General features: G+C 66.9%; 49 protein-coding genes (1 of these 49 cut by a window edge). 21 read left to right on the top strand and 28 right to left on the bottom strand.

The genetic code is table 11. From position 1 onward, the window contains the following. A protein-coding gene (locus BLR24_RS21840; protein ID WP_093020755.1) for a LysR substrate-binding domain-containing protein crosses the window boundary here: on the bottom strand, nt 1-616 show its 5' portion. Its footprint begins 311 nt before the window's first position; 616 of the gene's 927 nt are visible here — the first part of the coding sequence; the start codon lies at nt 614-616; its stop codon lies beyond the left edge, outside the window. An 82-nt stretch (nt 617-698) separates the two neighbouring features. Between BLR24_RS21840 and BLR24_RS21835 the strand changes: the two genes are divergently transcribed. From BLR24_RS21835 to BLR24_RS21810, 6 genes are all read left to right on the top strand, one after another. After that, the gene (locus tag BLR24_RS21835; protein WP_254787495.1) at nt 699-1,022 is read left to right on the top strand and encodes a DUF2917 domain-containing protein; all 324 of its coding nucleotides are present in this window, start codon (nt 699-701) and stop codon (nt 1,020-1,022) included. A gap of 130 nt (nt 1,023-1,152) precedes the next feature. Next, the gene (locus tag BLR24_RS21830) at nt 1,153-2,331 is read left to right on the top strand and encodes an acetyl-CoA C-acetyltransferase (protein ID WP_093021058.1); all 1,179 of its coding nucleotides are present in this window, start codon (nt 1,153-1,155) and stop codon (nt 2,329-2,331) included. Then, entirely contained in the window at nt 2,331-3,134 is an 804-nt protein-coding gene (locus BLR24_RS21825) for an enoyl-CoA hydratase-related protein (RefSeq protein ID WP_093020751.1), read from the top strand. Before BLR24_RS21830 ends, BLR24_RS21825 begins: the two co-directional genes overlap by 1 nt. A 4-nt stretch (nt 3,135-3,138) precedes the next feature. Then, complete coding sequence (locus tag BLR24_RS21820) at nt 3,139-4,302, top strand: acyl-CoA dehydrogenase family protein (RefSeq protein ID WP_093020749.1); 1,164 nt, start codon at nt 3,139-3,141, stop codon at nt 4,300-4,302. Nucleotides 4,303-4,350: 48 nt separating this feature from the next. After that, nucleotides 4,351-5,607 carry a 6-phosphofructokinase gene (locus tag BLR24_RS21815; protein ID WP_093020747.1) on the top strand — a complete coding sequence of 419 codons (1,257 nt, stop codon included), beginning with the start codon at nt 4,351-4,353 and terminating at the stop codon, nt 5,605-5,607. Next, entirely contained in the window at nt 5,607-5,846 is a 240-nt protein-coding gene (locus BLR24_RS21810; RefSeq protein WP_093020745.1) for a cysteine-rich CWC family protein, read from the top strand. Before BLR24_RS21815 ends, BLR24_RS21810 begins: the two co-directional genes overlap by 1 nt. Here the strand turns inward: BLR24_RS21810 and BLR24_RS21805 are convergent. Continuing rightward, entirely contained in the window at nt 5,837-7,231 is a 1,395-nt protein-coding gene (locus BLR24_RS21805; protein ID WP_093021056.1) for a zinc-binding metallopeptidase family protein, read from the bottom strand. The genes BLR24_RS21810 and BLR24_RS21805 overlap by 10 nt on opposite strands. A 127-nt stretch (nt 7,232-7,358) precedes the next feature. Here BLR24_RS21805 and BLR24_RS21800 point away from each other — a divergent pair, with 127 nt between their 5' ends. From BLR24_RS21800 to BLR24_RS21790, 3 genes are all read left to right on the top strand, one after another. Next, nucleotides 7,359-8,837 carry an MFS transporter gene (locus BLR24_RS21800; protein ID WP_093020743.1) on the top strand — a complete coding sequence of 493 codons (1,479 nt, stop codon included), beginning with the start codon at nt 7,359-7,361 and terminating at the stop codon, nt 8,835-8,837. Nucleotides 8,838-8,915: 78 nt separating this feature from the next. Continuing rightward, complete coding sequence (locus BLR24_RS21795) at nt 8,916-10,055, top strand: ABC transporter substrate-binding protein (RefSeq protein ID WP_093020741.1); 1,140 nt, start codon at nt 8,916-8,918, stop codon at nt 10,053-10,055. A gap of 50 nt (nt 10,056-10,105) precedes the next feature. Beyond that, entirely contained in the window at nt 10,106-10,873 is a 768-nt protein-coding gene (locus BLR24_RS21790; RefSeq protein WP_093020739.1) for a class II glutamine amidotransferase, read from the top strand. 13 nt (nt 10,874-10,886) lie between these two features. Here the strand turns inward: BLR24_RS21790 and gshB are convergent, their stop codons facing one another. Next, nucleotides 10,887-11,840: a glutathione synthase gene (gene gshB / locus BLR24_RS21785; protein ID WP_093020737.1), complete on the bottom strand. Its 954-nt coding sequence runs from the start codon at nt 11,838-11,840 to the stop codon at nt 10,887-10,889. 215 nt (nt 11,841-12,055) lie between these two features. Here gshB and BLR24_RS21775 point away from each other — a divergent pair, with 215 nt between their 5' ends. Together BLR24_RS21775 and BLR24_RS21770 are read left to right on the top strand one after the other, a co-directional pair. After that, the gene (locus BLR24_RS21775; RefSeq protein ID WP_093020733.1) at nt 12,056-12,496 is read left to right on the top strand and encodes a hypothetical protein; all 441 of its coding nucleotides are present in this window, start codon (nt 12,056-12,058) and stop codon (nt 12,494-12,496) included. A 10-nt stretch (nt 12,497-12,506) separates the two neighbouring features. Further along, nucleotides 12,507-13,430 carry a polysaccharide deacetylase family protein gene (locus tag BLR24_RS21770; RefSeq protein ID WP_093020731.1) on the top strand — a complete coding sequence of 308 codons (924 nt, stop codon included), beginning with the start codon at nt 12,507-12,509 and terminating at the stop codon, nt 13,428-13,430. Nucleotides 13,431-13,469: 39 nt separating this feature from the next. Here the strand turns inward: BLR24_RS21770 and BLR24_RS21765 are convergent, their stop codons facing one another. From BLR24_RS21765 to leuS, 6 genes are all read right to left on the bottom strand, one after another. Further along, the gene (locus tag BLR24_RS21765; RefSeq protein ID WP_093021054.1) at nt 13,470-15,341 is read right to left on the bottom strand and encodes a potassium transporter Kup; all 1,872 of its coding nucleotides are present in this window, start codon (nt 15,339-15,341) and stop codon (nt 13,470-13,472) included. A 172-nt stretch (nt 15,342-15,513) separates the two neighbouring features. Further along, nucleotides 15,514-16,821, bottom strand: a complete 1,308-nt coding sequence (gene gshA, locus BLR24_RS21760) for a glutamate--cysteine ligase (protein ID WP_093020729.1) — start codon at nt 16,819-16,821, stop codon at nt 15,514-15,516. A gap of 121 nt (nt 16,822-16,942) precedes the next feature. Continuing rightward, complete coding sequence (locus BLR24_RS21755; protein ID WP_175543325.1) at nt 16,943-18,235, bottom strand: glutamate-5-semialdehyde dehydrogenase; 1,293 nt, start codon at nt 18,233-18,235, stop codon at nt 16,943-16,945. Nucleotides 18,236-18,369: 134 nt separating this feature from the next. After that, nucleotides 18,370-19,458, bottom strand: a complete 1,089-nt coding sequence (holA, locus tag BLR24_RS21750) for a DNA polymerase III subunit delta (RefSeq protein WP_093020726.1) — start codon at nt 19,456-19,458, stop codon at nt 18,370-18,372. A 20-nt stretch (nt 19,459-19,478) separates the two neighbouring features. Then, nucleotides 19,479-20,000: an LPS-assembly lipoprotein LptE gene (gene lptE / locus BLR24_RS21745; RefSeq protein ID WP_093020724.1), complete on the bottom strand. Its 522-nt coding sequence runs from the start codon at nt 19,998-20,000 to the stop codon at nt 19,479-19,481. Nucleotides 20,001-20,011: 11 nt separating this feature from the next. Beyond that, on the bottom strand, nt 20,012-22,642 hold the full coding sequence (gene leuS, locus BLR24_RS21740; protein WP_093020722.1) for a leucine--tRNA ligase: 2,631 nt from the start codon (nt 22,640-22,642) through the stop codon (nt 20,012-20,014). A gap of 160 nt (nt 22,643-22,802) precedes the next feature. Here leuS and BLR24_RS21735 point away from each other — a divergent pair, with 160 nt between their 5' ends. Further along, on the top strand, nt 22,803-23,780 hold the full coding sequence (locus BLR24_RS21735; RefSeq protein ID WP_093020720.1) for a Bug family tripartite tricarboxylate transporter substrate binding protein: 978 nt from the start codon (nt 22,803-22,805) through the stop codon (nt 23,778-23,780). Then, nucleotides 23,773-24,852, top strand: coding sequence for an NAD/NADP octopine/nopaline dehydrogenase family protein (locus tag BLR24_RS21730; protein WP_093020718.1), 1,080 nt, complete (start codon nt 23,773-23,775; stop codon nt 24,850-24,852). The genes BLR24_RS21735 and BLR24_RS21730 overlap by 8 nt, the downstream gene beginning before the upstream one ends. On the opposite strand, the gene BLR24_RS31095 is transcribed toward BLR24_RS21730, so the two are convergent. From BLR24_RS31095 to BLR24_RS21715, 3 genes are read right to left on the bottom strand one after another with little or no spacing between them, the layout of a single operon-like run. Then, nucleotides 24,847-25,443, bottom strand: coding sequence for a peroxidase-related enzyme (locus BLR24_RS31095; RefSeq protein ID WP_093020716.1), 597 nt, complete (start codon nt 25,441-25,443; stop codon nt 24,847-24,849). The genes BLR24_RS21730 and BLR24_RS31095 overlap by 6 nt on opposite strands. Further along, a complete protein-coding gene (locus BLR24_RS31090) occupies nt 25,440-25,961 on the bottom strand; it encodes a CMD domain-containing protein (protein WP_093020714.1) in 522 nt (173 codons plus the stop codon). The genes BLR24_RS31095 and BLR24_RS31090 overlap by 4 nt, the downstream gene beginning before the upstream one ends. A 27-nt stretch (nt 25,962-25,988) precedes the next feature. Further along, nucleotides 25,989-27,464, bottom strand: coding sequence for an FAD-dependent oxidoreductase (locus tag BLR24_RS21715; protein WP_093021053.1), 1,476 nt, complete (start codon nt 27,462-27,464; stop codon nt 25,989-25,991). 148 nt (nt 27,465-27,612) lie between these two features. Here BLR24_RS21715 and BLR24_RS21710 point away from each other — a divergent pair, with 148 nt between their 5' ends. The 6 genes from BLR24_RS21710 to BLR24_RS21685 all read left to right on the top strand — a co-directional run bounded on the left by BLR24_RS21710 (nt 27,613) and on the right by BLR24_RS21685 (nt 38,982). After that, complete coding sequence (locus BLR24_RS21710) at nt 27,613-29,295, top strand: alpha-amylase family glycosyl hydrolase (protein ID WP_093020712.1); 1,683 nt, start codon at nt 27,613-27,615, stop codon at nt 29,293-29,295. Between the two features lie 5 nt (nt 29,296-29,300). After that, on the top strand, nt 29,301-31,472 hold the full coding sequence (gene glgB / locus BLR24_RS21705) for a 1,4-alpha-glucan branching protein GlgB (protein WP_093021051.1): 2,172 nt from the start codon (nt 29,301-29,303) through the stop codon (nt 31,470-31,472). Between the two features lie 4 nt (nt 31,473-31,476). Continuing rightward, nucleotides 31,477-33,555: a glycogen debranching protein GlgX gene (glgX, locus tag BLR24_RS21700; RefSeq protein WP_093020710.1), complete on the top strand. Its 2,079-nt coding sequence runs from the start codon at nt 31,477-31,479 to the stop codon at nt 33,553-33,555. An 87-nt stretch (nt 33,556-33,642) separates the two neighbouring features. Next, nucleotides 33,643-34,947, top strand: a complete 1,305-nt coding sequence (glgC, locus tag BLR24_RS21695) for a glucose-1-phosphate adenylyltransferase (RefSeq protein WP_093020708.1) — start codon at nt 33,643-33,645, stop codon at nt 34,945-34,947. A gap of 17 nt (nt 34,948-34,964) precedes the next feature. Continuing rightward, nucleotides 34,965-36,446, top strand: coding sequence for a glycogen synthase GlgA (gene glgA / locus BLR24_RS21690; RefSeq protein ID WP_093020706.1), 1,482 nt, complete (start codon nt 34,965-34,967; stop codon nt 36,444-36,446). Between the two features lie 52 nt (nt 36,447-36,498). Next, entirely contained in the window at nt 36,499-38,982 is a 2,484-nt protein-coding gene (locus BLR24_RS21685; protein WP_093020704.1) for a glycogen/starch/alpha-glucan phosphorylase, read from the top strand. Between the two features lie 144 nt (nt 38,983-39,126). Here the strand turns inward: BLR24_RS21685 and BLR24_RS21680 are convergent, their stop codons facing one another. The 4 genes from BLR24_RS21680 to BLR24_RS21665 form a co-directional block, all read right to left on the bottom strand. Further along, nucleotides 39,127-39,597: an ExbD/TolR family protein gene (locus tag BLR24_RS21680; protein ID WP_093020702.1), complete on the bottom strand. Its 471-nt coding sequence runs from the start codon at nt 39,595-39,597 to the stop codon at nt 39,127-39,129. 21 nt (nt 39,598-39,618) lie between these two features. Next, nucleotides 39,619-40,326, bottom strand: a complete 708-nt coding sequence (locus BLR24_RS21675; protein WP_093020700.1) for a MotA/TolQ/ExbB proton channel family protein — start codon at nt 40,324-40,326, stop codon at nt 39,619-39,621. Between the two features lie 96 nt (nt 40,327-40,422). Next, nucleotides 40,423-41,247, bottom strand: coding sequence for a 4-hydroxy-tetrahydrodipicolinate reductase (gene dapB, locus BLR24_RS21670; protein WP_302848517.1), 825 nt, complete (start codon nt 41,245-41,247; stop codon nt 40,423-40,425). Nucleotides 41,248-41,380: 133 nt separating this feature from the next. Beyond that, complete coding sequence (locus BLR24_RS21665) at nt 41,381-41,941, bottom strand: outer membrane protein assembly factor BamE (RefSeq protein WP_093020696.1); 561 nt, start codon at nt 41,939-41,941, stop codon at nt 41,381-41,383. 87 nt (nt 41,942-42,028) lie between these two features. On the opposite strand from BLR24_RS21665, the gene fur reads away from it, so the two are divergent. Further along, nucleotides 42,029-42,448: a ferric iron uptake transcriptional regulator gene (fur, locus tag BLR24_RS21660; protein ID WP_055800769.1), complete on the top strand. Its 420-nt coding sequence runs from the start codon at nt 42,029-42,031 to the stop codon at nt 42,446-42,448. A 35-nt stretch (nt 42,449-42,483) separates the two neighbouring features. On the opposite strand, the gene hprK is transcribed toward fur, so the two are convergent. The 4 genes from hprK to BLR24_RS21640 all read right to left on the bottom strand — a co-directional run bounded on the left by hprK (nt 42,484) and on the right by BLR24_RS21640 (nt 46,943). Beyond that, nucleotides 42,484-43,443, bottom strand: coding sequence for an HPr(Ser) kinase/phosphatase (hprK, locus tag BLR24_RS21655; RefSeq protein ID WP_093020694.1), 960 nt, complete (start codon nt 43,441-43,443; stop codon nt 42,484-42,486). An 83-nt stretch (nt 43,444-43,526) separates the two neighbouring features. Continuing rightward, nucleotides 43,527-43,994 (bottom strand): PTS sugar transporter subunit IIA, encoded by a 468-nt coding sequence (locus BLR24_RS21650; RefSeq protein WP_055800763.1) that lies wholly within the window; start codon nt 43,992-43,994, stop codon nt 43,527-43,529. A gap of 184 nt (nt 43,995-44,178) precedes the next feature. Further along, the gene (gene raiA, locus BLR24_RS21645; protein WP_012745566.1) at nt 44,179-44,508 is read right to left on the bottom strand and encodes a ribosome hibernation-promoting factor, HPF/YfiA family; all 330 of its coding nucleotides are present in this window, start codon (nt 44,506-44,508) and stop codon (nt 44,179-44,181) included. Nucleotides 44,509-44,825: 317 nt separating this feature from the next. After that, a complete protein-coding gene (locus tag BLR24_RS21640) occupies nt 44,826-46,943 on the bottom strand; it encodes an ATP-dependent helicase (protein ID WP_093020692.1) in 2,118 nt (705 codons plus the stop codon). A gap of 214 nt (nt 46,944-47,157) precedes the next feature. Between BLR24_RS21640 and corA the strand changes: the two genes are divergently transcribed. After that, nucleotides 47,158-48,144: a magnesium/cobalt transporter CorA gene (corA, locus tag BLR24_RS21635; protein ID WP_021005171.1), complete on the top strand. Its 987-nt coding sequence runs from the start codon at nt 47,158-47,160 to the stop codon at nt 48,142-48,144. On the opposite strand, the gene BLR24_RS21630 is transcribed toward corA, so the two are convergent. The 8 genes from BLR24_RS21630 to BLR24_RS21595 all read right to left on the bottom strand — a co-directional run. Further along, on the bottom strand, nt 48,137-48,925 hold the full coding sequence (locus tag BLR24_RS21630) for a 5'-methylthioadenosine/adenosylhomocysteine nucleosidase (protein WP_093020691.1): 789 nt from the start codon (nt 48,923-48,925) through the stop codon (nt 48,137-48,139). The genes corA and BLR24_RS21630 overlap by 8 nt on opposite strands. Nucleotides 48,926-48,928: 3 nt before the next feature. Continuing rightward, nucleotides 48,929-50,563, bottom strand: coding sequence for an ABC transporter substrate-binding protein (locus BLR24_RS21625; protein WP_093020679.1), 1,635 nt, complete (start codon nt 50,561-50,563; stop codon nt 48,929-48,931). A gap of 31 nt (nt 50,564-50,594) precedes the next feature. Next, nucleotides 50,595-51,638, bottom strand: a complete 1,044-nt coding sequence (locus BLR24_RS21620) for a peptide ABC transporter ATP-binding protein (RefSeq protein WP_093020667.1) — start codon at nt 51,636-51,638, stop codon at nt 50,595-50,597. A gap of 73 nt (nt 51,639-51,711) precedes the next feature. Beyond that, nucleotides 51,712-52,743 (bottom strand): ABC transporter ATP-binding protein, encoded by a 1,032-nt coding sequence (locus BLR24_RS21615; protein WP_093020665.1) that lies wholly within the window; start codon nt 52,741-52,743, stop codon nt 51,712-51,714. Beyond that, nucleotides 52,740-53,645: an ABC transporter permease subunit gene (locus BLR24_RS21610; RefSeq protein WP_093020663.1), complete on the bottom strand. Its 906-nt coding sequence runs from the start codon at nt 53,643-53,645 to the stop codon at nt 52,740-52,742. Before BLR24_RS21610 ends, BLR24_RS21615 begins: the two co-directional genes overlap by 4 nt. 2 nt (nt 53,646-53,647) lie before the next feature. Beyond that, nucleotides 53,648-54,652 (bottom strand): ABC transporter permease subunit, encoded by a 1,005-nt coding sequence (locus BLR24_RS21605; RefSeq protein ID WP_093020661.1) that lies wholly within the window; start codon nt 54,650-54,652, stop codon nt 53,648-53,650. Between the two features lie 50 nt (nt 54,653-54,702). Then, entirely contained in the window at nt 54,703-56,382 is a 1,680-nt protein-coding gene (locus tag BLR24_RS21600; RefSeq protein WP_093020659.1) for a long-chain-fatty-acid--CoA ligase, read from the bottom strand. Nucleotides 56,383-56,482: 100 nt separating this feature from the next. Next, nucleotides 56,483-56,611: NAD(P)(+) transhydrogenase (Re/Si-specific) subunit beta (locus tag BLR24_RS21595; protein ID WP_139188785.1), on the bottom strand; the 129-nt coding region annotated here is incomplete at its 5' end.

The following is a 56,611-nucleotide window of genomic DNA, read 5'->3' as shown; positions in this document are numbered from 1 at the left end:
GAGCCTCGCCGTGGTCGGGGTATTCCACGGTCAGCAAGGTGAGCTTCGAAAAATCTGCCGGCTCGCGCAGCGAGGCGGCGAGTTGCGGCGAACACAGCGGGATCACCGACTCCTCGAACAGCGCCGGACCGATGCCACGGCCGATCGGCACGAAACGCACCGCCAGGTCGATGCGGCTGCTCTCCAGGTCGAGCACGTCGAGCGTGGCCGACACCCGCACGTCGACTTGCGGGTGGCTGACGGTGAAGCGTGCCAGCCTCGGAATGAGCCAGAGCGATGCGAAGCCCGGCGTGCTGGTAATCGCCACCTGCCGCGGCGCGGAGCTCGCGCGCACCCGCGCCGTGGCATCGCGCAGGCGTTCAAGGCTGTCGGTCACTGCCCGCTGCATGACGCCGCCGGCCTCGGTGAGCGCGAGCGCGCGGTGGCGCCGCTCGAACAGCAGCACGCCCAGGCTGGCTTCGAGCTGCTGGATCTGCCGGCTCACGGCCGACTGGGTGAGGTGCAGCTCGCCGGCCGCCAGCGTGAAGCTCAGCCGGCGCGCCGCGGCCTCGAAACTGCGCAGCAGATCGAGCGGCGGAAGTTCGCCGGCTGAGGCTTTCGCATTCTCTGAATGCATGCAACGAGTTCCGAATGACCGCGTGTAAGAGAGAGGTCAACTCACTATATTCATTCGTATCACGAATGCAATGGAGCTTGCCATGAGCACCCACCTGAATCCTTCTTCCCGTTTCCACGTCAGCCTGCCGATCCGTTCCATCTTCACCGTGCCCGACGGCGCGGGCGTGGGCATCGAATGCCGCAGCGGCTCGGTCTGGGTCACGCTCGACCGAGACCCGCGCGACATCGTGCTGGCGCCGGGCGAACGCTTCGAGGGCACCGAACACCGGCGCGTGCTGATCTCCGCACTGGAGGCTTCGTGCATCACCGTGTCGGATGCGCAGCCGGCGGGCATGCCGCTGCCTGCGGCTGCACGCCGCGCGTCGCCTTGGCGACTGCGGCCTCTCGGGTTGTCCCCGGCTTGACCTGAAGACCCCCGGCATCGAACCTCGATGCCATGGACTTTCCACGCACCGAACGCCGCCGCCCCGACGGGCGGCTTTTTTGCGTTGGGAGCGCGGTTCCCGATGTTTTCTTATCGAGAAGGACATGACCATGGCAGAGGCATACATCGTGGCCGCGGCGCGCACCGCCGGCGGCCGGCGCGGCGGCAAGCTCGCGGGCTGGCATCCGGCCGACCTGGCGGCGCAGGTGATCGACGCATTGGTGGCAAAGAGCGGCATCGACCCGGCGGCAGTGGAGGACGTGATCCTCGGCTGCGTGAGCCAGGTGGGCGAGCAGGCGACCAACGTTGCGCGCAACGCGGTGCTGGCGTCGAGGCTGCCTGAATCGGTGCCGGGCACTTCGGTCGACCGGCAGTGCGGCTCGTCGCAGCAGGCGCTGCACTTCGCAGCACAGGCCGTGATGTCGGGCAGCATGGACGCGGTGATTGCGGGCGGTGTCGAAAGCATGACGCGCGTGCCGATGTTCACGCCCAACGCGCTGCCGGCCAAGGCGGGCCTCGGCACCTATATGAGCCCGGGCATGAAGAGGCGCTACCCGGGCGTGGAGTTCAGCCAGTTCGCGGGCGCCGAGATGATCGCCAGGAACTACGGCATCGAGAAGGAAGCGCTCGACCGCTATGCGCTCGAAAGCCACCGCCGCGCGATCGCCGCGAGCCGCGAGGGCGCCTTCGACGACGAGATCGTGCCGATCGAGATCCTCTCGGCCGATGGCACGGGCACCGGCGAACGGCACGCGGTGGACGAAGGCATCCGCTTCGACGCCACGCTCGAAGGCATCGCTGGCGTCAAGCTGATTGCCGAGGGCGGACGCTGCACCGCGGCCACCGCGAGCCAGATCTGCGACGGCGCGAGCGGCGTGCTGGTGGTGAACGAACGCGGCCTCAAGGCGCTGGGCGTGAAGCCGCTCGCGCGCATCCACCACATGAGCGTGATGGGGCACGACCCGGTGATCATGCTGGAAGCACCGCTGCCCGCCACGCTGCATGCGTTGAAAAAGGCCGGCATGCGCATCCAGGACATCGACCTCTATGAAGTGAACGAAGCCTTCGCGCCGGTGCCGATTGCGTGGCTGGAGGCACTGGAAGCCGATCCGGCGCGGCTCAACGTGAACGGCGGCGCCATTGCGCTCGGCCATCCGCTGGGCGCCTCGGGCACCAAGCTCATGACCACGCTGATCCATGCACTGGGCCGGCGCGGCAAGCGCTACGGCCTGCAGACGATGTGCGAAGGCGGTGGCATGGCCAACGTCACCATCGTGGAAAGGCTCTGATGAACACGCAGCCTTATGTGCTCTACGAGCTGGCCGACGGCATCGCCACGCTCACGCTGAACCTGCCGGCCAAGCTGAACCCGATCGCGCGCGAACTGCAGATCGAACTGCGCGACACGCTGGAGCGCATCCGCGATGACCGCGCAGTGCGCGCCGTGATCCTGACCGGTGCCGGCAAGGCCTTTTGCGTGGGCGCCGACCTGAGCGCGATGGCGCCCGGCAATGAAAGCAAGTCGCTCGGCACGCAGACGGCAGAGTGGATGCAGTCGCTCAGCAATCCGCTGATCGAAACCCTGCGCACGCTGCCCGTGCCGGTGGTGGCCGCGGTCAATGGCGCCGCGGCCGGGGCGGGCGTCGGACTGGCTCTCGCGGCGGACGTGACGATTGCCGCGCGCAGCGCCTACTTCTACCTGCCCTTTTTGCCCAAGCTCGGCATCGTGCCGGACCTTGGCTGCACCTGGGCCATTCCGCGCCGCGCGGGCAAGGCGCGCGCGATGGGCATGGCGCTGCTCGATGAACGCCTGAGCGCCGCGCGCGCGGTGCAGTGGGGCCTGATCTGGGCCTGCGCCGACGACGAACAGCTGCTCGACGAAGCACGCGCGATTGCAGGGCGGCTCGCGCGCCTGCCGGCGCATGCGGTGCTGGAGGCGCGCGAAGCCTTCGAGGCGTCCGAACGGCACACGCTGAAGGAACAGCTGCATTACGAAAGCGAACGCCAGCGCGAGCTGATCGACCGCCCCACCTTCCGCGAAGGCGTGAGCGCCTTTCTGCACAAGCGCCCTCCAACGTTTCCGGGGCGCTGAGGCCATGATCGAACGCACGCTCTTTAGCGCCGACCACGAGGCCTTTCGCGACAGCTTCCGCCGCTTCATGGACAAGGAGATCGCGCCCTTCCACGAAGCGTGGGAAGAACAGGGCTACGTGGACCGCGCCGTATGGTCGAAGGCCGGCGAGAACGGCTTTCTCTGCATGGCGCTGCCCGAGGAATATGGCGGCGCGGGCGCCGACCTGCTTTATTCGGTGATCCAGTTCGAGGAGCTTTGGGCGCGCGGCTTCACAGGCATCGGCTTCGGGCTGCACAGCGAGATCGTGGCACCGTACATCCTGCGCTATGGCACCGAGGCACAGAAGCAGCGCTACCTGCCCAAGCTCGCGAGCGGCGAGATGGTCGGCGCCATCGCGATGAGCGAGCCCGGTGCGGGCAGCGATCTGCAGGCGGTGAAGACCAGCGCGCTGAAGCAGGCCGACGGGAGCTACCTGCTCAACGGCAGCAAGACCTTCATCACCAACGGCTGGCATGCCGACCTGGTGATCGTGGTGGCCAAGACCGACCCGGCCGCCGGTGCGAAAGGCACCAGCCTGTTCCTGGTCGAGCGCGGCACGCCGGGCTTCGAAAAAGGCAAGCGGCTCAAGAAGCTGGGGCTGAAGGCGCAGGACACCTCCGAGCTGTTCTTCAACGACGTGCATCTGCCGGCCGATGCGCTGCTCGGCGACGCCGCGCAGCTGAACCGCGGCTTCGTCTGCCTGATGGAGCAGCTGCCGTGGGAGCGGCTGCAGATTGCAATCAGCGCGGTGGCCGCATCGCAGGCCGCCATCGACCAGACCGTGGCCTATGTGAAGGACCGCAAGGTGTTCGGCCAGCCTGTCGGCAATTACCAGAACACGCGCTACACGCTGGCCGAGCTGCAAACCGAGGTGCAGGTGGCGCAAGTGTTCGTCGACAAGTGCATCGAGCTGTTGATGGCCGAAAAGCTCGATACCGCCACTGCCAGCATGGCCAAGTACTGGACCACCGACCTGCAGTGCAAGGTGATGGACGAGTGCGTGCAGCTGCACGGTGGCTACGGCTTCATGTGGGAATACCCGATCACGCGCGCGTATGCCGATGCGCGGGTGCAGCGCATCTATGGCGGCACCAACGAGATCATGAAGGAAGTGATCACGCGCGCGATGGGGCTTGGCGGGCGCTGAAACCGAGGGGCACTGGCGCCCGGCGAAGGGCTGCGGGAGAATGGTCGCATGCCCATCCTCAACGCCTTCTACGCCCAGTCGGGCGGCGTCACCTCGGTCATCAATGCGTCGGCCTGCGGCGTGATCGAGACGGCACGAAAACATCCGGACCGCATCGGCCAGCTCTATGCCGGGCGCAACGGCATCATCGGCGCGCTCACCGAAGACCTGATCGACACCGGCGCCGAACCGGCCGAGGCCATTGCGGCGCTTCGCACCACGCCCGCAGGCGCTTTCGGCTCATGCCGCTACAAGCTCAAGTCGCTCGAAAAGAACCGGCGCGAATACGAGCGCCTCATCGAGGTGTTCAAGGCGCACGGCATCGGCTACTTCTTCTACAACGGCGGCGGCGATTCGGCCGACACCTGCTTCAAGGTGAGCCAGCTGTCGCAGTCGCTCGGCTATCCGCTGCAGGCCATCCACGTGCCCAAGACCATCGACAACGACCTGCCGCTGACCGACTGCTGCCCGGGCTTCGGCTCGGTGGCCAAGTACGTGGCGGTGTCGACGCTTGAAGCCTCGTTCGACGTGCGCTCGATGGCTGCAACGTCCACCAAGGTGTTCGTGCTCGAGGTGATGGGGCGGCATGCGGGCTGGATTGCCGCGGCGGGCGGGCTGGCGGCGGACCACGGCATTCCGGTGGTGGTGCTGTTCCCCGAAATCGAGTTCGACAAGGCGCGCTTTATCTCGCGCGTGGATGAGCTGGTGAAGCAGCACGGCTACTGCTCGGTGGTGGTGTCCGAAGGCTGCCATTACCCCGACGGCACCTTCCTGGCCGAGCAGGGCACGCGCGACGCGTTCGGCCATGCGCAGCTCGGCGGCGCCGCGCCGGTGGTAGCGCAGATGGTCAAGGACGCGCTGGGCCACAAGTTCCACTGGGCCGTGGCCGACTACTTGCAGCGCGCGGCGCGGCACATCGCCTCGGCCACCGACGTGAAGCAGGCCTACGAACTGGGCCAGCGCGCAGTCGAGCTCGCGCTGGAAGGCCGCAACGCGGTGATGCCGACCATCGAACGCACCTCCGATTCACCCTACGCCTACCGCATCGGCAGCGCGCCGCTCGACGCGGTGGCCAACGTCGAGAAGCCGATGCCGCGCGACTTCATCTCGGACGACGGCTGGGGCATCACCGACAAGTGCAGGCTCTACCTGCTTCCGCTGATCGAGGGCGAGGATTACCCCGCCTACCGCAACGGGCTGCCGGTGTACGCAACCTTGCAAAACGTCGCCGTGGCGAAGAAGCTCCCGGCCTTCGAGCTCGCCTGATGCGCACGATAGACGCCCTGGACACCATCGACGCCACGCGCTGTCCGCTGTGCGGGGAAGAGAACCGCTGCGCGATGGAACTCGCGCGCGAAACCGGCCAGGCACAACCGCCCTGCTGGTGCATGGCGACCGACTTCCGCAACGCGCCGCTCGCATCGCTGCCGGAAGCATCGCGCGGCAAGGCCTGCATCTGCGTCCGCTGCGCCGCGGGAACGCCTGCCGCCGCGCCTCAGGACTGAGCGGTGTTCTGCTGCTGGACTTGCGCCTGTGACTGCACCGGAGTAGGCACGGCTGCCGGCGCCGGCGCCGAAACGGGAGGCTCGGGCTGCGGCGGAAGCGGTACATCCGGCGCGGCCGCGGCCGACACCGTCGTGTCGCGCTGCTGCGTGACCACGCAATGGATGAACTGGAGCTTGCCCACGGCCGCGCGCGGCAGCACGAAGGGGTAGTAGTCGGGCTGCCCCATGCTGCGCGAGAGTTCATTGAGCACGTTGGTGAGCAGCACCCAGCCGTTGAGAAAATCCAGGAACTTGTTCGCGCCGGGGTGCTCGGGCTGCCACAGGTCATCGGTGGTGAACAGGTCGCTCGCGAGCTCCACGTTGGTGGCGTCCACGCCAAAGCTCATGGCCGTGTCGGTGGTGTCGGCCATGTGCAGGTAATGGGCCCATGTCTCGGCCCAGTCTTCCCACGGATGCATGCTCGCGTAGCTGCTCACGAAGCGATTGGACCAGTCGGGTGGGGGGCCCTGTTCGTAGTGCGTCTGCAGTGCCGCGGTGTAGTCGGCGCGCTCGTCGCCGAAGAGCGCGCGAAACTCTTCGAGCCAGGGCGTGGGCTGCACCAGCAGGTCCCAGTAGTAGTGGCCGATCTCATGGCGGAAATGGCCGAGCAGCGTGCGGTAGGGCTCGCGCATCTCGGCCCGGATGCGTTCGCGCACCGCGTCCTCGGCCTCTTCGGCGTTGAGGGTGATCACGCCGTGTTCATGCCCCGTCATCACATGCGGGGCGCCCGGCATGTTGCCGAGAAAGTCGAAAGCCAGGCCGTGCACCGGATCGGCATGGCGGCTAACCACCGGCAGCCCGAGCGCCAGCAGCTGCGAGATGAGCCTGCGCTTCGCATGCTCGAGCTTGCGCCAGAGCTCGCCATTCCGTTCCACCGACAGATCGGGAATGGTTCGGGTGACGCTGCACGACAGGCAAAAGCCGGGCGCGAGGCCGTCGGTGTTGAAGGCAGGGTCGTCACCTTCGCGCGGCGCTGGCACCATCCAGTTGCAGCTGGCGGCGGTCAGGAGATTGGCGCAGCGGCGGTATCTCTTGCCGTCCGGGTTGCCGAACACGGTGAATGTGTCGGGCTCGGCACCTTGGGCTTCGCTCTCCCCTTCGCCTACGCCTTCCGTTCGGGCTTCGGCCTCGCCCTGGATCAGCGCCAGCGGCACCACACCGAGCCGGTCGATCACGTACCCGAGCGGCGTGTGGCAGGCCAGGCATTGGCTGTTGCGCAGGAACACCGGGCGCCCGCATTGGCAGCGATAGGCGCGGCTGACGGTCGGCGCCGCAAGCTCGGACGCGAGGTTGGGCGCCGCGACCGGATCGGAAGCGTCGGCTGGAGCGCCGGGTTGAAGGTTCATGTCGTTGTTCTGAGGGGCAAGGCGGGACAGCGCATGCATTGTGGAGCGGCCGGGCGCATGCCTCGCCGCGCAAAGACCGATATGCTTGTAGGACGACGGACCCGCATCCAGGCCGGGCCGGCGTCTCATGACCCCCACTCCCCCGCCAGAAGCCGCACCGCCGGCCACGCCCACCCTTGGAACGATGCGCGAACGCTACGGCCCGCGCTACCGCTGGTACCTGCTGCTTTCGGTCATGGTGGGGGTGATGGCGTCGATCATGTCCTCGACCATCGTCAACGTGGCGATCCCCGGTATGAGCCACCACTTCTCGCTCGGCCAGGAGCGGGCGCAATGGGTCAGCTCGGGTTTCATGGTGTCCATGACCGTCTCGATGCTGACCACGCCCTGGCTGCTGTCGCGCTACGGCTACCGGCGCACCTATGCGGGCACCATGGTGCTTCTGCTCGCGGGCGGTATTGGCGGCGGCCTGGCCAACGACTTCTCGCTGGTGCTGCTGGCGCGCGTGGCCGAAGGGCTGGCAGCGGGCGTGGTGCAGCCCATTCCCGCCATCATCATCCTGCGTGCCTTCGAGCCGCATGAGCAGGGGCGCGCCAGCGGCATCTTCGGCATGGGCGTGGTGTTGGCGCCGGCCATCGGGCCGAGCATCGGCGGTGTGCTGGTCGACCTGTTCGGCTGGCGCTCGATCTTCTTCATGGTGGTGCCGTTCTGCCTGGCCTCGCTCTGGCTGGCCTACAAGTTCCTGCCCACCACGGCGCCCGGTGGCGTGGCCGCCACGCGCGGCAACGGGCTCGACTGGCGCGGCCTGGCGCTGGGCACCGTGGGCACCCTTTGCTTGCTGAACGGGCTGGTCGAACTGCGCGGCGACTCGCCGCTGCAGGCCGGCCTGCTGCTTGGGGGCGCGGTACTGGCGTTTGCCGGCTTCGTCTGGTGGCAGCGCCGGCTCGCGGCCAGCGGCGGCGAACCGCTGATGAACCTGGGACTCTTCCAGTACCGCCAATTCGCCATGGGCAGCGTGGTGGCCTTCATCTATGGAACGGCGCTGTTCGGCTCGACCTACCTCTTGCCCGTGTACATGCAGGTCGGGCTGCAGTTGTCGGCCTCGCACGTAGGCACCATCCTGCTGCCGGCGGGCATCGTGCTGGCCGTGACCATCGCCGGCGTGGGCCGGCTGGCCGACCGGCAGCCGACGTGGATGCTGGTGAGCATCGGGCTCGCGCTGCTGGCGGCCTCCTTCGCGCTGATGATGGTGCTCCGGCTCGACAGTGCACTCTGGCTGCTGGTGGCGTTTGCCATCATCGGGCGCATCGGGCTCGGCTTCATCCTGCCTTCGCTCAACCTCGGCTCGATGCGACCGCTCGCCAAACCGCTGATTCCGCAAGGCGCCAGCGCGATCAACTTTCTGCGGATGCTGGGCGGCGCGGCCGGCGTGAGCCTGTGCGCCATCGTGCTCGAGTGGCGCCTGGCGGCGCATGGCGATTCGCTGGCCAATGCCGCGACCAGCCCCGCGCGGCTGGCAGCCTTCGACGAAGTGTTTGCCATGCTGGCCGGCTTGTGCGCCCTGGCCATCTGCGCGGCGTGGCAATTGCGCCGTCCGGCGCAGTAAGGGTATCCACCCGGTAATACCTAAGCATCCATCGTTTCTAATTGTGAGAATTTGTTAGTTTTGATGGATGGGTCTTTGATGCAACGCAGAAATTTTGTCGCCTCGACGGCGGTTTTCGCCGCGGGCCTGGCCCGTCTATCGTCCGCACAGGCCGCTGAGGTGGGGGTGACCGACACCGAAATCCTGCTCGGTAGCTCGGCCGTCCTGAGCGGCCCGCTCGGCTCGCAGATCAAGGTGGTGCACAACGGCGCGGCGCTGGCCTTCGACGCCATCAACGAACAAGGCGGCGTGGGCGGACGCAAGATCAAGCTGATCGCGCTGGACGATGAGCTGAAGCCCGAGAAAGCGCTGGAGAACTACGGCAAGCTGCTGAGCGACCACAAGGTTTTCGCGTTCTTCGGCTGTGTGGGCTCAGGCACCACGGCCGCCGCATCCAAGCTGCTGCAGCAAAGCGGCGCGCCCAGCGTCGGCGGCTACGGCGTTGGCGACAGCGCACGCGAGCGCGTGGCGGGCTCGGCGTACTTCGTGCGCGCCAGCAATGCACGTGAGGCGCAAGCACTGGTCGAGCACCTCGTCACCATCGGCGTGACCAAGATCGCGATTGCCCACCTGGATAATCCTGGCGGCACCGAGGCGGTGAAGCTGATCGAGGCGGCCATGTCCACCCACAAGCTCGCGCCCACGGCCACGGTGTCGGTCAAGGGCGACGGCTCGACCTCCGCCGCCGCAGGCAAGACACTGGCGGACGGTCGTCCGCAGGCCGTGCTGATGTACCTGGCCGGCACGGTGGCCGGCGAGGTGATCAAGGCCACCTACGAGGCCGGCAGCAAGCCGATGTTCTATGGCATGTCGGTCGTGCCGGGCGAGGTCACCGCCAAGGTGGTGCAACTGCAGGCCAGCGGGCTGGCCATCTCGCAGGTCATGCCCTATCCGTGGGGAGAAGTCGAAGTGGTGACCCGCGACTACCGCCGCCTGGCCGAACGCGCGCAGGTGCCGGTGGGCTACGGCAGCTTCGAGGGCTACCTCAACGGCCTGGTGATGATCGAGGCGCTCAAGCGCACCGGGCGCGACCTGACGCGCGCGCGCCTGCACGCAACGCTGCGCGCACTCAAGCTGCGCCTGGCCGGCATGGACATCGACTTCTCGACTGGCGCCACCACCGGCTCGCGCTTCATCGAAATGGTGCGCGTCACCCCCGAAGGCCGTTTCGTGCGCTGAACGGGCGGGCGGGTTCGCCGGGCGGCTGGCACACGCGCTTTAATAGCGCCATGTGCCAACTGCTTGGAATGAACTGCAACACGCCCACGGACGTGACCTTCAGCTTTACGGGGTTCGCCCAGCGTGGGGGCCGCACCGACCATCACGCCGACGGCTGGGGCATCGCGTTCTTCGAGGACCGGGGGCTGCGCCACTTCGTCGACCACATGCCGGCGAGCGAATCGCCGGTGGCCGAGCTGATCCGGCGCTACCCCATCCAGAGCCGCAACGTCATTGCGCACATCCGCAAGGCGACCCAGGGCGCCATCAATCTGCAGAACTGCCACCCCTTCGTGCGCGAGCTGTGGGGCCGCTACTGGGTGTTTGCGCACAACGGCGACCTGAAGGATTTTCGTCCGCGCCTGCACGGCAACTTCCACCCCGTGGGCAACACCGACAGCGAGCATGCCTTCTGCTGGCTGATGCAGGAACTGGCCAAGTCGCATGCGGGCGTGCCAAGCATCGAGGAACTCACGCTCACGCTGCGCGAACTGGCGCCGCAGCTTGCGGGCCACGGCACCTTCAACTTCATGCTGTCCAACGGCCAGGCGCTCTGGGCTCACGCCTCGACGAACCTCTGGTACGTGGAGCGCCGCCACCCCTTCGTCACCGCGCAGTTATCGGACGAAGACCTGGAGATCGACTTTGCCAAACACACCACGCCCAACGACCGCGTGGCGGTGGTGGTAACCGCGCCGCTCACCACCAACGAGCACTGGACCGCGTTCGCGCCCGGCGAACTTCACGTGTTCGTGGACGGACAGCTCGCGCCGTTCTGAGCCGCCAGCGTCGTCAGGCGCTGGCCAGCTGCGCCTCGAGCGCATCGATGAACATCGCCGGCACGTCGAAGCCGGTCTGTTCGGTGATCTCCTGGAAGCAGGTCGGGCTGGTCACGTTGATCTCGGTCACGGAGTCGCCGATCACGTCGAGCCCGATCAGGAGCAGGCCGCGCGGCGCGAGGGCCCGGCCCACCGTTTCCGCGATTTCGCGGTTGCGAGGCGTGAGCGGCTGCGCCACGCCCTTGCCGCCGGCCGCGAGGTTGCCCCGCACTTCGGAGCCCTGCGGAATGCGCGCCAGCACGAACGGTGCCGGTTCGCCCGCAATGATCAGGATGCGCTTGTCGCCCTGCACGATGTCGGGCACGAAGCGTTGAACCATGATGGTTTCGGCGCCATTCTTGTTGAGCGTCTCGACGATGGAGCCGAGGTTCAGCCCGTCCTGCCGGACGCGGAAGATGCCCATGCCGCCCATGCCGTCGAGCGGCTTCAGGATGATGTCGCCGTGCTCGGCATGGAAGTCGCGCACGGCCTGGGCGCTGCGAGTGACCAGCGTGGGCGTGGTGAACTGCGGAAACTCCATGATCGCGAGCTTCTCGGGATGGTCGCGCAGCGAGCGCGGCTTGTTGACCACGCGCGCGCCTTCGCGCTCGGCCTGTTCGAGCAGGTGGGTGGCGTAGATGTACTCGGCGTCGAAGGGCGGGTCCTTGCGCATCAGCACGGCGTCGAAGTCCTTCAGCGCCTTCGATTCGCGGATGTCCTCGCGGTACCAGGCCTTGCTGTCCCCGGTGAGCGTGATCTGCTGCACGTTGGCCGTCACCATGCCGCCCGACACCCACTGCAGGTCTTCCGGCAGGCAGGCCGCGATGCGGTGCCCGCGGCGCTGCGCCTCGCGCATCATCGAGAACGTGGTGTCCTTGTAGATCTTGAAATGGTCGAGCGGATCGGCGACGAAGAGAATGTTTTTCATCTGGGAGTCTTTCCGGCCCCGGGTGTGGCCGCCATGTTGCTGTCTGGCGCGATGTTGCCGGAAGCGGCGATGCCCTTGCCGGCGGAGGCCTTTGCGCGCCATCGGCAATTGTGCCGGGGACACCGGGACCGCACCGCCGAAGCGATTCGGCGCAAGATTTGCTTTGGCACCCTCATCCTTTTGCCATGCGCTGCGTGGCCACCTCAGGAGAGCCCATGGACACGCCCGCTTCGCCTGATGCGCCTGCATCGCCCGTTCCTGCCACGCCGGCCGAGGTGGTCGACGAATTCCTTCGCCTGGTGATGATCCCGGACCCGCAATCGGCCTCTCGCTATGCCGCGCCCGGCATCCGCATCCGCTTCACCGGCAACCGCGAAATGCATGCACCGGGCGACACCTCGGCCTTCAATGCGAAGCGCTACGCCTGGGTGAAGAAGAAGATCGAGCGCACCGAAGTGGTCGCAGGCGGCACGCCAGAGGAAACGGTGGTCTACAGCCTCGGCACGTTGTATGGCGCGTGGCCCGACGGCACGGCGTTCGAGGGCAATCGCTATGTCGACCGCTACGTGGTGCGCCACGGGCTCATCGTGCAGATGGACGTGTGGAACGACAGCGCCGAATGGCTGCTGGTGCGCGCCGGGCTCGCGGTACTTTGAGGCGCGGCACATGACGGCACGCTGGCCCGACGTGCTCCCCGCGCATGGCCGCTTCGACTACAGCCCCATCACGCGGCGGCCCGACTACGCGTGGCCCAACGGTGCACGCCTGGCCGTGTACCTGGGTTTCAACATCGAGCATTTCGCGTTCGGCGACGGGCTGGGTGCCCGCATCGGTCCAGCCTCGCCGGAGCCCGACGTGCTGAATCACGCCTGGCGCGAATACGGCAACCGCGTAGGCGCGTGGCGCTGCCTCGAACTGTTCGATGCGCTGGCGCTGCCGACGGGCGCGCTCATCAACACCGCGCTGTACGACCATTGTCCGGAGGTGGTGCGGGCCTTCGTCGCGCGCGGCGACGAACTGATCGGCCACGGCCACAGCAATGCGGAACGCCAGGGCGCATGGGACGAAACGCAAGAGCGCGCACTGCTGCTGCGTTGCCGCGAACGCATGCAGCAGGAGAGCGGCCAGGCGCCTGCCGGATGGTTGTCGCCGTGGATATCGGAAAGCGCGGTCACGCCCGACCTGCTGGCCGAAACCGGCTACGGCTACACGCTCAACTGGTGCCATGACGACCAGCCTGTGCGCATGCGCACACGAGGCGGCGGCTCGATCTGGTCGGTGCCCTATCCGCAGGAGCTCAACGACATTCCGATGATCATGGGCCGCTCGATGGACGCAAAGGACTTCAGCGCAATGGTCGTCGACAACTTCGACGAGATGCTGGAGCAATCACGCGCGCAGCCTCTGGTGATGGGGCTCGCGCTGCATCCCTACATCGTGGGCCAGCCTTACCGGCTGCGCCACCTGCGCACGGCGCTCGCGCACATCGCACGCGCCCGCGACCGCGGCGACATCTGGGTCACCACGCCGGGCGCCATCGCATCGAACATGCAGCAGTTGGCGGCGGATCGGCCCGCGGACTTTGCATGAGGAATGCGGCGCGGCCGGACACAGCGGCCGCACACCCCCTCAGATCTCGATCTTCGACCCGAGCTCGACCACGGCGTTGTTCGGCAACCCGAGGAATGCCGCCGCGCCGCTCGCGTTGTGGTGCATCTGCGCGAACAGCTTCTCGCGCCACGGCGCCATGCCGCTGCCCAGCGTGGGAATGACGACGTCGCGCGAGAGGAAGTAGCTGGTCGTCATCGGCTCCAGCTGACAGCCGCGCATGCGCGCGTTGTCGAGCGCACGCGGCAGGTCGACGTCGTTCTTGAAGCCGTAGTGCACGATGACCTGCCAGCAATGGTGGCCGAGGGCGTCGATCTCGATGCGCTTGTTCATCGGGATCCAGGGCACTTCGTGGTTGCGCACCGTGACGAACAGGTTCTGCTCGTGCAGCACCTTGTTGTGCTTCAGGTTGTGCAGCAGCGCGTTGGGCACAACGCCGGGCTCGGCGGTGAGAAACACCGCGGTGCCGTCGACGCGCGCGGGCGGGTTCTCGAACACCGAATCGAGGAAGGCCTGCAGCTCGATGGCATCGGCGCGCTGAACCTCGCCCATCAGGCGCCGACCCTCCTTCCAGGTGATCATGAGCGTGAAAACGGCGCCGCCGATCACCAGCGGGAACCAGCCGCCCTCGAACAGCTTGAGCAGGTTCGATGCGAAGAACAGGAAGTCGACCACGAAGAAGGCCGCAGTCGACGCAATGCACAGCGCCAGCGGCAGCTTCCACGCGTAGCGGATCACGAAGAAGGTCAGCACCGTGGTGATGAGCATGTCGGTGGTCACCGCAATGCCGTACGCCGCGGCCAGGCTGCTCGACGAACGGAACATGACGACCGCAAGCACGATGGCGACGAACAGCCCCCAGTTGACCAGCGGAATGTAGATCTGGCCCGCCGTGCGCACGCTGGTGTGCTCGATGTTCAGGCGCGGCAGGTAGCCCAGCTGGATGACCTGGCGCGTGACGCTGAAGGCGCCGGTGATCAGCGCCTGGGACGCGATGACCGTGGCCGCCGTGGCCAGCAGCACCAGCGGGATGAGCGCCCATTCAGGCGCCATCATGAAGAAGGGGTTCTTCACAGCCTCGGGGTTCTCGAGCAGCAGCGCGCCCTGGCCGAAATAGTTGAGCGTGAGCGCCGGCATCACAACCGTGAACCACGCCACGCGGATCGGCCGCTTGCCGAAGTGGCCCAGGTCGGCATAGAGCGCCTCGGCGCCCGTCACGCACAGCACCGTGGCGCCCAGCAGGATGAAGGCCGTGCCCGGGTTGTCCCACATGAACTTGAGCGCGAACCAGGGGTTGAGCGACTTCAGTATCTCGGGGTGGTGAAGGATCTGCGACACGCCGAGCACCGCAATGGCCAGGAACCACACCAGCGTGATCGGTCCGAAGAACTTGCCGATGCCCGCCGTGCCGCGCTTCTGCACCACGAAGAGGCAGAACAGCACCACCAGTGTGACCGGCATCACGTAATGCTTGAAGTGGGGCGACACCACCTCCAGGCCCTCGACGGCGGAAAGCACCGAGATGGCCGGTGTGATGACGCCGTCGCCATAGAAGAGCGATGTGCCGAAGATGCCCACCAGCAGCAGCACATGGCGCAGCTTGGGCTTGTCGGCCACCGCGCGCGAGGCCAGCGCCAGCATGGCGACCAGGCCGCCCTCGCCTTCGTTGTCGGCCCGCAGCACGAGAACCACGTACTTGATCGACACGATGACGGTGAGCGTCCAGAAGAACATCGAAAGGATGCCGTAGACGTTTTCGACAGTGAAAGGCAGGTGGCCGTGGCCGAACACTTCCTTGACTGCATACAGCACGCTGGTGCCGATGTCGCCATAGACGACACCGACGGCGCCGATGATCAAGGCGGCGGCGGAAGTGGATTTGGGAGGTGACACGAAGTCGATGGGAAAAAGGGCATGCGCGTAACCAAACGTCACACGCACCGGAACGCGGCAGCGGTGGAATCAATCTCCATCGCCGCGCACATCCCTTCCGCCCTTTTGTTTCCTTTGCTGTGGGGCCGCTATTTTGCCGCCGACCGCCGCCCCCGCAAGCCGCCCCGGAAAATCATTCGTAGATTTCGGCGTCCGGATCGGTGGCTTCCATCTCATAACTCGCCGCGACCATGGCCAGGCGGCCCACCACGCCATACATGTAAAAACGGTTCGGCGCGCTCGCGCCGGGCTTGGCGCCGGGCTGCGGCAAGTGCGCACTCTCGGAAAAAGCCAGCGGCACGAAGCTGGCGCCTGGAGACTTCAGGTTCTCGTCGGGGTTGCGCTCGGCATGCACGCGGTAGAAGCCGCCCACCACGTAGCGGTCCATCATGTAGACCACCGGCTCGGCCACGCCGTTGTGCACCCGCTCGTTGGTCAGGACGCCTTCCTGAACGATCACCTCGCCGGGCTCGCGCTGCTCCCTGGCTGCACCGCCCTTTGCCGAAGAGGCGCCGCGCGGCTTGCCCACAAGGGCTTCGACCTCCTTGGCGTCCCGGATCGTGATCACGCCCGGGCCCTCGGCGCCGGTGTCGCCCTTGACGACCACGAAGGGCTTTTCGTTGATGCCGTATTCCTTGTACTTGCGGCGGACCTTGGTCAGCACTGCATCCACGTGGCTGGTCAGCACGTCGATGCCGCGGCCTTCGGCGAAATCGACGCTATCGCCCCGCGCATAAATGGGGTTGATCAGCCAGGGATCGATGCCCAGCAGCTTGCCGAAGCGCTTGGACAGCTCTTCATAGCTGTGCAGGTGATTGCTCTTGCGCCGCACCGACCAGCCGGCATGCAGCGGCGGCAGCAGGTATTGCTCGTGCAGGTCTTCGAGGATGCCCGGCGTGCCGGCCGTCAGCTCGTTGTTGAGCAGGATGGTGCACGGATCGAAATTCTTGAGCCCGAGGCGGCGCTTGCTGCGCACCACGGGTTCCAGGCACACCGTTTCGCCATTGGGCAGCTCGATCTTCTTGGGCGACTTGATCGCCGGATCGATGGAGCCCACGCGCACGTTGAGTCCCGCCATGTGGAAGATGCGCACCAGCTGCGCGACGTTGGCGAGGTAGAAGGTGTTCTTCGAGTGGTTCTCGGGAATGACGAGCAGGTTGCGCGCTTCCGGACAGATCTTTTCGATGGCGGCCTGCGCGGCCTGCACCGCGAGGGGCAGCATCTCCTTGGTGAGATTGTTCCAGCCGCCGGGGAAGAGATTGGTGTCGACCGGCGCCAGCTTGAAGCCGGCATTGCGAATGTCGACCGCGCTGTAGAACGGCGGCGTGTGCTCCATCCATTCGAGCCGAAACCAGCGCTCGATGGCGGGCGTCGAGTCGAGTACCCGCTGCTCCAGTTCGTTGATCGGGCCGGTCAGGGCGGTGACGAGATGCGGAACCATGCGGCGGCCTTGTTGGTTTTGTACTTGAAAGGTAGAGCGGAATTGTAGGATTTGGGGGTGGCCGCCCCAATGACAAGACTACGCAGGACGGACTTGGTTCAGTCCGTCCGCCTTCCGGGCATCAGGTACGGACTTCGCCCTGCCCCAGCACCACGTACTTGAGCGAGGTCAGCCCTTCGATGCCGACCGGTCCGCGCGCATGGAATTTGTCGGTGCTGATGCCGATCTCGGCCCCCAGGCCGAACTCGAAACCGTCCGCGAAGCGGGTGCTCGCATTGACCATGACGCTGGCCGAATCGACCTCGCGCAGGAAACGCTGCGCATGCACGTGGTCGCGCGTGACGATGGCGTCGGTGTGGTGGCTCGAGTAGCGGTTGATGTGCGCAATGGCCTCGTCGACCCCTTCGACCACTTTGATGCTGATCACGGCGGCAAGGTATTCCTCGGACCAGTCGGACTCAACCGCATCGACGATTCTTGCGGCTGAACCGAGGGTATCGTCCGCGCGCAGGATGCGGGCCGCGACCGGGTCGCAGCGCATCTCGACGCCTTTGGCCGCGAAGATGGCCGCGATGCGGGGCAGGAAATCTTCCGCCACCGCGGCCGACACCAGGAGGCCTTCGGCCGCATTGCAGGGGCTGTATTTCTGCGTCTTGGCGTTGTCGACGATGCGCAGCGCCATTTCGAACTCGGCCGTGTCGTCCACATAGACATGGCAGTTGCCGTCGAGATGCTTGATGACCGGCACCTTGGCATCGCGGCTGATGCGCTCGATGAGGCCCTTGCCGCCGCGCGGAATGATCACGTCCACGAACTCGGGCATGGCGATCAGCAGGCCCACGGCTTCGCGATCGGTGGTCTGCACCAGCTGCACCGCATCCACTGGCAGGCCGGCTTCGGACAGCGCCCCGGACACCAGCAGCGCCAGCGCCTTGTTCGACTCGATGGCTTCGGAGCCGCCACGCAGGATGGCCGCGTTGCCGCTCTTGATGGCGAGGCTCGCGGCCTCGATGGTCACGTTGGGGCGGCTCTCGTAGATCATGCCGAAGACGCCGATCGGCACGCGCATCTGGCCCACGCGGATGCCGCTGGGCTGCTGCTTCATGCCGATGATCTCGCCGATCACGTCGGCCATGCCGGCCAGTTGCTCGCAGCCCAAGGCCACGGTCTCGATGACCTTGGACGTGAGCTTCAGGCGATCGACCATCGGCGCGGAAAGGCCGGCGGCCGTGGCGCGCGCCAGGTCTTTCTCGTTGGCCTCGGCCAGGGCCGGGCCGGCTTCGCGCAGGCGCCGTGCCAGCGCCTTCAATGCTCTGTTTTTGGTAGCTGCATCCGCACGGGCCATGAGGAATGCAGCGGCTTTTGCCTGCAGGCCGAGGGCCTGCATGTGCTCGCTGACGTTGAACGCATTCATCGCGGCATTTTCCTGCATTTGGATCAACCCTTGGCTTTGCCCCCTTCGGGAGTTGTCCCCTCTCCCTCCGGGAGAGGGCTAGGGTGAGGGCCGCGGCAATCGAAAACGCGCGATGTGATGAAGGCCGCCGGCCCTCACCCCAACCCTCTCCCGGAGGGAGAGGGAGCAAGAGCCGCGCTGCTGCAAGCGCGGCACAGCATCAGTGCCAGGCGCTGCAGCGCCTGCCAGCCGCTGGCGGGCCAATCAGGCTGCTTCAGCCCCTTGCAGATGCCGTCCACCACATGCGCGGCGCGCAGCAGCCGCGCCAGCATGCGGTCGTCGAGCCGAGGCAGCACGCGCTCGAAGGCGCGCTCGCGCGGGCCCCAGATGCGGTTTTCGCGCAGCGCCATGGGCAGCGGCCGGCCCGAGGCCATGGCGTCCTTCACGCGCTTGAGCGCTCGGATGTCCTCGGCCAGCGTGTAGTGCACCAGCACTTCGGCCTCGCCCTCGGCCTGCAGGCCGTCGAGCATGCGCGCCACGCGCTGCGGGTTGCCGGCCAGGACGGCCTCCGAAAGCTTGAACACGTCGTAGCGGGCCACGTTGTTGACCGCGCCTTCGACTTGCTCCCAGCTCAGCTCGCCCGCCGGATGCAGCAAGGCGAGCTTCTGGATTTCCTGGTGCGCGGCGAGCAGGTTGCCTTCGACACGGTCGGCAAAGAACTGCAGCGTGCGCTGCCCTTCGTCGCCCGGCATCACGCGCTGGCCCTGCAGGCCCAGGCGCTGCGCGATCCACTGCGGCAAGGCTGCGCGTTCGATCGGTTCGACCTGCAGGGTCGCGCCGTGGTTCTCGAGCGCCGAAAACCAGGCGCCGGTGCGCGTGGCCTTGTCCAGCCGCGGCAGCATCACCAGCGTGAGCGTGCTGTCGTTGCCGTCTGCCGCTTCGGCCAGCTGCTGCAGCGCCGTGCTGCCGTCCTTGCCGGGCTTGCCCGAGGGAATGCGTATCTCGACGATCTGCTTGTCGGCAAAGAGCGAGAGCGAGCCGCCGGCCGCGAGCACCGCGCTCCAGTCGAAGTGCGCGCCGGCCACGGTGTACGAACTGCGCTCCGTGTAGCCCTGCACGCGCGCCGCGGCACGGATGGCGTCCGCCGCCTCTTGCGCGAGCAGCGGCTCGTCGCCGTGGATTGTGTAGAGGGACTTCAGCCCCTTCTGCAGATGGGAGCCCAGTTGGGCGCTGGCAAGTTGCATCGGAGGGCAGAGGCCTCGGCCTAGATTTCCTTGACGGCCGCCAGGCGGCGCATCAGCTGCTGCGCGATGTCGGCCTGCATGTCGCGGTACAGCAGCTCGGCCTCGCCTTCCTTGGCGAGCGCATTGGTTTCGTTGAAGCTCAGGTCGCGCGTCTGCGAAACCTCGGTCGGCGCCAGCAGCACCTTGCCGCCCGGCGTGCGCAGGCTGAAGCGAACGCGCAGTTGCAGCTGCAGTTCGCGCAGCAGCCCTGCCGAATTGGTCGAGATCACGATGCGGTCGCGGTTCTCGCCCAGGATCTCGAGGATCGCGTCGGCGGTTTGCGCCTCGGTGGCCGGCACCAGCGTGACGGTGCCCGCGGCACGCATTTCGCGCCGCAGCCGGTTGATCAGCTCCGAATTGCCCGACACCGACAGCGTCTTGAACGCAAACACCGGCGCCTTGCGCAGTTCGAATCCGCAGCCGGCCAGGCCGAGGCTGGCGCCTGCCGCGGCAAGACCCAGAAAAAAGCCGCGGCGCGGCAGCGAGGCGTTGCGATTGTTCATGCTTCTATCGTTCAAATGACCACGTTGACCAGGCGGCCGGGAACCACGATGACGCGCTTGGGCGACGCACCTTCGGCGAACTTGACGAAGTCGTCGCACGAAAGCGCGAGTTCTTCGATCTCGGCCTTGGAGGCGCCAGCCGGCACGCGCAGCGCGCCACGCAGCTTGCCGTTGACCTGGAGCATGAGTTCGATCTCGTCCTGCTCGAGCGCGCCGACGTCCACCACCGGCCAGGGTGCGTCGAGCAGATCGCCCAGCTCCTTGTCGTAGCCGAGCTGCTGCCAGAGCTGGCAGGCGATGTGCGGCGTGGCGGGATAGAGGCAGCGCAGCAGGATGCCGAAGCCTTCGCGCAGCGCCGCCGCATCGGCAGGACTGCCGTCCGGCTTGAAGCCTTCGAGGGCGTTGAGCAGCTTCATCGCGCCCGACACCACCGTGTTGTATTGCATGCGCTGGTAGTCGTAGTCGACCTGGCGCAGCACAGTGTGAACTTCGCGGCGCAGCGCCTGGGCGGCCTTGCCGAAGGATTGGCCCCTGATTGCCGCGGGCTGCACGTCGGACTGCGCGACGCCGAAGTTCCAGACCCGGCGCAGGAACCGGTAGCTGCCTTCGACGGCCGCATCGTTCCACTCGAGCGTGGCTTCGGGCGGCGCGGTGAACATGGTGTACAGGCGCGCGGTGTCGGCGCCGTACTTTTCGATCAGGTCTTGCGGGTCGACGCCGTTGCGCTCGCTCTTGCCCATCTTGCCGACGCCGCCGTACTCGACCTTGGTGCCGTCGGCAGTGGTGCCGCCGACGATGCGGCCCTGCGAGTCCAGCACGGGAGTGACCTCCAGCGGCGGGTGGTAGTTCTTGCCACCCCTCTCGTCGCGGTGGTAGTAGATGTGGTTCAGCACCATGCCCTGCGTGAGCAGCTTGCTGAAAGGCTCGTCGACCTTCACCAGGCCCAGGTCGCGCATCACCTTGGTCCAGAAGCGCGCATACAGTAGGTGAAGAATCGCGTGCTCGATGCCGCCGATGTACTGGTCCATCGGCATCCAGTAGTCGGCACCCTCGGCAACCATGGCCTGGTCGTTCTTCGGGTCGCAGTAGCGCATGAAGTACCACGACGAATCCACGAAGGTGTCCATCGTGTCGGTCTCGCGCCGCGCGGCCTTGCCGCAGACCGGGCAGACCACGCCGGCGTGGAAGCCTTCGTGCTTGTTCAGCGGGTTGCCGGATCCGTCGGGCACGCAGTCGGTCGGCAGCACCACGGGCAGGTCCTTCTCGGGGACCGGCACCGCGCCGTGCTCGTCGCAATGGATGATGGGGATCGGCGTGCCCCAGTAGCGCTGGCGGCTCACGCCCCAGTCGCGCAGGCGCCAGGTGGTCTGCATTTCGCCCAGGCCCCTCTGGCTCAGTGCATGCGCAACGGCGGTCACGGCCTCCTTGTAGGTCATGCCGCTGAAGTTGTCGGAGTTGATGGTCACGCCGCGCTGCTTGTCGCCGTACCAGTCCTGCCACTTGTGATAGTCGAAGTGCGGCTCGTCGTCGACCAGCACCACCTGGATGATCTCGATGCGGTACTTGTTGGCAAAGGCGAAGTCGCGCTCGTCGTGCGCAGGCACGCCCATCACGGCGCCGTCGCCGTAGTTGATGAGCACGTAGTTGCCGACCCACACCGGCACCTGCTCGTCGGTGATCGGGTGCGTCACGGTCAGGCCCGTGGGCACGCCCTTCTTCTCCTGCGTGGCGAGCTCGGCCTCGGTGGTGCCGCCGGCCTTGCACTCCTCGATGAAGGCCGCGACCTTCGGATCGAGCGTGGCCGCGTGCACGGCCAGCGGATGCTCGGGCGCCACGGCGCAGAAGGTGACCCCCATGATGGTGTCGGCGCGCGTGGTGAACACGTACATGCGGCCGTCCTGGATCAGCTTGCCGCTCGCGTCCTTGATGTCATGCGTGAAGGCGAAGCGCACGCCCTCGCTCTTGCCGATCCAGTTCTCCTGCATCAGCTTGACGCGCTCGGGCCAGCCCGGCAGCTTGTGCTGGGTGTGTTCGAGCAGTTCCTCGGCGTAGTCGCTGATCTTCAGGTAGTAGCCCGGGATCTCGCGGCGCTCGACAGTGGCGCCGGTGCGCCAGCCCTTGCCGTCGATGACCTGCTCGTTGGCCAGCACGGTCTGGTCGACCGGATCCCAGTTGACGACCTGGGTCTTGCGGTAGGCAATGCCTTTTTCGAGCATCTTCAGGAACAGCCACTGGTTCCACTTGTAGTAGCTCGGATCGCACGTGGCGATCTCGCGGCTCCAGTCGATGGCCAGGCCCATGGCCTGGAGCTGGCCGCGCATGTAATCGATGTTCTCGTAGGTCCACTTGGCCGGTGGCACGCCGTTCTTGAGCGCCGCGTTCTCGGCCGGCAGGCCGAAGGCGTCCCAGCCCATGGGCATCAGCACGTTGTAGCCGCTCATGCGCAGGTAGCGCGTGAGCATGTCGTTGATGGTGTAGTTGCGCACATGGCCCATGTGCAGCTTGCCGCTGGGGTACGGCAGCATCGAGCAGGCGTAGTACTTCTTGCGGCTCGCGTCCTCGGTGACGCGGTAGGCATCGGCGGCGCTCCATTGCGCCTGGGCAGCGGACTCGACGTCGCTGGGTTTGTAGCTGGGGTTCATGACGGTTCGGCAGAGCCCGGCTCGGAGCGGCCGGGGAAGGCGGATTATCGCGCCCGGGCGGCCTCCCGGGCCGGCAGACTCTAGACTTGAGGCACGTAACCTGCGTGTTGCGCGGGTAACGCCTGCCCTCCGGCAGCTTTTTCGCACCGCCTGGAATGCCATGAAACTGCTTCTGAAATACCTGACACTGGGCCTCGCGGCCGCCGCCAGCCTGGCCGTGATGCCGCTCCACGCGCAGCAGGCCAACGACAAGCCGCTGCGCATCGTGGTGCCCTTCGCGGCCGGCGGGGCGCAGGACGTGATCGCCCGCTACCTGGGCGCCAAGCTCGGCGACAAGCTGGGCGCCACCGTCATCGTGGACAACAAGGCGGGCGCGGGCGGCATCGTGGCGGCCGACGCGGTGGCCAAGGCGACCGACGGCGCCACCGTGCTGCTGGCCACCGGCGGCGCCATCACCATCGCGCCCCATCTGCAGGCCAAGCTGCCCTACGACCCCGTGCATGACCTGGCACCCGTGGCCCTGGTCGGCGACACGCCGATGACCCTGGCCGTTCGCGCCGAAAGCCCCTACCAGACCCTGGCCGACGTGCTGCGCGATGCCAAGGCCAAGCCGGGGCAGGTGACCTATGCCTCCACGGGCAACGGCACGGTGTCGCACCTCACGGGCGCGCTGCTGGCCCAGGCGAGCGGCGTGAACCTGCTGCATGTGCCCTACCGCGGCGCGGCGCCGGCGCTGACCGATCTGCTGGGCGGCCAGGTGGCGCTGATCGTCACCAGCGCCGCCTCCATCGAGCCGATGGTCGCGAGCGGCAAGGCCCGGGTGCTCGGCACCTTCTCGCGCGCGGCCCTGCCCAGCCTCGGCACGCCGCCGACGGTCGCCGAGGCGGCGGGCCTCGCGGGCATGGACGTGCCGGTTTGGGTTGGCGTGATGGCGCCCGCGCGCATGCCGGCGGCCAGCGTCGAGAAACTTTCCGCGGCGCTGGTCGAGGTGTGCAACCTGCCCGAAACCAAACAGCGCTTTGCGCAGCTTGGGGCGGTGAACACTTGCGGCGGCGGCGCGGCACTGGGCAAGGTGATCGCCGAAGACAGCCAGCGCTGGGCCAAGGTGATCAAGCAGGGCGGGATCAAGGTTGACTGAAACTGCCGGCAGGCGGTACCGCGTCGGCATCGCAGGCGCGGGCGCAATAGCGCTCGCCAGTGCAGCATGGCTGCGGCAGGCAGGCCACGAGGTCAGGCTGTGGTCGCCGGGCGGCCACGGCGCCGATGCCCTGCGCACGCAACCGCTGGAAGCCATCGGCGTGCAACCGTGCAGCGTCACGGTCGACGTCGCCGACGATGCGGCGCAGCTTTGCCACGCCTCGGACGTGCTGCTGCTCGCGCTGCCGGTCAATGGCCACCGGGGCGTGATGGATGCACTGCTGCCCTTCCTGCGCGATGGGCAGACGGTGATCGTCAGCTCGATGGCTTCGCTGTCGTCGCTCTACCTGTACGAAGGCGCCCTTCGCAAGGGCCTTCAGATCACCGTCGCGAGCTTTGGCACCACAGTGCTGACCGCGCGCCGGGAGTCGGGCACCGAGGTGCGGGTGATGACGCGGCGCCAGGCGGTCGGCGTGTCCGCCCTGCCGGGCACCGGCATCGCAGGGGTGCTCGAACTGTGCGCCGCGTTGTTCGGAGGCGGCTTCTTCGCGCAGCAAAACACGCTCGCCAGCGCCTTGGCCAACGTCAACCCGCAGTCCCACGGTCCGCTGGCCGTCTTCAACTGGACCCGCATCGAGCGCGCCGAAAACTGGCCGCAGTACCACTGCATGACGCCCGGCGTGGCCCGGGCGATCGAGGCGCTGGACCTGGAGCGGCGGGCCGTGGCCAAGGCCTTCGGCCTCGAACTCGGGCCCATCGAGGAACACTTCGCGCGCTCCTTCGGCACCACGTCGACGCGGCTCGAAGACATCGCAGCCGAATTGCATGCGAAGCGCGGCGGTCCGCCCGGGCCCGTGCGCACCGACACCCGCTACGTGTCCGAGGACATGCCCTACGGCCTGGCTTTCGTGGAGGCGTTGGGGCGGATGGCCGGCGTGCCCACGCCAGCGACGCGCACCATCGTGGATGCCGCCTCGCTGGTCAACGGCATCGACTACCGGCAGCAGAACGACCTGCTGGAACCGCTGGGCCTCGCCCGTGAAACCGTGACCGGGCTGCTCGCCCGGCTATGACGCAGCCGCCACGGGAAAAACCGGCTCGCCCAGGTTGAGCATCAAGCGGTTGGCCCAGGCGAAGAGTGCCACGGAGTGGATCAGGTCGAGGATCTCGAGCTCGGCGAGCCCCGCCTCCTTCAGCATGCGGACGTCGTCCGCCGACACCTTGTCCGGCTCGGCGCCGAGACGGATCGAGAATTCGACGATTGCCTTCTCGCGCGCCGTGGTGCCCGCGGACGCGGGCTCCTCGAACACCTGCGAGATCACGTCGTTGCGCTTGGCAAGCTGTTCGAAGCGCTGCGCATGCACCGAGGCGCAGTACACGCAGCCGTTGACGCGCGACTCCACCGTGGCACCCAGCTCGCGTTCGGCCCGCGGCATGCCTCCCGGCGCGAACATGATGGCGTTGAAGGCGATCGAGCGCTGCAGCAGCATCTCGGGCTGATGCGCCAGCACCAGGAAATAGGGCGAGGTGCGCGCTTGCGGGCTCATCTCGTCCAGCGCGGCCAGCTGGGCTGGCGTGGCCGCGGCGACAACGACCGGATCGAGCCAGGGCTTCCAGCTCAACACCTCGTTGGTGAAGCCATTGATTCGGATCGGCGTGGTCATGGCGATACCTCCGCGGCGGCCAGCGCCTGCAGACCCGCGACCACGCGAATCTGATAGGACAAGAAGGCAATCAGCTGACCCAGCGCGACGATGGCGGGCGTCGAAAGCCCCGCCTCGGCCAGCACATCGACCGAAGCCTTGTCGCCCTCGATGGGACGCTCGATCAGACTGGCGGTGAATGCCAGCACCGTGCGCAGGCGCGCATCCGCCACCGGGGCGCCGCTTCCCACGGCCGCGACCAGCTCGCGGTCCGCGCCTTCGGCCAGCAACCGCTCGCGGTAATGCGCGGCGAGCGTCGCGGCTTTCGAGACGCTGCAGGCGTGCAGCGCAACGAGCAGGCGCTCTGCCACCGACAGGCCCTCGACGGTGGGCGAAAACATCGCGTCGTAGCTGCCCTGCGTGGCGGCCACGACCTTGTCGCGCTGCAGCCGCAGCATGCGGGTGGCCTGGCTGGGCGCCAGGGGCACCGTGGCGTCGATCACGTCGAGCGGAGGAGATGCGTCGTAGGAAGTTGTCATGCGCTTCGAAAAATGAGGGTCTGCAATTCAGGTCCGTTCGGCGGGCGGCGGTGCGGGCACCCATTCGTCGCCGAACAGTTCGGGTTCGCTGTAGGCCTCGAGGTTGGCGAAGTGGTGCTCGAAATCTTCGCGGTAAAACAGGCTGGCCACGCCGCTCGCGAGCCGCCTGGCGCCTTCGCTGATCGCGGGAATGTCGCCCGACACCGTGCCGTGCGACAGGGCCGCGGGGTAGCAGAAGCAATGGATGCGGTCGAGCCCCGGGCATTCGCCCGCCGCGCGCGGCTGGAATTCGAACGCCGGTCCGAGATCGGGCGAATCGGCCAGTTCCTGGTCTTCGTCGCCGGGCGCCGGCACGAAGCGGTCTTTCCAGGTGCGTACGTGCGATGCGATGGCGTCGAACTCGGGACGGCCGTTCCAGTCGACCTTGAAGCCGGTCGAGACAATGAGAAAGTCGAATACGAACTCGCCCTTGGGCGTGGCCACGCGCATCGACGTGCCCTGCGGCTCGATCGAGAGAACCGGGCAGCCGAAATTGAAGAACGCATTCGCATGGCGCGAGACGCGCAGTGTGCTGCCATGCGGCGGCGGCACGTTCGCCACGTTGATGTAGTGGCGGATGCGCCACTTGAGCGCATCGGGCAAGTCGTAGTGGCCCTGCGTCAGGCCCGGCACGCCGGCGCCCTTGCCCTTGTTGACGCGCGGCAAGTCGGGCCGGCGGATCAGCAGTTCGACGCTGTGCGCGCCGGCCTCCAGCGCGGTGGCCGCGCTGTCCATGGCCGAAGAGCCCGCACCGATCACGCCCACGCGCAGCCCGGCGAGCATGCCGTAGTCCATGGCGTCGGACGAGTGCGCCCATTGCGAACGCGGCAGCGCGTTGACGAAGGCGGGAACGGCGGGGCCGCCAAGGCCGTCGCGGCCGGTGGCCAGGACGACGCGGCGCGCCAGCACCTGCTGCGTTCCGGCAGGGGCGCGCAGTTCCAGCCGCACCATCGCCGCATCGGGCAGCGGCCGAATCCCGGTGACGGCGGTGTCGTTGCGCACGTCCACGTTCATCACGCGCCGGTACCAGGACAGATAGTCCATCCACTGGAGACGCGGGATCTTGTCCATCGCCTCCCAGGCTTCGGCGCCGAACTGGGCCTCGAACCATGCACGGAAGGTCAGCGCGGGCAGGCCCAGCGCAGGCCCGGTCAGCTCCTTCGGGGAACGCAGGGTTTCCATGCGCGCCGTGGTGGCCCACGGGCCTTCGCTGCCCGACGGCGAGCGGTCGAAGACCACGGCCCGGATGCCTTGCTGCGCCAGGGCCGCGGCAGCCGCCAGGCCCGCCTGCCCACCGCCGATGATGGCCACGTCCAGCACCGGCTCGCCCGCGTGCTCGCGAATTGGCAGCCAGGAGCGCGCGGGCCAGCCGAGGCACTCCAGGTCCTTGGCAAGCCGCTGTTCGAGCGCGGCAAGGCCGCCTGGCGACGGAGAAAGTGCGGGGGAAGCGGAGTCGGTTGTCATCTTGCGGAAGCGGAACTGAAAGCCAGGGTTCACATTCTGGAAACCCGCGCCCAGTGTAGAAAGCTTTTTTGGGGAACGCCGGCCGAGCCCTGCATGGAACGGGCCCGGATCTCGCATGCCACAATGATTTTCAGACCACAGGGACAGCATGCGCAGCAATCACGGCAGCAACAGCGAATGGTGGCGCGGCGCGGTGATCTACCAGATCTACCCGCGCAGCTTCATGGACAGCAACGGCGATGGCATCGGCGACCTTCCCGGCATCACCTCACGGCTCGAGCACGTCGCCGGCCTGGGGGTCGATGCGATCTGGGTGTCGCCCTTCTTCCGCTCGCCGATGAAGGACTTCGGCTACGACGTGGCCGACTACCGCGACGTCGATCCGATCTTCGGCACGCTGGCCGATTTCGATGAAATGCTGGCGCGCGCCCATGCGCTGGACCTGAAGATCATCATCGACCAGGTGCTCTCGCACACTTCGGACCAGCACGCCTGGTTCACCGAAAGCCGCTCGAGCCGCGACAACCCCAAGGCCGACTGGTACGTATGGGCCGACCCGCGGCCCGACGGCACGCCGCCCACCAACTGGCTCTCGGTGTTCGGCGGCTCGGCCTGGCAATGGGATTCGCGGCGCCGGCAGTACTACCTGCACAGCTTCCTCAAGGAACAGCCCGACCTGAACTTCCATTGCGCCGAGGTGCAGGAAGCATTGCTGGGCGAAGTGCGTTTCTGGTGCGAGCGCGGGGTGGACGGCTTCCGCTTCGATGCCTGCAACCACCAGTTCCACGACGCGCTCTTGCGCGACAACCCGCCGGCCAGCGCCGCGTCGGTCGATGAAGTGAGCACCGTCCGGGCCGACAACCCCTATGCGATGCAGCAGCACCTCTACGACAAGAGCCAGATGGAGAACCTGGCCTTCCTGGAAAGCCTGCGCCAGCTCCTCGACGGCTACGGCGCCGTCGCGCTCGGCGAGGTGGGCGACGAGAATGCGCCGCCCGTCATGGCGCAGTACACCGAACTGGGCAAACGCCTGCACTTGGCCTACAGCTTCAGCCTGCTGACGGCCGAGCACAGCGCCAGCCATCTGCGCCACCAGGTCGAGACGCTTGACCAGGCCCTCGCGCCCACGGGCGGGTGGGGCTGCTGGGCCGTGTCCAACCACGACGTGCCTCGCGTGGCCACGCGCTGGAGCGGCGGCGCGCCCGAAGACACCCGGCGCGACCGGCTCTGGCTCACGCTGCTGCTCACGCTGCGCGGCAGCGCCAGCATCTACCAGGGCGAGGAACTGGGCCTGCCCGAGGCCGAGGTGCCGTTCGAACTGCTGCAAGACCCGTACGGCCGCGCGTTCTGGCCCGAGTTCAAGGGCCGCGACGGCTGCCGCACGCCCATGCCCTGGAAGGCGGACGAGCTGCACGCCGGCTTCACCACCGGCGGGCCGTGGCTGCCGGTCCATGGCCGCCACCTGCCGCTGGCCGTCGATCGCCAGACCAGCGACCCCGATTCGATGCTCGTGTTCAGCCGTGCACTGCTGCGCTGGCGCCGCAGCCAGCCGCTGCTGCGCACGGGCAGCATCGCCTTCTTCGATGCGCCCGAGCCGGTGCTGTGGTTCGAGCGGCGCGACGGGAACCGGTCGCTGCAGGCCATCTTCAACCTTGGGGACCAGAGCCTGTCCGTCGCGCTGCGCGAGCCACTCGAGCCGCTGCCCGGACATCCGCATCCGCCGTCGGCCGATGCGCTCCTGCAGGCCGATGGAGAAAAAAGGCGCATGCTGAGGCTGGCGCCCTACGGCGTCTTTTTCGGTCGACCCACTGGCGAAGAAGAACGGATTTGAAGGACATGCCCCCGATGGAACTGCCCGAACGCGAAGTCCACGCGCTGATGCGCGCCGAGCATGGCGATCCGTTCTCGGTGCTGGGTCCTCACGAGACACGCGACGGACTGGAGGTGCGCGCGCTCTTGCCCGGCGCGCAGAGCGTGGCCGTGATGCACACGCGCACGGGCTGGCCGCTGTCCATGCTGTCGCGGCATGAAGGCTCCGACCTGTTCACGGGTCTGGTGCCGGCGGCCGAGGCGCTTCTGGGCTATTCGTTCCAGGTCGACTGGGGCACGCACACCTCGCGGCTCGACGACCCCTACCGCTTTCCCTTCGTGCTCGGCGAAACCGACGTGTGGCTGTTGGCCGAGGGCACGCACCTGCGGCCCTGGGAGCGGCTGGGCGCGCATCTGCGCGAGATCGACGGCGTGAAGGGCGTGGCCTTTGCGGTCTGGGCGCCCAATGCGCGGCGCGTGTCGGTGGTCGGCGACTTCAACAACTGGGACGGCCGGCGCCACATGATGCGGCTGCGCCGTGAATGCGGCGTGTGGGAAATCTTCGCGCCGCAGGTGGCCACAGGCGACAGCTACGAATTCGAGATTCTTTCGTCCGAAGGCGAGGTGCTGCGCAAGGCCGATCCGTTCGCTTTTTCTTCGCGCCTGCGGCCCGAGACCGCCTGCGTGGTGGCGCCGCTGCCCGCTCCTGTGGCCATGCCGCCCGGGCGCGCCGCCGCCAACGGCCGCCATGCGCCGATGAGCATCTACGAAGTGCACCTGGGCTCGTGGCGGCGCAAGAACGGCCATGAATGGCTGGACTATCGCGAATTGGCCGACCAGCTCGTGCCCTATGCGCGCGACATGGGCTTCACGCACATCGAGCTGCTGCCGGTGACCGAGCATCCGTTCGACGGCTCGTGGGGCTACCAGCCCATCGGCCTGTATGCCCCGACCTCGCGCTTCGGAACGCCGGGCGATTTCCGGCATTTCGTCGAAACCGCGCACGCCGCGGGGTTGGGCGTGATCCTCGACTGGGTGCCCGCGCACTTTCCCACCGATGCGCACGGCCTCGGCCGCTTCGACGGCACCGCGCTCTACGAATACGCCGACCCGCGCGAAGGCTTCCACAACGACTGGAAGACGCTCATCTTCAACTACGGCCGCACGGAGGTGCGCAACTACCTGGTCGGCAATGCGCTGTACTGGCTCGAACGCTATGGCGTGGATGGCCTGCGCGTCGATGCGGTGGCTTCCATGCTCTACCGCGACTACAGCCGCAAGCCCGGCGAATGGGTGCCCAACGCCTATGGCGGGCGCGAGAACCTCGAGGCCATCGACTTCTTGCGGCGCATGAACCGCGTGGTGGGCGTGGAGCGCCCGGGCGCCGTCACGCTGGCCGAGGAGTCGACCAGTTTCCCCGGCGTGACACGGCCGCCCGAAGACGGCGGCCTTGGCTTTCACTACAAGTGGAACATGGGCTGGATGAACGACACGCTGGCCTATGCCGGCACCGACCCGGTCCACCGCAAGCACCATCACCAGCAGATCACCTTCGGGCTCATGTATGCGCACAGCGAGAACTTCGTGCTGCCGCTTTCGCACGACGAGGTCGTGCACGGCAAGGGTTCGATGCTGGGGCGGATGCCTGGCGACGAGTGGCAAAAGTACGCGGGGCTGCGCAACCTCTACGGCTACCTCTGGGCCTACCCCGGAAAGAAACTGCTGTTCATGGGGAGCGAATTCGCCCAGGGCGCGGAATGGAACGCCGACCGCAGCCTCGACTGGCACCTGCTGGAGCACGCGTCGCACCAGGGCGTGCGGCGGCTGGTGCGCGACCTGAACAACGTTTACCGGCACTTCCCCGCGCTGTACGAGCTGGACACCGAAAGGGCCGGCTTCGAATGGATCGTGCACGACGACTGGCAGCAGTCGGTGTTCGCCTTCGTGCGAAAGGCGCGCGACGGCTCCTTCGTGGTGGCGGTGTGCAATTTCACGCCCCTGCCGCGGCACGCCTACAAGCTCGGCGTGCCCGCCGCCGGCGCGTATCGCGAGGCCATCAACACCGATGGCGCGGTGTATGGCGGCAGCGGCGTGGGCAATGGCGTGGTCCAGAGCTCGCCGGGCCCGTGGCACGGCAAGGACCATTCGATTTCCATCAGCGTGCCACCGCTGGCGACCGTGATGTGGGTGCTGGCCTGACACGATGCTGAACACGGGCTCTCCCTTTCCCCTTGGCGCGACGCTCTCGCCGGACGGCGTGAACTTCGCGCTGGTCGCACCCAACGCCGAAGCCGTCGAGCTCTGCCTGTTCGACGGCACGGGCCAGCACGAGCAGCAACGCATCCGGCTGCCTGCCTTCACCGATGGCGTCTGGCACGGGTTGCTGCCGAGCGGGCGCGCCGGGCTGGTCTACGGCTTTCGCGTGCACGGCCCGTGGGCGCCGCACGCGGGGCAGCGCTTCAACGCGGCCCGCGTGCTGCTCGACCCGTATGCGCGCGAGATCGTCGGCGCGTATGACGGCAGCGACCTGTTCCTGGGGCACGACCCCGCCGATCCGGACCAGCGGAACACGCGTGACAACGGCGCCGTGGCGATCAAGGCGCGCGTCGTGGCGCCCGGCGTTGGAGCAGCCGCGCCTGGCCATGCCCGCATCGCCGCCGGAGACCGCGTGCTGTACGAACTGCACGTGCGCGGCCAGACTCGGCTGCATCCCGGCGTGCCCGCCGCCTTGCGCGGCACTTATGCGGGCCTCGCCGAGCCCGTGGTGCTCGACCATCTGCAGCGCCTCGGCGTCACCACGCTGAGCCTGATGCCGGTGCAGCACCGGGCCGACGAACAGCGGCTGCTCCGCATGGGCCTCAGCAACTACTGGGGCTACAACACCATCGGCTGGTTCGCCCCCGAGGCACGCTACTGGAGCGGCCGCGCCGGCACCACGCCGGCGAGCGAGTTCCGCGCCATGGCCGACGCGGTGCATGCGCGCGGCATGGAGCTGGTGATCGACGTGGTCTACAACCACAGCGCCGAGACGGACGAGTTCGGCCCCACGCTCTCGCTGCGCGGCATCGACAACGCGCTGTACTACCACCTCCGCTCTGACGACCGAGCGCTCTATGCCAACTGGGCCGGCTGCGGCAATTGCCTCAATCTGTCCGAGCCGCGCGTGCTGCAGCTGGTGATGGACAGCCTGCGCCACTGGACCTTGGAGCTTGGCGTCGATGGCTTCCGCTTCGATCTGGCGCCGGTGCTGGGTCGGGGCGCGAGCGGCGATTTCGATCCGCGCGCGCCCTTCTTCGCGGCCGTTGCGCAAGACCCGGTGCTGTCGCGCACGCTGCTGATCGCGGAGCCCTGGGACATCGGGCCGGGCGGCTACCGGCTCGGCGAATTCCCGCCGGGCTGGCTCGAATGGAACGACCGCTACCGCGACACGCAGCGCGGGTTCTGGCTGCGGCAAGGGCGCGACGGCGCCGCCGGTCTGGGCGATTTCGCGCACCGCTTCACCGCGTCAAGCGCCCAATTCGCCCACCGCGGCCGCGCGCCCATTGCCAGCGTCAACTTCATCACGGCGCACGACGGCTTCACGCTGCGCGACCTGCTCAGCTACGAAGCGCGGCACAACCTGGCCAACGGCGAGAACAACCGCGACGGCCATGCCCACAACCTGAGCAACAACTTCGGTATCGAAGGCCCGAGCGACGACCCCGCCGTGCAGGCCGAGCGCAGCCGGCTGCAGCGCGCACTGCTGGCCACCCTGCTGCTCTCGCAGGGCACGCCTATGCTGCTGGCCGGCGACGAGCTCGGCCACAGCCAGCAGGGCAACAACAATGCTTATTGCCAGGACAACGAAACCACCTGGCTCGCCTGGATTGGCGCCCACGACCCCGCCAGCGATGCCGCGCGCCTGAGCGCCTTCGTGGCCCGGCTCATTGCGCTTCGACGGGAAGCGCCCGCCCTGCGCAGCACGCGCTGGTGGCCGGCCGAAGCGGCGGACGGCGCGCCGGGCATCCACTGGCTGCGGCCGGACGGCGGGCCGATGCAAGAGCCCGACTGGAATGGCGGCACGGCCCTTGCAATCTTTTTCGAAGCCGCCGCAAAGGACGAGGGCGACTGGCTGGTGCTGGTGAACGCGGGGCCGGAGGCCGTTTTCTTCGCGCTGCCCGCGGGCTCATGGCACTGCCGGCTCGCGACGGATCCCGCGCTGGACCCCGGCACCGCCGTGCAGGCGCCGCAGGCCGGAACGGCAGAAGTACCTCGATCCAGCCTCTGGATTGCAAGAAGGTAGGAGCCAGCCGCGCGAGGCGGTGCTAGGCTGATCGCGAAAACCCTGACGACGAACCCGAACGAACCGAAGAACGAACGGAGACACAAGATGGACAACAATAGCAGCAGCACGCCGCAAGCCCCCCTGCAGGCACATCAACTGGTCCGCCGCACCATCGCGCTGGTGCTCGCCGGCGGACGCGGCTCCCGGCTCAAGCAACTGACCGACCGGCGCGCCAAGCCGGCGGTGTACTTCGGCGGCAAGTTCCGCATCATCGACTTCGCGCTCTCGAACTGCCTCAACTCGGGCATCCGGCGCATGGCCGTGGTCACGCAGTACAAGTCGCACTCGCTCATGCGCCACCTGCAGCGCGGCTGGAGCTTTCTGCGCGCCGAGCTCAACGAAATGGTCGACGTGCTGCCCGCGCAGCAGCGCACCGGCGACGAGCACTGGTACCGCGGCACGGCCGATGCAGTGTTCCAGAACCTGGACATCATCCAGACCCGCTCGACCAAACACGACTACGTGGTGGTGCTGGCCGGCGACCACATCTACAAGATGGACTACTCGATCATGGTCAAGGACCATGCCGAGCGCGGCCTGGGCTGCACGGTCGGCTGCATCGAGGTGCCGCGCTTGGAAGCCACGGCCTTCGGCGTGATGGCCATCGACGATGGGCGCCAGATCACCGCCTTTCTCGAAAAGCCGGCCGATCCGCCCGCCATGCCGGGCCACCCCGACGTGGCGCTGGCCAGCATGGGCATCTACGTGTTCGATTCCGAGTACCTCTACCAGCTGCTCGAAGAGGACGCCGCCAACCCGAATTCGAGCCACGATTTCGGCAAGGACATCATTCCCCGCGCGGTGGCGCAGGGCCGTGCGCTGGCGCATCCCTTTGGCATGTCGTGCGTCACGCGGGCCTCGCGCGGGCCAGGCGCCAAGGCCTACTGGCGCGACGTGGGCACGATTGATGCATTCTGGGCAGCCAACCTCGATCTGGCCTCGATCACCCCCGAACTCGACATCTATGACACAGACTGGCCCATCTGGACCTACCAGCGGCAGCTGCCGCCGGCCAAGTTCGTGCTCGATCGCGACGGCAAGCACGGCATGACCGTCAACACCATCGTCTCGGGCGGCTGCATCGTCTCGGGCTCCAAGGTCAGCAGCTCGGTGCTGTTCTCGGGCGTGCGCATCCATTCGTTCTGCGAAATCAACGAGGCCGTGCTGCTGCCCGACGTGGAAGTCGGCCGCGGCTGCAAGCTCAACCGGGTGGTGATCGACCGCGGCTGCGTCATTCCGGATGACATGGTGATCGGCGAAGACGCCGAGGCCGATGCCGCGCACTTCGAGCGCACCGAAACCGGCGTGGTGCTGGTCACGCGCGAAATGCTCAAGCGAATGGCCGCCTGAGGCCGCACCGTCCCACGATGCGAATACTCCAGGTCAGCGCCGAACTTTTCCCCCTGCTCAAGACCGGCGGCCTTGCCGACGTGGCGGGCGCATTGCCGCTCGCCCTGATGGCGGCCGACCAGGACGCGCGGGTGCTTCTGCCGGGCTTCCCGGCCATCCTGGCGGGCCTGCGCGAGCCGGCGCCGGTGGCCGAGTTTGATGCGCCCTGGGGCGAGCGCTTCGTGCTGCGCGCGGGCCGCATCGTCATCGACGGCAACCCGCCGATCCCCGCCTACGTGATCGACGCGCCTGCGCTGTACGATCGGCCCGGCAATCCCTACGAAGACACCACGCGCCAGCCCTATGGCGACAACCACCGGCGCTTCGCGCTGCTGGGCTGGGCGGCGGCGCAGCTGGCACAGGGGCTCGATCCATCGTGGCGGCCCGAGGTCGTGCATGCGCACGACTGGCATGCGGGCCTCGCGCCGGCCTACCTGCACTTTGCGCGCGAGGCCGGTGCGCCCCACGTCGGCAGCGTGTTCACCGTGCACAACCTGGCCTACCAGGGCATTTCCGCGCCTTGGAACTTCGTCGACCTCGGCCTGCCCGCGCCGGCCTTCCACATGGACGGGCTCGAATACCACGGCCAGCTGTCGTTCATGAAGGGCGGCCTCTACTATGCAGACCGCCTGACCACCGTGAGCCCGACCTACGCGCGCGAGATCCAGACGCCCGAGCAGGGTTTCGGCCTCGACGGCCTGCTGCGCCTGCGCGGCGACGCGCTGACGGGCATCCTCAACGCGGTTGACGACCAGGTCTGGAATCCGTCCACCGATGCGGCGCTGGTGCAGGGCTTCCACACGCCCGAAGGCCGCCACATGGCCGGCAAGGCGCGCTGCAAGGCGGTGCTGCAGCACCAGCTGGGCCTGGCCGAACGCGCCGATGCACCGCTCTTCATCCTCGTGAGTCGGCTCACCGAACAGAAGGGCCTGCACCTGGTGCTCAGCGGCCTCGACGCGCTGATCGCCCAAGGCGGCCAGCTGGCCTTGCTGGGCAGCGGCGACACCCAGCTGGAGCATGCTTTCCGCAAGCGCGCGGCGGAGGCGCCGCAGTCAATCAGCGTCACCATCGGCTACAACGAAAAGCTGGCGCACCAGCTCTTCGGCGGCGGGGACGTGACGCTGGTGCCATCGCTCTTCGAACCCTGCGGCCTCACGCAGATGTATGGCCTGAAATACGGCTGCCTGCCGCTGGTGCGCCGCGTCGGCGGCCTGGCCGATACGGTGGTCGACTGCACGCTCGAAGACATCGCCAGCGGCGACGCCACCGGCTTCGTATTCGACCGCTTCGACGACGCTGACTACGGCCGTGCGCTGCGTCGTGCCTTCGCGCTTTACCAGCACGCGCCAGACTGGCGCCGCGTGCGCGGCACTGCCATGCGGCGCCGGGCCGATTGGGCCACCGCGGCGGCCCAGTACATCGAGGTCTACCGGCAGGCGCTCGAGCCAGCCGGCACCTGATCTGCACCACGGCGCCACAACCCCTGAACCCCACAACCTTTCATCGAAGCCCATGACCATCAAAGACTTCGCCTACGACCATCCCGACCGCGACGTGGCCGCGTTCAAGCGCGCAGTCGCCAACAAGCTCATCTATGCCGTCGGCAAGGACCCCGTCGCCGCCAGCCAGGATGACTGGCTGCACGCCACGGCGCTCGCGGTGCGCGACCAGCTGGTCGAGCGCTGGATGGCGACCACGCGCGCCAACTATGCGCAGGACCTGAAGCGCGTCTATTACCTCTCGATGGAGTTCCTGATCGGGCGCACCTTTACCAATGCGCTGCTGGCGGTCGACCTCTACGACACCGTGCGCGAGGCGCTGGCCGACTTCGGCGTCGACGTGGCGGCGCTGGCTGAGCGCGAACCCGACGCGGCGCTCGGCAACGGCGGCCTCGGTCGGCTCGCGGCTTGCTTTCTCGACTCCATGGCCACGCTGGGCGTGCCGGGCATGGGCTACGGCATCCGCTACGAGTACGGCATGTTCCGCCAGCGCATCGTCGACGGCCAGCAGGTCGAGACGCCCGACTACTGGCTCACGCGCGGCAACCCCTGGGAATTCCAGCGGCCCGAGGTGAACTACCGCGTGCGCTTCGGCGGCCACGTGCAAAAGCGCGAGGGAAAGAACGCACCCTACGGCGCGGCCGACTGGGTCGACACGCACGACGTGCTGGCCGTGGCCTACGACACCATCATTCCCGGCTACGGCACGCAGGCCACCAACACCTTGCGACTCTGGTCGGCGCGCGCCACCGAGGAAATCGACCTCTCGGCCTTCAACCGCGGCAACTACATGGCGGCGGTGGAGAGCAAGAACCACTCCGAGAACGTCTCGCGCGTGCTCTACCCGGACGACTCCACGCCCTCGGGCCGCGAGCTGCGGCTGCACCAGGAGTATTTTTTCTGCAGCGCGAGCATGCAAGACCTGCTGCGCCGTTACCTCCGCAACCACAAGACCTTCGACCAGCTGGCCGAGAAGGTCAGCATCCACCTGAACGACACGCACCCGGTGCTCGCGGTGCCCGAGCTCATGCGCCTCCTGCTCGACGAGCACGGCCTGGCATGGGACGTGGCGTGGGCCCACACGCAGAAAGTGTTCAGCTACACCAACCACACGCTGATGCACGAGGCGCTGGAAACCTGGCCGGTCGAGATGCTCGGCCGCATCCTGCCGCGGCACCTGCAGATCATCTACGACATGAACGCGAAGTTCCTCGCGGCCGTGACGCAGAAGGCGGGCAACGACGTCGAGCTGCTGCGCCGGTTGTCGCTGGTGGACGAAGCGGGCGAACGCCGCGTGCGCATGGCCTACGTGGCGGTGCTTGCAAGCCATTCGATCAACGGCGTGTCGGGCCTGCATTCGGAGCTCATGAAGCAATCGATCTTTGCCGACTTCGCGAAGATCTTTCCCGAGCGCTTCAACAACAAGACCAACGGCGTCACGCCGCGGCGCTGGCTCGCGCAGGCCAACCCGCCGCTCGCCGGCCTGCTCGACCAGCGCCTGGGCAAGGGGTGGCGGCGCGATCTTTCGCAGCTCGAGGCGCTGCGGCCGATGGCGGCGCAGCCCGCCTTCGCGCGCGCCTTTCGCCATGCCAAGCGCGAGAACAAGCTGCGGCTGGCCAACTGGGTGGAGCAGCACATGGACATCGTGCTGGACACCGACGCGATGTTCGACGTGCAGGTGAAGCGTATCCACGAGTACAAGCGGCAGCTGCTCAACGTGCTGCACGTGATCACGCGCTACCACCGCATCCTCGATGCGCAGGCGGCGGGCGGGCACGTCGACATCGTGCCGCGCGTGGTGGTGTTCGCGGGCAAGGCCGCCTCGGCCTACCAGATGGCGAAGCTCGTGATCCGGCTGATCAACGACGTGGCGAAAACCATCAACAACGACACGCGCGTGGGCAAGCTGCTGAAGGTGGTGTTCCTGCCCAACTACAGCGTGAGTCTGGCCGAGGTGATCATGCCAGCGGCCGACCTGTCGGAGCAGATCTCGACGGCCGGCACCGAGGCCTCGGGCACCGGCAACATGAAGTTCGCGCTCAATGGCGCGCTCACCATCGGCACGCTCGACGGCGCCAACGTGGAAATGCGCGACAACGTGGGCGCCGAGAACATCTTCATCTTCGGCAACACCACGCCCGAAGTGGCCGACATCCGCGCGCACGGCTACCAGCCGCGCGACATCTACGAAGAGAACGCCGAACTCAAGCGCGTGCTCGATGCGATCCGCGACGGCGCGTTTTCCTCCGGCGAGCCATCCCGCTACCAGGGCATCTACGACGCGCTGGTGAACTGGGGCGACCACTACCTGCTGCTGGCCGACTACGCGAGCTATGTCGCGAAGCAGGCCGAAGTCGATGCGCTCTACCGCGATGCGGATGCATGGACGCACATGGCGATACTGAACGTGGCGGGCATGGGCGCGTTTTCGTCGGACCGCACCATTGCACAGTACGCACACGAGATCTGGCGCACGAAGCCGGTGGTGCTAGGCTGACTCGATCCTTCGGTATTTCTCCCTCCCCCGCTGGGGGAGGGCCGGGGTGGGGGCACGACGGCGCTCAATGAACCGCTGCCGTGAATCGGAAGCCACTGTGCCCCCATCCCAACCTTCCCCCAAAGGGGGAAGGAGCAAAGCCACTCAGCGCGGTTTTGCCGACGCGGCCTCGGCCTCGGTCACGAACCCGATCCGGCTCAAGCCCGCCTTGTTGGCAATGCCCATCAGCGCCACCACCTTGCCGTAGGGCACGGTCTGGTCGGCGCGCAGCTGCACTTCGGTGTCCTTGCTGTCGGCCGCGGCTTTCTGGAGGCGGGTGGCCAGCTCTTCGTCGCTGACCGCCTGGTCGTTGAAGAAGATCTTGCCCGAGGCATCGACCGATACGCTCACGAACTTGGGCGTGTCGTTGGGCTGGCCGGCGTCGGTCTGCGGCAGGTCGAGCTTGATCGAGCTGGCCATGAGTGGCGCGGTGATGATGAAGATCACAAGCAGCACCAGCATCACGTCGACCAGCGGCGTGACGTTGATGTCGGACAGCGGCCGCTGCCCGCCGGCTCCCGTCGCGCGCCCTCCACCGGCGGCACTGCTGCCTAGCGAGGTGCGACCGAAGGCCATGGCTGCTGTGCTCCGCCGGGGCTAAGCCGAGACCGGCATGGGCCGCGCGGGCGGAGGTGCGGCGGGTGCCGGCGCGCTGCCGAAGCTGCCGAGCAGGTCGTGCGCAAAGCCCTCGAGCTCGGCTTCGATGCGGCCGATGACGCGGCCGAACACGTTGTAGGCCAGCACGGCCGGGATGGCCACCGCCAGGCCGAAGGCCGTCATCACCAAGGCTTCGCCCACGGGGCCGGCCACCTTGTCGATGGTGAAGCCGCCGGTCTGCCCGGCAATGCCCGAGAGCGCGCCGTAAATGCCCCACACGGTGCCGAGCAGCCCCACGAAAGGAGCCGTGGCGCCGACCGTGGCCAGCAGGATCTGGCCGGACTGCAGGCGCCGCAGCGCGCCATGCAGAGCACCGCGCAGGGCCCGCGTGAGCCGCTGGTTGCGGTCGCCAGTGGTGGCGCCGAGCGTTGCACCGCCTGCATCCGCCGTGGCCGCGTTCTTGATGGCGCTGACTGCCGGCCCCACCAGCGTGGCGCTGTCGAAGGCCTTGAGCCGCTGCTCCGCATCGGTGAGCGTGGCCGATTGCCAGAACGCGGCAATGCTGCGCAGCACGTCGCGCGTGCCGCCGCGCAGCAGCCAGGCCTTCCAGAGAATCACCACCCAGCTGGAGATCGACATGGCCAGCAAGAGCGCAGCGACCGATCGGCTGACGCCGTCGCCCTGGGTCAGCAGTTCGAGGACGCTCATCGGTTGCGGCCGCCGCCGGGCCGCCCCAAGGCGAGCCGCGCCTCACCCACGGGGGGTGGCGAAACACACGAAGTGGTAAGCCGGGGGGCCGTCATTTCAGCGCAGGCCGAGCACGTCGAACATGTCGAACAGGCCGGCCTTCTGGCCCGTCAAAAAGCGCACCGCACGCAGCGCGCCCTCGGCGTAGGTGACACGGCTGGCCGACTTGTGGGTGATTTCGATGCGCTCGCCGGTGCCCGCGAACAGCACGGTGTGGTCGCCCACGATGTCGCCGCCGCGGATGGCCGAGAAGCCGATGGAGGAAGGGTCGCGCGCGCCGGTGATGCCTTCGCGTGCGTAGACGGCGCATTCTTTCAGGTCGCGGCCCAGCGCCTCGGCGATGACCTCGCCCATCTTGAGCGCGGTGCCCGAGGGCGCATCGACCTTGTGGCGGTGGTGCGCCTCGATGATCTCGATGTCGTAGCCGGTCGACAGCGCCTTGGCGGCCATTTCGAGCAGCTTGAAGGTGACGTTGACGCCCACGCTCATGTTGGGCGCCATCATGATCGCGATGTCCTTCGCGATTTCGGCGATCTCGGCCTTCTGCTCGTCGCTGAAGCCCGTGGTGCCGATGACCGCCTGCACGCCCAGTTCGCGGCAGATGGCGAGGTGCGCGAGCGTGCCTTCGGGACGGGTGAAATCGATGAGCACCTGCGCGTCCTGCAGGCCGGTGCGCAGGTCGGACACGATGGAGACGCCGCTGGTGAAGCCGAGGAACGCAGCCGCATCGGCGCCGATGGCGTTGCTGCCCGCCACGTCGAGCGCGCCGGCCAGGCGGCAATCGGGCGCCTCGCGCACCGCCTCGATCAGCATGTGGCCCATGCGGCCCGACGCTCCCGCGATTGCGATGCGCCTGAGGGCAGGCGTGGAAGACTCGGAAATGGAAGAAGAAGAGGAGGAAGAAGTGGTTTCAGTCACGCGGATTCAGCCTTCGAAATGGGGCATGGAGACCGGTACGCGCCCGCCCGACTCGACGGGTGAGCCCGCCCTCGCTCGTTCGCTGTCTGGCGCGTGCTCAGCGCGCCGCTTCGAGCGGGGGGTATGCGGCCGGCAGCGGCGGCAGGTTGGTGGCCGTCGTGGTGGCGTCGGCTTTCTTGGCGTCTTCCTTGGGCGTAAATTTCTTGAGCTCGTCTTCCGACGCCTCGAGCGGCGGAACCTTGCCGCTCTTCTTGCGGGTGTCGAGCGTGGCGACGAATTCTTCTTCGCTGGGCATCGAGTCGCCTTCGTAGCGGTCGAGCAGCTCGCCCTTGAAGAAGACGGTCAGGCGGCGTTCCTGTGGATCGACGCCCTGGCGCTTGATCGTGAAGACGTAGTCCCAGCGATCCTTGTGGAAGACGTCGGTCAAGAGCGAAGTGCCGAGGATTTCACGCACCTGCTGGCGGGACATGCCGGGCTTGAGGGCCTCGACCTGTTCCTTGGACACGAAATTTCCCTGGACCACTTCGACCTTGTAGGGCGTGATGGCCGACAGCGCACCACGCGTGCGATCGCTGAAGCCGCTGCAGGCGCCGAGGCAGAACGTCGCGGCGACGGCCGCAGCCAGCAGCCAGGGACGGCGTTGGAGAATGGCAGGCATGGGAGAAATGGGGGGTAGCGATATGATCGACCATTGTAGCGGCTGGCCCTTTGGGGCCCACCCGCAGCCCAGGGCGCAGGAACCATCATGGCCAACATCGACGAACTCAAGAATACCGGCCTCAAGGCCACTTTGCCGCGCCTGAAGATCCTCGAGATCTTCCAGACCGGCAGCCAGCGCCACATGACGGCCGAAGACGTGTTTCGCGTGCTTTTGAACGAGCACTCCGACATCGGCCTGGCCACGGTCTACCGCGTGCTGACCCAGTTCGAGCAGGCCGGCATCCTGGAGCGCAGCCATTTCGAAAGCGGCAAGGCGGTGTACGAGCTCAACGAGGGCACGCACCACGATCACCTGATCTGCACTTCGTGCGGCAAGGTCGAGGAGTTCTACGACGCGGAAATCGAACGCCGCCAGCAGATGATTTCAAAGGACAAGGGCTGGATCCTGCAGGACCATGCCATGTCGCTGTATGGCCTCTGCGGCGATTGCGCCAGCAAACGTTAGCGGCCCGCCTTGGGGCGGCGGCCCGGCAGCGCCCCTCAGTCCCCGTCGCGGCCGTTTTCCATGGCCTTGTGGTGGCGCGCCACGAAATCGGCATAGGTGTCGATGCCGCGCAGCTGCAGGATGGAATTGCGCACCGCGGCTTCCACCAGCACGGCGATGTTGCGGCCGGCCACCACCTGGATGATGACCTTGCGCACCGGGATGCCCAGCACGTCCTGCGTGAGCGGCGCCGAGGGCATGCGCTCGTAGTCGCGCTCGAAGCTGTCGCGCCGCACCAGGTGCACGATGAGCTTGAGCCGCATCTTTCGGCGCACCGCCGTCTCGCCGAAGATGGCGCGGATGTCGAGCAGGCCGATGCCGCGCACTTCCAGCAGGTTGAGCAGCAGGTCGGGGCAGCGCCCCTCGATGGTGTTCTGGTTGATCCGGTACAGGTCGACCGCGTCGTCGGCCACCAGGCCGTTGCCGCGCGAGATCAGCTCCAGCCCGAGCTCGCTTTTGCCGAGCCCCGATTCGCCCGTGATCATGACCCCCATGCCCAGGATGTCCATGAACACCCCGTGCATCGAGGTGCGTTCCGCGAAATGCTTGGACAGGTAGGCCCGCAGCAGGTCGATCACGAAGGCCGACGATTCGCGCGTGGCAAACAGCGGCAGCTGGGCGCGCTCGCAAATCGATAGCAGCTCGTCCGGCGCGGCCTGACCGTCGGCGAGCACCAGCATCGGCGGTTCGAGGGTGACGATGCGGGCGATGCGACGCGCGCAGTCTTCCTGGCTGCCGCGCGTCAGGTAGGTCACCTCGCGGGCACCGAGGATCTGAACGCGATAGGGATGGATGTAATTGAGGTAACCGACCAGATCGGCAGCCGACTGGGCACGGCTGATGACCTCAGGGTCGAATTGGCGTTCGGAAGCACCCAGGCCGGCGAGCCATTCCCAGCGGAGCGATCCGCGGAATTCCTCGAACATGGCGTCGGCACTGATGACGGTCGGCTTCATGCGTAGGGGAGTCGGCGCTCAGCGCCCAGTTTTGGAGCAGCCCAGAATACCGCGAAGCGGCTCTGCCGGGGCGACAACCACCTCTACGCGACCTGCGTCGATTGCCAGTTGGCAATGAGTCCGTGCAGCGCAGCCGCATCGGTGCTCGACTTGATCTGCTCGCGCAGGCCGGCGTCGCTCAGCAATTCGGCAATTTCGGAGAGGATTTCGAGGTGTTTCTGCGTGGCCGCCTCGGGCACCAGCAGGAAGATCAGCAGCCCGACGGGCTGCTCGTCCGGCGCATCGAACCCGATGGGGTTGGCGAGCTGGAAGACCGCGGCCATCGGTGCCTTCAGGCCCTTGATGCGGCCATGCGGAATGGCAACGCCGTGCCCGAGACCGGTGGAGCCGAGGCGCTCGCGCGCAAACAGGCTGTCGGTGATCAGGGCGCGGCCGAGGCCATGAAGGCTTTCGAACAGCAAGCCTGCTTCTTCGAAAGCACGCTTCTTGCTGGTAGCGTCAACGCTCACAAGCACTTGAGCGGGCGGCAGGATGGACGCGAGGCGATTCATGGTGGGGGAAGTCGGGGGCGATTATGCACCCGCTTGGTAAAAACCCCAATCCTGTTACTTACTTTTAGGCTACATGTTGCCCGGAGGCCTCGCGGCCCCGGGGTGCAAGAACAAAAACCGCGCAACAAAAAGCCGCCCAAAGGCGGCTTGTCGCAGGGGCCGCGAAGCCCTTGCCCGTGGCTATCTACATCACGCGCTTGGGTGCCGCGTGATGGTGGTCCTGCAGGCGGTCCTTGTGGCGCACCACCTGGCGGTCGAGCTTGTCGACCAGTTCATCGACCGCAGCGTAGAGATCAGCGTGGCTCGACTCCGCGAACATGTCATTGCCCTTGACGTGAATGTTGCATTCCGCCCGTTGGCGGCGTTCCTTTTCCTTCTGCTTTTCCACCGTGAGGAGCACCTTCACATCGACCACCTGGTCGAAGTGCCGTGTGATCCGATCCAGCTTGCTCGTGACGTAAGTCCGCAAAGCAGGTGTGACGTCGAGGTGATGACCGCTGATCGTCAAATTCATGAATGACCTCCTGAGAATTGACGGTTGGGAAAATGACCCCGCTCCGGAATGAAGCGTGGCCGGCGAAATGAGATGTGGGTCGGGGGGAGAAGAGAAAAGAGGGGAGAGAAAGAGGCAAGGTCGATTCACTATGCCCAAGCTGTCACGGTATTGCAATAGTCGGGCTTTCCACTGGAGCATGCGCAGGCGGCCCCGGCGCCACTTCGCTACAGCTTCCATAGCTGCCGGCGCACGCCGGCCCGCCGCTGCGGCGCTTTGGCAGCAAGTGTTTCAGTGCGTCACCAGCGGTGACCCTGCCAGGCGGAGGGCCTGCGGTTTCAGCTCCAGGCGGCGCGCATGCGGTTGCGCAGATCGATCACGGCGGCAGGTGGCGGCACGGCGGGTGGACGCGCGGGCGGCGCGGGCCATGTCTGCTGTTCGAAGCCCGCAAGATCTGCCTCGGTGATGAAGCGCGTGCGGTTGGCGTACAGATGCCGGTCGCCTCGCACGGCCTGCTGCGTCACGTAGAAGCGCTGCGGCACCAGCAGGTGCAGATGGTCGCGTGCGCGGGTCATCGCCACGTAGAGCAGCCGCCGTTCCTCTTCGAGTTCATGCGCGCCCTGCGCCACGTCGGCCGGCAGGCAGCCGTCGACCACGTTGAGCACATGCACGGAGTTCCATTCCTGCCCTTTCGCCGAGTGGATGGTGGAAAGGATGAGGTAGTCCTCGTCGAGCGAGGGCGGGCCCGGACGGTCGCTGGTGGCTTCGGGCGGATCGAGCGTGAGTTCGGTCAGGAAGCGCTCGCGCGAGGCATAGCCCGACGCCAGCCGCGCCAGCTGCTCGACGTCGCCGCGCCGCACGCCGGAAGGGTCGTCATAAAGCCGCTCGAGGTGCGGCAAGTACCAGCGCACGGCCAGCTCCACGTCGGCCGGCCACGCCAGCGCAGGCGCGCACAGCGCGGCGTAGGCCTCGGCGAACATCGCCCATTCGGCGCGCGCGGCCGAGGGCGGTACGAAATCCCGCACCGCCGCCACTGGATCGGCCGCCTGGTCCATGGCGTCGAGCAGCCGCGTGCCCGTGGCAGGGCCGATGCCCGGGATGAGCTGAGTGACGCGAAAACCCGCCATGCGGCCACGCGGGTTTTCGGCGAAGCGCAGCACCGCGAGCAGGTCCTTCACATGCGAGGCCTCGAGAAACTTGAGCCCCCCGTATTTCACGAACGGGATGTTGCGGCGGGCCAGCTCGAGTTCGAGCGGCGCACTGTGCGTGGAAGCACGAAACAGCACCGCCTGCGACTTGAGCGCCAGCCCGCCCTCGCGGTGCGCCAGCACCTTGTCGGCCACCCAGACCGCCTGCTGCGCCTCGTCGGGCACCAGCACCAGCTGCGGCCTGCCCGCCGAGGGCTTGTCGGTCCAGAGGGTCTTGGCATGCCGCTCGGCGGCCTGTGCGATGACCCGGTTCGACACGTCGAGGATCGGCTGCGTGGAGCGGTAGTTGCGCTCCAGCGTGACCACCCGCGCGGCCTGCGAGAACTGCAACGGAAAGTCGAGGATGTTACGTATCGTTGCGCCGCGAAACGAGTAAATCGACTGCGCGTCGTCGCCCACCACTGTCACGCCGCGGCCATCGGGCTTGAGCGCGAGAAGAATCGAGGCCTGGAGCAGGTTGGTGTCCTGGTATTCGTCGACCAGCACGTGGTCGAAACGCGCGCCGACCAGTTCGGCGAGCGCCGGCTCGGCCACCATGCCGGCCCAATAGAGCAGCAGGTCGTCGTAGTCGAGCACGTTCTGCTGCTGCTTGGCCTCCACGTAGGCGCCGAACAGGCGCTTGAGCTCGGCCTCCCACTCGGCGCACCACGGAAAAGCTTCTGCGAGCACATCGGCCAGCGGCGCGCGCGTGTTGACGCAGCGCGAGTAGATCGACAGGCAGGTGCCCTTGCGCGGAAAGCGGTTCACGCTGGACGACAGGCCGAGCTCATGCCGCACAAGGCCCATCAGGTCCTCGGCATCGCCGCGGTCGTGGATCGTGAAGTTGTCGTTCAGGCCGATGTGCGCCGCGTACTCGCGCAGCAGGCGCGCCCCGATGCCGTGGAAGGTGCCGGCCCACGGCAGCGCGGGCGGCTTTTCTGACTTGAGCCCGAGGACGCGCGCCAGCACCTGGCCCGCGCGGCGCTCCATTTCAAGCGCCGCGCGACGCGAGAAGGTCAGGAGCAGCAGGCGCTGCGGGTCGACGCCGCCGGCAATCAGGTGCGCCACCCGGTGTGCCAGCGTGCTGGTCTTGCCGGAGCCCGCACCGGCAATCACCAGCAGCGGGCGCTCGTCCCGCCCGACCACCGTACCGACGCCATGCTCGACCGCGGCGCGCTGCTCGTCGTTGAGCGCGGAAAGCGCCGCGGCCAGGCGCTCGGCCTGGGTGGCGCCGACGGCGGAAAAAACGGGGAGCGCAGCGGTCTGCATGACCGCAACTTTACTGTATGTCCATCCAGATCGGCAGGCTCCCGTCACATGGCCGATGACATAATCGCGCCTCGCTGCAACTGGAGACCGCACCTTGGAAACCGCCCCGTCTCGGCAGCTTTCAACTCCCCTCTGACGCTTGGCGCCGGGCCCGGGAATTGAAAGCGCCCCTTCCCTCGCCCCATCGCCTCAGCCATTTCACGGGAGTGAGCCCATGCTCAACATCTTTACGCTCGCCAACGGCCGCCTCGTCCAGGAAGAGATCGAAGCGCTGGAAGAGCTTTCCAAGTTCCAGCCGATCTGGGTCGACCTCGAATCGCCCACCCTCGAAGAAAAGCGCTGGATCAAGCAGTACTACGGCCTCTCGATTCCCGAAGACGCGATGGACGAGGACATCGAGGAGTCGGCCCGCTTCTATGAAGAAGACAACGGCGAGTTGCACATCCGCTCCGACTTCTTGATCGACGACGACGAAGACCCGCGTTCGGTGCGTGTGGCCTTCATCCTGAACCAGCACAACACCGAACTGCGCAGCCGCGGCGTGCTGTTCTCGATCCACGACGAAGATGTGCCCGTGTTCCGCCTGCTGCGCATGCGCGCGCGCCGCGCGCCGGGGCTCATCGAGGATGCGAAGGAAGTGCTGCTCAAGCTGTTCGACGCCGACGCCGAATACTCGGCCGACACGCTCGAGAACATCTACGACGAGCTCGAAGTGGCCGGCAAGAAGGTGCTCGAAGGCAACGTCAGCGACGAGCTGGCCGGCGAAGTGCTGGCGGCGATCGCGCGCCAGGAAGACTTGAACGGCCGCATTCGCCGCAACGTGATGGACACGCGCCGCGCGGTGAGCTTCATGATGCGCAGCCGCATGCTCAATGCCGAGCAGTTCGAGGAGGCGCGGCAGATCCTGCGCGACATCGAATCGCTGGACAACCACACGGCCTTCCTGTTCGACAAGATCAACTTCCTGATGGATGCGACCGTTGGTTTCATCAACATCAACCAGAACAAGACCATCAAGATCTTCTCGGTGGCCAGCGTGGCGCTGCTGCCACCCACGCTGATCGCGAGCATCTACGGCATGAACTTCAAGCTCATGCCCGAGCTCGACTGGTCGCTGGGCTATCCGTATGCGCTGGCGCTGATGGCAGCGAGCGCGCTGGTGCCGATGTGGTACTTCCGCCGGCGCGGCTGGCTCAAGTAGCCGCTGGCGTTCCAGGCGAAGAAGGCAGCGTGCCCAGCCACGCATCGACCAAAGCCAGGCTGTAGCGGCTCGCCACCTCGGCGACGAAGCGCGCGAAGTCGCCATGCGCGGCATCGTCGGCACAGTCCGAAATCGTCCGCATCGCCGCGAACGGCACGCTGTAGTCGTGGCACACCTGCGCCATGGCAGCGCCTTCCATTTCGACCGCGAGCGCGTCGGGCAGTTCGCGCCGCAGTGCCTCGCTCTCTGCGGTAGTCGACACGAAACGGTCGCCGCTCACCAGCAGCCCGCGGTGCACCTTCGGTGCTCGAATGCCGAACTCGTCGACGGCCTGCTGCCCGATCAGTGCGACCGGATCGCGCAGCACATGGGTGGCAACGCCCGAGAGCGCATCAGCAATCGCGGCATCGGCCGCAAAGCGCGCAATGCCCACGAGCGGCACCTCGTACTTCGGAAAGATCGGCGAAGCATCGAGGTCGTGCTGCAGCAGTTCCGACGCGACCACCACGTCGCCCACGTTCACACCCGGCGCGAGCCCGCCGGCAACGCCCGTGAACACGACGGCCCGCACGCCGAATCGCTCGAGCAGTACCGTGGCCGTGACCGCAGCGGCCACCTTGCCGATGCGCGACAGCACCGCGACCACCGGCTGGCCGTGCAGATGGCCGACCCAGAAGTCGCGGCCCGCGACGCGCACGCGCTGCTCGTCCGGCATCTGCGCGAGGAGCGCGCTGAGCTCCTCGTGCATTGCGGCAACGATGGCGACCGGTGCTTCACTCATCGGCTACTTGATGTCGACGCCATAGAAGGTATGGCGGCCGAAGGGACTGAGCTTGAAGTCGACGACTTCCTTGCGCACCGGCTTCAGCTGCACCGCATGCGCAATGGTGAACCACGGCGCCTGTTCCTTGAAGATGACTTGCGCCTTCTTGTAGAGCGCATCGCGGTCGGCCTGCTTGGTCGCGCTCTTGGCCTTCAGCACGAGGTCTTCGTACGGCTGGTAGCAGAACTTGGAGATGTTGCTGCCGCTCGCCGATTTGGCCGAGGCGCAGCCCAGCAGCGTGTAGAGGAAATTGTCCGGGTCGCCGTTGTCGCCAGTCCAGCCCAGCATGCCCATCTGGTGCTCGCCGGCCTGCAAGCGCTTGCGGTATTCACCCCATTCAAAGCTCTTGATCTCGGCCTTGACGTTGATCTTGGCAAGATCGGCCTGTATCAGCTCGGCGATGCGCTTGGCGTTCGGGTTGTAGGGCCGCTGCACCGGCATGGCCCACAGGTCGGTCGAGAAGCCATCGGGAAAGCCAGCTTGCGCCAGCAGCTTCTTCGCGGCCTCGGGATCGTAAGGATCGTCCTTGACCCCGTCGTTGTAGGACCACAGGGTGGGCGGGATCGGGTTCTTCGCGGCCACGCCCGTCGACAGGTACACGCCGTCGATGATCGCCTTCTTGTTGATCGCCATGTTGATGGCCTTACGCACGCGCACGTCGTCGAATGGCTTCTTGGTGGTGTTGTACGAGAGGTAGCCCACGTTGAGGCCGGGCTGCTCAAGCACCTGCACGTTCGGGTCCTTGCGGATCGCATCGAGGTCGGCCGGGTTCGGGTAGGGCATGACGTGGCATTCGCCCTTCTGCAGCTTGGCCCAGCGCACCGAGGCATCGGGCGTGATCGCGAACACGAGGTCGTCGATCTTCGCCTTGCCGCCCCAGTACTGCGGAAAGGCCTTGAAGCGGATGACCGCATCCTTCTGATACTGCACGAGGTAGAACGGTCCGGTGCCGATCGGGTCCTGGTCGACCTTCTCCGGCGTGCCGGCCTTCAGCATCGCGATGGCGTACTCCTTCGACTGGATGCCGGCGTATTGCATCGCGAGGTTGGCCAGGAACGGCGCCTCGGCCTGGTTGAGCACGATCTTCACCGTGAACTCATCGACGCGGTCGACCGACTTCAATAGCTTGGGCATGCCCATGTCGTTGAAGTAGGAGTGGTTCTGGCTCGTGACCTTGAAGAAGGGGTCGCTTTCCTTCCACTGCCGCTCGAGCATGAAGATGAAGTCGTCGGCGTTGAAGTCGCGCGTGGGCTTGAAGGTCTTGCTGGTGCTGTGCCACTTGACGCCCTTGCGCAGGTGGAAGGTGTACTGCGTGCCGTCGGCCGAGATGTCCCATTTTTCCGCCAGGCCAGGCACGACCTTGGTACCGCCGCGCTCGAACTCGACGATGGTGTTGTAGACCTGCGTGGTCACGTCGAACGAGGTGCCGGTGGTGTTCACGCCCGGATAGAAGTTCTCGGGGCTGCCCTCCGAGCAATAGACCAGCGTCTTGGCGGACGCGGCGCCGCAGGCTAATGTGAGCACGGCGAGTGCCGTCGGCGCGAACAATGCAACGAGCTTTCGCGAGGGGAGCGAAACGGATGACTGGGTCTTCATGGCAACTCCTTGGGACACGGGTTGAAGTGAACTAGGGTTTCATCGCCAGGGGCGCGACGAATGGCGGAGACAACGGCATGTCGGCGCGCACCGGCGGCGTGCCATCGAGAAACTTCTCGGCGTAGTGGCACGCCACCAGCCGCTCGTCGAGCGCGCGCAGCAAGGGCCGCTCTTCGCGGCAGCGCTCCGTCACATGCGGGCAGCGCGTGCTGAAGACGCAGCCGGGCGGCGGATTCAGCGGCGACGGCAGCTCGCCCTTGAGCACGATGCGCTGGCTGCTGAGCCCAGGCGTGGACGCCAGCAGCGCCTGCGTGTATGGATGCAGCGGCCGCGCGAAGATGCGTGCCTTCGGACCCTGCTCCACCGCATGGCCGAGGTACATCACGAGCACGTCGTGCGCGATGTGCCGCACCACGCCCAGGTCGTGCGAAATGAAGAGGTACGCCAAGCCGAGTTCGGCCTGCAGGTCGGCCAGCAGGTTCAGTACCTGCGCCTGGATCGACACGTCGAGCGCCGACACCGGCTCGTCGGCCACCAGGAGGCGCGGCTCCAGCATGAGCGCGCGCGCAATGGCGATGCGCTGGCGCTGGCCGCCCGAGAACATGTGCGGATAGCGGTTCGCGTACTCCGGCCGCAGGCCCACGCGGGCCAGCATCTCGCGCGCCTTGCCTGCCCGCTCGGTCTTGCTCAGCGTGGTGTTGATCGCCAGCGGATCTTCGAGCACCGTGGAGATCTTCTTGCGCGGATTGAGCGAGCCATAGGGGTTCTGGAACACCAGCTGCACGGCCTGCCGCAGCTCTCGCCGGTGCTCCGAAGGCGGGTCGACCGCATCGTGGCCGACCAGCGTGAGCTGCCCGGCCGTCGGCTTCTCGATCAGCGCGACCATGCGCGCGAGCGTGGACTTGCCGCAGCCCGATTCGCCGACCACCGCCAGCGTGCGGCCGCGCTCGATGCGAAATGAAATATCGCCCACCGCTCGCAGCTGCGCGGGCGCGCGGAACATGCCGCGCCGCACGGCGTACGTGCGCTGCAGGTTTCGCGCATCGACCACGACATCGCCGGGCAATGCGCTCATTGGTGCACCCTTGGCGCTGCGCGCCTTCCCGCCAAGCGGGAGCGAGCTTGCTTGGGGCGGCCCGGCGCGGCGCTCATTGGGGCATCTCCGCAGCTCGCGGCCGGTCGGCCTCGATGGCGGCCAGCCGCCCCGGCTCGCCGAGCGGAAAATGGCAACGCACTTCGGCGCCCGGTTGCGACGCGGCCGCACGCAGCGCCGGCCGCACATTGCAGGCCTTCGTCGTCACGTAGTTGCAGCGCGGCGCGAAGAGGCAACCTGTGGGCCGGTCGTGCACGCCGGGCACCACGCCCGCGATGGTGGCAAGCCGCCCCTCGGGCGCCGCGCGCTCGGGCAGCGCGGCCAACAGGGCCTCCGTATAGGGATGTTGCGGATTCGCGAAGAGCCGGTCGACGCGCTGCTGCTCCATCACCTGGCCCGCATACATGACGGCAATGCGCTGCGCCATTTCGCTCACCACGCCCATGTTGTGCGTGATGAGCACCAGCGCCATGCCGCGCTCTTTCTGCAGTTCGCGCAGCAGGTCGAGGATCTGCGCCTGGATCGTCACGTCGAGCGCGGTGGTCGGCTCGTCGGCGATCAAGAGGCGCGGGTTGCAGGCAATGGCCATCGCGATCATCACGCGCTGGTTCATGCCGCCCGAAAGCTGGTGCGGGTAGCTGCCAAGGCGCGATGACGCGGCGGGTATGCCGACCTGTTCGAGCAGTTCGGTCGCGCGCTTCTTCGCGGTGCGCCGGTCCAGGTGCAGATGCAGCCGCAGCGTTTCCATCAGCTGGAAGCCGATGGTGAAGCAGGGGTTGAGGCTGGTGGTCGGCTCCTGGAAGATCATTGCGACCTCCTTGCCGACCAGCGTACGGCGGGCCTTGTCTGAAATGCCGAGCAGCTCCTTGCCTGCAAAGCGCATGTGGTCCGCGCGCACCCGCCCCGGAAAGCCGACGAGGCCCATCAGCGCCATCATGGTCACGCTCTTGCCCGAGCCCGATTCGCCGACGATGCCGAGGACCTCGCCCTCCTCGAGCGTGAGGCTCACGCCGTCAACGGCATGCAGCACGCCACCTTGCGTGGGGAACTCCACATGCAGGTCCTTGATGTCCAGCAGCATGCTCATCTCTTGAGCTTCGGGTCGAGCGCGTCGCGCAGGCCGTCACCCAGCAGGTTGAAGGCCAGCACGGCCGCGAGGATGGCGAGACCGGGGAAGGTGACGACCCACCAGGCGCGCAGCACGAACTCGCGCGCATCGGCCAGCATGGTTCCCCATTCGGGCGACGGCGGCTGCGCGCCGAGGCCCAGGAAACCGAGCGCGGCCGCGTCGAGAATGGCCGTGGAGATGCCGAGCGAGGCCTGCACGATGAGCGGCGCCGCGCAGTTGGGCAGCACCTCGCTGAACATCAGGCGCAGCGTGCCGGCGCCGCTCACGCGTGCCGCCGTGACGTAGTCGCGCGACACTTCGGCGATGACTGCCGCTCGGGTGATGCGCACATAGTGCGGCAGCACCACGATCGCCACCGCGAGCATGGCGTTGACCAGCCCCGGCCCGAGGATGGCCACGATCACGATGGCCAGCAGCAGGCTCGGCAGCGTGAGCACGATGTCCATCAGCCGCATGATCGCGATCTCGAGCACGCCGCGGAAGAACCCCGCAATGAGGCCGAGCACGATGCCTGTCACCACCGACAGCGCCACCACGGCAACGCCGATCGACAGCGAGAGCCGCGCGCCGTGCATGAGGCGCGAAAGAATGTCGCGCCCGATGGCGTCGGTGCCCAGCAGGTAGCTCATCGAGCCGCCCTGCTGCCAGGCCGGCGGCTGCAGGAAGACCGCGCTGTTGGTTTCGTTCGGCGCATGGGGCGCGATCCACGGCGCGAACAGCGCCACGAGCAGCAGCACCACGATGGTGGCGAGTCCGATGACCGCGCCGCGGTTGGCGGAGAAAGAGGTCCAGAACTCGCGCCAGGGTCCGGGCGGCACCTTGCTCGCGCCGGGCGAAGACATGATGTCGGTCGAGGCCATGTTCAGCGCCGGATCCTGGGGTTGATGACGCCGTAGGTCACATCGACCAGCAGGTTGACCAGCATCACGATGCCGCCCAGCAGCAGCATGCCGCCCTGAAGCACAGGGTAGTCGCGCCGGCCGATCGCCTCGATGAGCCACTTGCCGACGCCGGGCCAGGAGAAGATGGTTTCGGTGAGGATCGCGCCCGTGAAGAGCACGCCCACCTGCAGGCCGATCACCGTGACCACGGGGATCAACGCGTTGCGCAATGCATGCAGCGCCACCACGCGAAAGCGCGAGAGGCCCTTGGCGCGCGCGGTACGAATGTAGTCTTCGCTCAGGACCTCGAGCATGGCCGAGCGCGTCATGCGCGCGATGACCGCAAGCGGCACCGTGCCGAGCACGATGGCCGGAAGAATCAGGTGGTGCAGGGCTGACCAGAAGGCATCGGTGTCGCCAGCGCGCAGTGCGTCGATCAGCAGGAAGCCGGTCTCGGGCTCGACGAAATATTGCACCGCAATGCGGCCCGACACGGGCGTCCAGCCCAGCTGCACCGAGAAGAACAGGATCACCAGCAGCCCCCACCAGAAGATTGGCATCGAATAGCCGGTGAGCGAGGTGGCCATCACGCCATGATCGAAGATCGAGTTGCGCCGCACCGCCGCGAGAATGCCCGCCGGAAGCCCCAGCAGCAGCGCAAAGACAATCGCGCACACGCCGAGCTCGACGGTGGCGGGAAACAGCGCCAGAAACTCGTTCGCGACCGATTCCTGCGTGATGATCGACTTGCCCAGATCGCCATGCAGCACGCGGCCGATGTAGATGCCGTATTGCACGATCACCGGCTTGTCGAAGCCATAGGCCGTGCGCAGTTGAGCGTGACGCGCGGGGTCGATCCCGCGCTCGCCGGCCATGGTCTCGATGGGATCACCCGGCACCAGCCGGATGAGAAAGAAGGCGAGCAGCGTCATGCCGATGAAGGTCGGCACCAGCAAGCTCACCCGCGTAAGTAGGAAGCGAAACATCGATCCGCAATATGCAAGATCGATGCCGCGGCCCTACCCGGGCCGAACCCTTACTTTCTGGCTTCCCGCAGTTCGCGCCGCAGGATCTTGCCGACCGGTGTCTTCGGCAGCTCGGTGCGAAACTCGACGGTTCGGGGCTGCTTGTAACCCGTTAGGTTCGCTCTGCAGTATTCGCGCACCTGCGCTTCGGTCAGGGACTCGTCCTTCTTGACGAGCACGAGCTTGACGGCTTCGCCCGTCTTGTCGTCGCTCACGCCCACGGCCGCGCATTCGAGCACGCCCGGAATCTGCGCCACCACGTCTTCGATCTCGTTCGGGTACACGTTGAAGCCCGAGACCAGGATCATGTCCTTCTTGCGGTCGACCACCTTGAAGTAGCCGCGCTCGTCGACCACGCCGATGTCGCCGCTCTTGAAGTAGCCGTCGGGTGTCATGACCTTGGCGGTTTCGTCGGGGCGCTGCCAGTAGCCGGCCATCACCTGCGGACCCTTGATCGCGATTTCGCCAGGCTGGCCCAGCGGCACTTCACGGCCGTCGTCGTCGAGCAGCTTGAGCCAGGTGCTCGGTAGCGGCAGACCGATGGTGCCGGTGTAGGCCTTGCTGTCGGTCGGGTTGCAGGTGGCCGAGGGCGAGGTTTCGGAAAGGCCGTAGCCCTCGCAGATCGGGCAGCCGGTTTTCTCGAGCCAGAGCTTGGCAACCGCGGCCTGCACGGCCATGCCGCCGCCGACCGACACCTTGAGGTTCTTCCAGTTGACGGTATTGAAATCAGGATGGTTCGCCAACCCGTTGAACAGCGTGTTGACCGCGGGAAAGCTGTGGATCGTGTGCTTTGAGAGTTCCTTGAGCACGCCCGCCAGGTCGCGTGGATTCGGGATCAGGATCAGCTTGCCGCCCGTGCGCATGTTCAGCATCATGCCGACCGTGAACGCGAAGATGTGATACAGCGGCAGCGCGCAGACGCTCGTCGGCTGTTCGTCGGCCGGCACCTTCGCCATGACGGGCTCGTTCCAGGCTTCGGACTGCAGCACGTTGGCGATCACGTTGCGATGCAGCAGCACCGCGCCCTTCGACACGCCGGTGGTGCCGCCGGTGTACTGCAGCACGGCCACGTCGTCAGGGCCGATGACCGGCAGCTGGAGCGTACGGCTCTTGCCCTGATCGACTGCATCATTGAAGCGCACCGCGCCTGGCAGGCTGAAGTGGGGCACCAGCTTCTTGACGTTGCGCACCACGTAGTTGACGAGCGCGCCTTTCAGGAACCCGAGCCGGTCGCCCATGGTCGCGAGCACGATGTGCTTGATGGGCGTGGCCGCGATGCACTGCTGCAGCGTGGTGCCGAAGTTCTCCATGATGACGATGGCCTTCGCGCCCGAGTCCTTGAGCTGGTGCTCCAGCTCGCGCGGCGTGTACAGCGGGTTCACGTTCACCAGGATCAGGCCGGCCCGCAGGATGGCCGCGACCGCGATCGGGTACTGCGGACAGTTGGGCATCATCACGGCCACGCGATCGCCCTTGGCCAGGCCCAGCCCTTGCAGGTACGCCGCGAAGGCCTTGCTCAGCTTGTCGGTTTCCCTGTAGCTCACGTCCTTGCCCATGAAGCTGTAGGCCGTGCGGTCGGCGTACTTGGTAAAGCTCTCTTCCATGAGTGCCACCAGCGACGGGTATTGCGAAGGATCGATATCGGCAGGCACGCCTTGCGGGTAGCTGCCGAGCCAGGGACGATCGGTCATGGATGTGTCTCCTCCAAATCGAGTTATCTGAAAACGAAAACGGCGCACTTGATGGCGCCGCGATGATCTGGCCCGCACTGAGCGGGCGCGGACCCTCTGCCTATTCGATGGCCTTGCCCATATCTTCCACTACTTTCTTCGCATCCCCAAAGACCATCATGGTCTTGTCCATGTAGAACAGCTCGTTGTCCAGGCCCGCATAGCCCGCGGCCATGGAGCGCTTGTTCAC

The sequence above is a fragment of the Variovorax sp. OV700 genome, assembly GCF_900099805.1.
Taxonomy (GTDB): domain Bacteria; phylum Pseudomonadota; class Gammaproteobacteria; order Burkholderiales; family Burkholderiaceae_C; genus Variovorax.
Note: the sequence above shows the minus strand (reverse complement) of the source record. Positions and strands in the feature narration are given on the sequence as shown.

Excerpts from the sequence above, each read along its gene's own strand:
- BLR24_RS21685 (WP_093020704.1), top strand. The coding sequence starts at position 36,499 with ATGACCATCAAAGACTTCGCCTACGACCATCCCGACCGCGACGTGGCC.
- BLR24_RS31095 (WP_093020716.1), bottom strand. The coding sequence starts at position 25,443 with ATGACCACGCCGATCCGAATCAATGGCTTCACCAACGAGGTGTTGAGC.
- BLR24_RS21755 (WP_175543325.1), bottom strand. The coding sequence starts at position 18,235 with ATGAATGCGTTCAACGTCAGCGAGCACATGCAGGCCCTCGGCCTGCAG.
- gshA (WP_093020729.1), bottom strand. The coding sequence starts at position 16,821 with ATGGTTCCGCATCTCGTCACCGCCCTGACCGGCCCGATCAACGAACTG.
- BLR24_RS21825 (WP_093020751.1), top strand. The coding sequence starts at position 2,331 with ATGAACACGCAGCCTTATGTGCTCTACGAGCTGGCCGACGGCATCGCC.
- BLR24_RS21625 (WP_093020679.1), bottom strand. The coding sequence starts at position 50,563 with ATGAAGACCCAGTCATCCGTTTCGCTCCCCTCGCGAAAGCTCGTTGCA.
- BLR24_RS21800 (WP_093020743.1), top strand. The coding sequence starts at position 7,359 with ATGACCCCCACTCCCCCGCCAGAAGCCGCACCGCCGGCCACGCCCACC.
- BLR24_RS21715 (WP_093021053.1), bottom strand. The coding sequence starts at position 27,464 with ATGACAACCGACTCCGCTTCCCCCGCACTTTCTCCGTCGCCAGGCGGC.
- glgB (WP_093021051.1), top strand. The coding sequence starts at position 29,301 with ATGCCCCCGATGGAACTGCCCGAACGCGAAGTCCACGCGCTGATGCGC.
- BLR24_RS21770 (WP_093020731.1), top strand. The coding sequence starts at position 12,507 with ATGACGGCACGCTGGCCCGACGTGCTCCCCGCGCATGGCCGCTTCGAC.
- BLR24_RS21600 (WP_093020659.1), bottom strand. The coding sequence starts at position 56,382 with ATGACCGATCGTCCCTGGCTCGGCAGCTACCCGCAAGGCGTGCCTGCC.
- BLR24_RS21790 (WP_093020739.1), top strand. The coding sequence starts at position 10,106 with ATGTGCCAACTGCTTGGAATGAACTGCAACACGCCCACGGACGTGACC.
- BLR24_RS21650 (WP_055800763.1), bottom strand. The coding sequence starts at position 43,994 with ATGAATCGCCTCGCGTCCATCCTGCCGCCCGCTCAAGTGCTTGTGAGC.
- holA (WP_093020726.1), bottom strand. The coding sequence starts at position 19,458 with ATGCAACTTGCCAGCGCCCAACTGGGCTCCCATCTGCAGAAGGGGCTG.
- BLR24_RS21620 (WP_093020667.1), bottom strand. The coding sequence starts at position 51,638 with ATGAGCGCATTGCCCGGCGATGTCGTGGTCGATGCGCGAAACCTGCAG.
- BLR24_RS21610 (WP_093020663.1), bottom strand. The coding sequence starts at position 53,645 with ATGGCCTCGACCGACATCATGTCTTCGCCCGGCGCGAGCAAGGTGCCG.
- BLR24_RS21680 (WP_093020702.1), bottom strand. The coding sequence starts at position 39,597 with ATGGCCTTCGGTCGCACCTCGCTAGGCAGCAGTGCCGCCGGTGGAGGG.
- BLR24_RS21615 (WP_093020665.1), bottom strand. The coding sequence starts at position 52,743 with ATGAGCATGCTGCTGGACATCAAGGACCTGCATGTGGAGTTCCCCACG.
- BLR24_RS21835 (WP_254787495.1), top strand. The coding sequence starts at position 699 with ATGAGCACCCACCTGAATCCTTCTTCCCGTTTCCACGTCAGCCTGCCG.
- hprK (WP_093020694.1), bottom strand. The coding sequence starts at position 43,443 with ATGAAGCCGACCGTCATCAGTGCCGACGCCATGTTCGAGGAATTCCGC.
- BLR24_RS21605 (WP_093020661.1), bottom strand. The coding sequence starts at position 54,652 with ATGTTTCGCTTCCTACTTACGCGGGTGAGCTTGCTGGTGCCGACCTTC.
- BLR24_RS21830 (WP_093021058.1), top strand. The coding sequence starts at position 1,153 with ATGGCAGAGGCATACATCGTGGCCGCGGCGCGCACCGCCGGCGGCCGG.
- BLR24_RS21810 (WP_093020745.1), top strand. The coding sequence starts at position 5,607 with ATGCGCACGATAGACGCCCTGGACACCATCGACGCCACGCGCTGTCCG.
- glgA (WP_093020706.1), top strand. The coding sequence starts at position 34,965 with ATGCGAATACTCCAGGTCAGCGCCGAACTTTTCCCCCTGCTCAAGACC.
- BLR24_RS21775 (WP_093020733.1), top strand. The coding sequence starts at position 12,056 with ATGGACACGCCCGCTTCGCCTGATGCGCCTGCATCGCCCGTTCCTGCC.
- corA (WP_021005171.1), top strand. The coding sequence starts at position 47,158 with ATGCTCAACATCTTTACGCTCGCCAACGGCCGCCTCGTCCAGGAAGAG.
- raiA (WP_012745566.1), bottom strand. The coding sequence starts at position 44,508 with ATGAATTTGACGATCAGCGGTCATCACCTCGACGTCACACCTGCTTTG.
- BLR24_RS21735 (WP_093020720.1), top strand. The coding sequence starts at position 22,803 with ATGAAACTGCTTCTGAAATACCTGACACTGGGCCTCGCGGCCGCCGCC.
- glgX (WP_093020710.1), top strand. The coding sequence starts at position 31,477 with ATGCTGAACACGGGCTCTCCCTTTCCCCTTGGCGCGACGCTCTCGCCG.
- BLR24_RS21675 (WP_093020700.1), bottom strand. The coding sequence starts at position 40,326 with ATGAGCGTCCTCGAACTGCTGACCCAGGGCGACGGCGTCAGCCGATCG.
- BLR24_RS21815 (WP_093020747.1), top strand. The coding sequence starts at position 4,351 with ATGCCCATCCTCAACGCCTTCTACGCCCAGTCGGGCGGCGTCACCTCG.
- fur (WP_055800769.1), top strand. The coding sequence starts at position 42,029 with ATGGCCAACATCGACGAACTCAAGAATACCGGCCTCAAGGCCACTTTG.
- gshB (WP_093020737.1), bottom strand. The coding sequence starts at position 11,840 with ATGAAAAACATTCTCTTCGTCGCCGATCCGCTCGACCATTTCAAGATC.
- BLR24_RS31090 (WP_093020714.1), bottom strand. The coding sequence starts at position 25,961 with ATGACAACTTCCTACGACGCATCTCCTCCGCTCGACGTGATCGACGCC.
- BLR24_RS21665 (WP_093020696.1), bottom strand. The coding sequence starts at position 41,941 with ATGCCTGCCATTCTCCAACGCCGTCCCTGGCTGCTGGCTGCGGCCGTC.
- BLR24_RS21795 (WP_093020741.1), top strand. The coding sequence starts at position 8,916 with ATGCAACGCAGAAATTTTGTCGCCTCGACGGCGGTTTTCGCCGCGGGC.
- BLR24_RS21640 (WP_093020692.1), bottom strand. The coding sequence starts at position 46,943 with ATGCAGACCGCTGCGCTCCCCGTTTTTTCCGCCGTCGGCGCCACCCAG.
- BLR24_RS21710 (WP_093020712.1), top strand. The coding sequence starts at position 27,613 with ATGCGCAGCAATCACGGCAGCAACAGCGAATGGTGGCGCGGCGCGGTG.
- BLR24_RS21630 (WP_093020691.1), bottom strand. The coding sequence starts at position 48,925 with ATGAGTGAAGCACCGGTCGCCATCGTTGCCGCAATGCACGAGGAGCTC.
- leuS (WP_093020722.1), bottom strand. The coding sequence starts at position 22,642 with ATGAACCCCAGCTACAAACCCAGCGACGTCGAGTCCGCTGCCCAGGCG.
- lptE (WP_093020724.1), bottom strand. The coding sequence starts at position 20,000 with ATGAACAATCGCAACGCCTCGCTGCCGCGCCGCGGCTTTTTTCTGGGT.
- BLR24_RS21820 (WP_093020749.1), top strand. The coding sequence starts at position 3,139 with ATGATCGAACGCACGCTCTTTAGCGCCGACCACGAGGCCTTTCGCGAC.
- BLR24_RS21805 (WP_093021056.1), bottom strand. The coding sequence starts at position 7,231 with ATGAACCTTCAACCCGGCGCTCCAGCCGACGCTTCCGATCCGGTCGCG.
- glgC (WP_093020708.1), top strand. The coding sequence starts at position 33,643 with ATGGACAACAATAGCAGCAGCACGCCGCAAGCCCCCCTGCAGGCACAT.